This window comes from Pedococcus sp. P3_C7, assembly GCF_056402615.1.
In genome coordinates, this window is the sequence record NZ_JBFUHC010000003.1 from 226,772 (window position 1) to 284,442 (window position 57,671).

At 71.6% G+C, this 57,671-nt stretch carries 44 protein-coding genes (2 of these 44 running past the window's edge); 17 read left to right on the forward strand and 27 right to left on the reverse strand.

The features are described from left to right. The 14 genes from AC1DS4_RS05155 to AC1DS4_RS05220 all read right to left on the reverse strand — a co-directional run. Positions 1–639, reverse strand: the 5' end (the start) of a protein-coding gene (locus tag AC1DS4_RS05155; protein WP_477632538.1) for a hypothetical protein. Its footprint begins 3,174 nt before the window's first position; 639 of the gene's 3,813 nt are visible here — the first part of the coding sequence; it begins with the start codon at positions 637–639; its stop codon lies off the left edge, out of view. Next, complete coding sequence (locus tag AC1DS4_RS05160; RefSeq protein WP_477632537.1) at positions 636–4,523, reverse strand: hypothetical protein; 3,888 nt, start codon at positions 4,521–4,523, stop codon at positions 636–638. Before AC1DS4_RS05160 ends, AC1DS4_RS05155 begins: the two co-directional genes overlap by 4 nt. After that, positions 4,523–5,512 carry a hypothetical protein gene (locus AC1DS4_RS05165; protein ID WP_477632536.1) on the reverse strand — a complete coding sequence of 330 codons (990 nt, stop codon included), beginning with the start codon at positions 5,510–5,512 and terminating at the stop codon, positions 4,523–4,525. The genes AC1DS4_RS05160 and AC1DS4_RS05165 overlap by 1 nt, the downstream gene beginning before the upstream one ends. Further along, a complete protein-coding gene (locus tag AC1DS4_RS05170) occupies positions 5,509–7,569 on the reverse strand; it encodes a hypothetical protein (RefSeq protein WP_477624360.1) in 2,061 nt (686 codons plus the stop codon). The genes AC1DS4_RS05165 and AC1DS4_RS05170 overlap by 4 nt, the downstream gene beginning before the upstream one ends. Then, entirely contained in the window at positions 7,566–17,531 is a 9,966-nt protein-coding gene (locus AC1DS4_RS05175; protein ID WP_477632535.1) for a DUF6603 domain-containing protein, read from the reverse strand. The genes AC1DS4_RS05170 and AC1DS4_RS05175 overlap by 4 nt, the downstream gene beginning before the upstream one ends. Before the next feature lie 3 nt (positions 17,532–17,534). Continuing rightward, positions 17,535–18,218, reverse strand: a complete 684-nt coding sequence (locus AC1DS4_RS05180; protein WP_477615077.1) for a hypothetical protein — start codon at positions 18,216–18,218, stop codon at positions 17,535–17,537. A 267-nt stretch (positions 18,219–18,485) separates the two neighbouring features. Further along, the gene (locus AC1DS4_RS05185; RefSeq protein ID WP_477615076.1) at positions 18,486–18,902 is read right to left on the reverse strand and encodes a pilus assembly protein TadG-related protein; all 417 of its coding nucleotides are present in this window, start codon (positions 18,900–18,902) and stop codon (positions 18,486–18,488) included. A gap of 125 nt (positions 18,903–19,027) precedes the next feature. Beyond that, positions 19,028–19,489: a TadE/TadG family type IV pilus assembly protein gene (locus AC1DS4_RS05190; protein WP_477632534.1), complete on the reverse strand. Its 462-nt coding sequence runs from the start codon at positions 19,487–19,489 to the stop codon at positions 19,028–19,030. Further along, complete coding sequence (locus AC1DS4_RS05195) at positions 19,489–19,839, reverse strand: TadE/TadG family type IV pilus assembly protein (RefSeq protein ID WP_477632533.1); 351 nt, start codon at positions 19,837–19,839, stop codon at positions 19,489–19,491. Before AC1DS4_RS05195 ends, AC1DS4_RS05190 begins: the two co-directional genes overlap by 1 nt. Before the next feature lie 50 nt (positions 19,840–19,889). Further along, positions 19,890–20,117, reverse strand: coding sequence for a hypothetical protein (locus AC1DS4_RS05200; protein ID WP_477615073.1), 228 nt, complete (start codon positions 20,115–20,117; stop codon positions 19,890–19,892). A 104-nt stretch (positions 20,118–20,221) separates the two neighbouring features. After that, on the reverse strand, positions 20,222–21,154 hold the full coding sequence (locus AC1DS4_RS05205) for a type II secretion system F family protein (protein ID WP_477632532.1): 933 nt from the start codon (positions 21,152–21,154) through the stop codon (positions 20,222–20,224). Then, the gene (locus tag AC1DS4_RS05210) at positions 21,151–22,017 is read right to left on the reverse strand and encodes a type II secretion system F family protein (protein WP_477632531.1); all 867 of its coding nucleotides are present in this window, start codon (positions 22,015–22,017) and stop codon (positions 21,151–21,153) included. The genes AC1DS4_RS05205 and AC1DS4_RS05210 overlap by 4 nt, the downstream gene beginning before the upstream one ends. 4 nt (positions 22,018–22,021) lie before the next feature. Continuing rightward, positions 22,022–23,245 carry a CpaF family protein gene (locus tag AC1DS4_RS05215; RefSeq protein WP_477632530.1) on the reverse strand — a complete coding sequence of 408 codons (1,224 nt, stop codon included), beginning with the start codon at positions 23,243–23,245 and terminating at the stop codon, positions 22,022–22,024. Positions 23,246–23,429: 184 nt separating this feature from the next. Beyond that, positions 23,430–25,568, reverse strand: coding sequence for a hypothetical protein (locus AC1DS4_RS05220; RefSeq protein WP_477632529.1), 2,139 nt, complete (start codon positions 25,566–25,568; stop codon positions 23,430–23,432). Positions 25,569–25,827: 259 nt separating this feature from the next. Between AC1DS4_RS05220 and AC1DS4_RS05225 the strand changes: the two genes are divergently transcribed. Both AC1DS4_RS05225 and AC1DS4_RS05230 read left to right on the forward strand, forming a co-directional pair. Beyond that, positions 25,828–30,189 carry an FtsK/SpoIIIE domain-containing protein gene (locus tag AC1DS4_RS05225; RefSeq protein ID WP_477632528.1) on the forward strand — a complete coding sequence of 1,454 codons (4,362 nt, stop codon included), beginning with the start codon at positions 25,828–25,830 and terminating at the stop codon, positions 30,187–30,189. Positions 30,190–30,286: 97 nt separating this feature from the next. Next, positions 30,287–30,697 carry a PPOX class F420-dependent oxidoreductase gene (locus AC1DS4_RS05230; RefSeq protein ID WP_477615059.1) on the forward strand — a complete coding sequence of 137 codons (411 nt, stop codon included), beginning with the start codon at positions 30,287–30,289 and terminating at the stop codon, positions 30,695–30,697. 68 nt (positions 30,698–30,765) lie between these two features. Here the strand turns inward: AC1DS4_RS05230 and AC1DS4_RS05235 are convergent, their stop codons facing one another. Continuing rightward, positions 30,766–31,182, reverse strand: a complete 417-nt coding sequence (locus AC1DS4_RS05235; protein ID WP_477632527.1) for a hypothetical protein — start codon at positions 31,180–31,182, stop codon at positions 30,766–30,768. A gap of 486 nt (positions 31,183–31,668) precedes the next feature. On the opposite strand from AC1DS4_RS05235, the gene AC1DS4_RS05240 reads away from it, so the two are divergent. After that, the gene (locus AC1DS4_RS05240; RefSeq protein WP_477615057.1) at positions 31,669–31,917 is read left to right on the forward strand and encodes a WhiB family transcriptional regulator; all 249 of its coding nucleotides are present in this window, start codon (positions 31,669–31,671) and stop codon (positions 31,915–31,917) included. Between the two features lie 74 nt (positions 31,918–31,991). Here the strand turns inward: AC1DS4_RS05240 and AC1DS4_RS05245 are convergent, their stop codons facing one another. Together AC1DS4_RS05245 and AC1DS4_RS05250 are read right to left on the reverse strand one after the other, a co-directional pair. Then, the gene (locus AC1DS4_RS05245; RefSeq protein WP_477632526.1) at positions 31,992–33,485 is read right to left on the reverse strand and encodes a sensor histidine kinase; all 1,494 of its coding nucleotides are present in this window, start codon (positions 33,483–33,485) and stop codon (positions 31,992–31,994) included. A 116-nt stretch (positions 33,486–33,601) separates the two neighbouring features. Next, on the reverse strand, positions 33,602–34,228 hold the full coding sequence (locus AC1DS4_RS05250; RefSeq protein ID WP_477632525.1) for an MOSC domain-containing protein: 627 nt from the start codon (positions 34,226–34,228) through the stop codon (positions 33,602–33,604). 149 nt (positions 34,229–34,377) lie between these two features. Between AC1DS4_RS05250 and AC1DS4_RS05255 the strand changes: the two genes are divergently transcribed. Continuing rightward, on the forward strand, positions 34,378–34,794 hold the full coding sequence (locus tag AC1DS4_RS05255; RefSeq protein WP_477615054.1) for a hypothetical protein: 417 nt from the start codon (positions 34,378–34,380) through the stop codon (positions 34,792–34,794). Between the two features lie 33 nt (positions 34,795–34,827). Here AC1DS4_RS05255 and AC1DS4_RS05260 read toward each other — a convergent pair whose 3' ends face one another. Continuing rightward, positions 34,828–39,762 (reverse strand): NAD-glutamate dehydrogenase, encoded by a 4,935-nt coding sequence (locus AC1DS4_RS05260; RefSeq protein WP_477624351.1) that lies wholly within the window; start codon positions 39,760–39,762, stop codon positions 34,828–34,830. Between the two features lie 209 nt (positions 39,763–39,971). Between AC1DS4_RS05260 and AC1DS4_RS05265 the strand changes: the two genes are divergently transcribed. From AC1DS4_RS05265 to AC1DS4_RS05295, 7 genes are all read left to right on the forward strand, one after another. Next, positions 39,972–40,130 carry a DUF6131 family protein gene (locus tag AC1DS4_RS05265; protein ID WP_170212756.1) on the forward strand — a complete coding sequence of 53 codons (159 nt, stop codon included), beginning with the start codon at positions 39,972–39,974 and terminating at the stop codon, positions 40,128–40,130. Between the two features lie 98 nt (positions 40,131–40,228). Beyond that, the gene (locus AC1DS4_RS05270) at positions 40,229–40,537 is read left to right on the forward strand and encodes a hypothetical protein (RefSeq protein ID WP_477615052.1); all 309 of its coding nucleotides are present in this window, start codon (positions 40,229–40,231) and stop codon (positions 40,535–40,537) included. Further along, the gene (locus AC1DS4_RS05275) at positions 40,534–41,070 is read left to right on the forward strand and encodes a hypothetical protein (protein ID WP_477624350.1); all 537 of its coding nucleotides are present in this window, start codon (positions 40,534–40,536) and stop codon (positions 41,068–41,070) included. Before AC1DS4_RS05270 ends, AC1DS4_RS05275 begins: the two co-directional genes overlap by 4 nt. Next, entirely contained in the window at positions 41,067–41,837 is a 771-nt protein-coding gene (locus tag AC1DS4_RS05280) for a LamB/YcsF family protein (RefSeq protein WP_477624349.1), read from the forward strand. The genes AC1DS4_RS05275 and AC1DS4_RS05280 overlap by 4 nt, the downstream gene beginning before the upstream one ends. A gap of 6 nt (positions 41,838–41,843) precedes the next feature. After that, positions 41,844–42,524 carry a 5-oxoprolinase subunit B family protein gene (locus tag AC1DS4_RS05285; RefSeq protein WP_477632524.1) on the forward strand — a complete coding sequence of 227 codons (681 nt, stop codon included), beginning with the start codon at positions 41,844–41,846 and terminating at the stop codon, positions 42,522–42,524. Beyond that, positions 42,521–43,420, forward strand: a complete 900-nt coding sequence (locus tag AC1DS4_RS05290) for a 5-oxoprolinase subunit C family protein (protein WP_477624348.1) — start codon at positions 42,521–42,523, stop codon at positions 43,418–43,420. The genes AC1DS4_RS05285 and AC1DS4_RS05290 overlap by 4 nt, the downstream gene beginning before the upstream one ends. Positions 43,421–43,486: 66 nt before the next feature. Continuing rightward, positions 43,487–43,978 (forward strand): DUF2505 domain-containing protein, encoded by a 492-nt coding sequence (locus AC1DS4_RS05295; protein ID WP_477615047.1) that lies wholly within the window; start codon positions 43,487–43,489, stop codon positions 43,976–43,978. A gap of 88 nt (positions 43,979–44,066) precedes the next feature. Here the strand turns inward: AC1DS4_RS05295 and pruA are convergent, their stop codons facing one another. Next, entirely contained in the window at positions 44,067–45,695 is a 1,629-nt protein-coding gene (gene pruA, locus AC1DS4_RS05300) for an L-glutamate gamma-semialdehyde dehydrogenase (protein WP_477615046.1), read from the reverse strand. Between the two features lie 96 nt (positions 45,696–45,791). Here pruA and AC1DS4_RS05305 point away from each other — a divergent pair, with 96 nt between their 5' ends. After that, positions 45,792–46,607, forward strand: coding sequence for an alpha/beta fold hydrolase (locus tag AC1DS4_RS05305; protein ID WP_477632523.1), 816 nt, complete (start codon positions 45,792–45,794; stop codon positions 46,605–46,607). Between the two features lie 35 nt (positions 46,608–46,642). Here AC1DS4_RS05305 and AC1DS4_RS05310 read toward each other — a convergent pair whose 3' ends face one another. The 4 genes from AC1DS4_RS05310 to AC1DS4_RS05325 form a co-directional block, all read right to left on the reverse strand. Then, the gene (locus AC1DS4_RS05310; RefSeq protein WP_477615044.1) at positions 46,643–48,067 is read right to left on the reverse strand and encodes a peptide ligase PGM1-related protein; all 1,425 of its coding nucleotides are present in this window, start codon (positions 48,065–48,067) and stop codon (positions 46,643–46,645) included. A 134-nt stretch (positions 48,068–48,201) separates the two neighbouring features. Continuing rightward, positions 48,202–48,624: a DUF6912 family protein gene (locus AC1DS4_RS05315; RefSeq protein WP_477615043.1), complete on the reverse strand. Its 423-nt coding sequence runs from the start codon at positions 48,622–48,624 to the stop codon at positions 48,202–48,204. A 7-nt stretch (positions 48,625–48,631) separates the two neighbouring features. Then, positions 48,632–49,651, reverse strand: a complete 1,020-nt coding sequence (locus AC1DS4_RS05320; protein ID WP_477615042.1) for a patatin-like phospholipase family protein — start codon at positions 49,649–49,651, stop codon at positions 48,632–48,634. Beyond that, positions 49,648–51,072, reverse strand: coding sequence for a WS/DGAT/MGAT family O-acyltransferase (locus AC1DS4_RS05325; RefSeq protein ID WP_477615041.1), 1,425 nt, complete (start codon positions 51,070–51,072; stop codon positions 49,648–49,650). The genes AC1DS4_RS05320 and AC1DS4_RS05325 overlap by 4 nt, the downstream gene beginning before the upstream one ends. Positions 51,073–51,121: 49 nt before the next feature. Here AC1DS4_RS05325 and AC1DS4_RS05330 point away from each other — a divergent pair, with 49 nt between their 5' ends. Next, positions 51,122–51,556, forward strand: a complete 435-nt coding sequence (locus AC1DS4_RS05330) for a cupredoxin domain-containing protein (RefSeq protein WP_477624417.1) — start codon at positions 51,122–51,124, stop codon at positions 51,554–51,556. After that, positions 51,553–52,878: a hypothetical protein gene (locus AC1DS4_RS05335; RefSeq protein ID WP_477632522.1), complete on the forward strand. Its 1,326-nt coding sequence runs from the start codon at positions 51,553–51,555 to the stop codon at positions 52,876–52,878. The genes AC1DS4_RS05330 and AC1DS4_RS05335 overlap by 4 nt, the downstream gene beginning before the upstream one ends. 2 nt (positions 52,879–52,880) lie before the next feature. Here the strand turns inward: AC1DS4_RS05335 and AC1DS4_RS05340 are convergent, their stop codons facing one another. Both AC1DS4_RS05340 and AC1DS4_RS05345 read right to left on the reverse strand, forming a co-directional pair. Next, positions 52,881–54,125 carry a CpaE/TadZ family protein gene (locus AC1DS4_RS05340; RefSeq protein ID WP_477624345.1) on the reverse strand — a complete coding sequence of 415 codons (1,245 nt, stop codon included), beginning with the start codon at positions 54,123–54,125 and terminating at the stop codon, positions 52,881–52,883. After that, complete coding sequence (locus AC1DS4_RS05345) at positions 54,122–54,796, reverse strand: hypothetical protein (protein ID WP_477615038.1); 675 nt, start codon at positions 54,794–54,796, stop codon at positions 54,122–54,124. Before AC1DS4_RS05345 ends, AC1DS4_RS05340 begins: the two co-directional genes overlap by 4 nt. Before the next feature lie 261 nt (positions 54,797–55,057). On the opposite strand from AC1DS4_RS05345, the gene AC1DS4_RS05350 reads away from it, so the two are divergent. Then, positions 55,058–55,282, forward strand: coding sequence for a helix-turn-helix domain-containing protein (locus tag AC1DS4_RS05350; RefSeq protein ID WP_477615037.1), 225 nt, complete (start codon positions 55,058–55,060; stop codon positions 55,280–55,282). A gap of 57 nt (positions 55,283–55,339) precedes the next feature. Here the strand turns inward: AC1DS4_RS05350 and AC1DS4_RS05355 are convergent, their stop codons facing one another. Continuing rightward, a complete protein-coding gene (locus AC1DS4_RS05355) occupies positions 55,340–55,906 on the reverse strand; it encodes a hypothetical protein (RefSeq protein ID WP_477624344.1) in 567 nt (188 codons plus the stop codon). 167 nt (positions 55,907–56,073) lie between these two features. Here AC1DS4_RS05355 and AC1DS4_RS05360 point away from each other — a divergent pair, with 167 nt between their 5' ends. Further along, positions 56,074–56,871: a LysM peptidoglycan-binding domain-containing protein gene (locus AC1DS4_RS05360; protein WP_477632521.1), complete on the forward strand. Its 798-nt coding sequence runs from the start codon at positions 56,074–56,076 to the stop codon at positions 56,869–56,871. Between the two features lie 89 nt (positions 56,872–56,960). Next, positions 56,961–57,419: an Rv3235 family protein gene (locus tag AC1DS4_RS05365; RefSeq protein ID WP_477632520.1), complete on the forward strand. Its 459-nt coding sequence runs from the start codon at positions 56,961–56,963 to the stop codon at positions 57,417–57,419. A 104-nt stretch (positions 57,420–57,523) separates the two neighbouring features. Here the strand turns inward: AC1DS4_RS05365 and AC1DS4_RS05370 are convergent, their stop codons facing one another. Continuing rightward, a protein-coding gene (locus AC1DS4_RS05370) for an SEC-C metal-binding domain-containing protein (protein WP_477624416.1) crosses the window boundary here: on the reverse strand, positions 57,524–57,671 show its final stretch. 251 nt of this gene lie beyond the right edge of the window; only the last 148 of its 399 coding nucleotides appear in the window; its start codon lies beyond the right edge, outside the window — the gene reads right to left on this strand; the stop codon is at positions 57,524–57,526.

Consider the following 57,671-nt stretch of genomic DNA (forward strand, 5'->3'; position numbering starts at 1 on the left):
GGTCGGCGCAGGCGTCCCCACGGGCAGGAAGTTGGGCTCGCCGGTCCCGACCAGCACGGTGTCCAGCAGGGGCATCGCGTTGAAGTCCACGAGGAGGCAGCCGCACGCCTGGGCGTTGACCGCGCCCCCACGGATCCTGCGTCGCTCGGACCACCCGCCGACCGGCGACCACGTCGCCGCCCCGTCGTCGGTGTACCAGACGCCGCCCTGCGCCGTCGCGGCATACGCCCGCCGCCCGGTCGCGTCCACCGCGATGTCGCGGATGCGGCCGGCAACCCGTGGCCGGTCGACGGCCTGACCGCGCCGCACGACCGAGGGCCCGATGGGCACCCAGCGGCCCGCAGGGTCCACCGCCGAAGGGAACGCAAGGGCGGCGTCCTCGGCGTGTGCTGCATCAGCAGCATCGGCGGCTGCCGCGTGGGGGCGGTCGGCTCCCGCCTCCTCCCGCGCCGCGAGGACCGACCGCATGGCCTCCTCGAGCGCCACCCGGTCGACTCCCCGGAGCAGCGTGGCGTCGCGGGCGGCCCGATCCGCGGCCAACCCACGTTTGGCTGCGCGCGCCGCCTCACGTCGCAGCCCGGCCGCCATCGCCTCCCGCTGCGACGCGGACCCCAGCGGTGCCCGCCGCTTGCCGGTCATGGGCTCCCCTCCTCGTCGGGCGCCACGCGTATCCAGCCCTCCTGGACCTCGTGGGGCAGCTTGGGCAGGTAGGCGTTGGTGGTCGAGGCGAGGATCGGGTCGTCCCTCCAGCTGATCGGCCCGGTGCGCCGGGTGAACTGCTGCTTGCCGCCGAGCGAGGCGACGTTGGGCAGCCGGATCTCGGCCGGGTCGACGAGCAGCGGTCCGACGCGCATGGAGGGCACCATCGCTGCGAGCCCGGGGCCGACCCAGGTGTCGGCCAGCTCCAGCGCCTTGCGCGGCAGGATGCCCGAGGTGACGTGCACCTTGCCGGCCGGCAGCATGAGGATGGTCAAGCGCAGAGTCTGGCCGATGCGGATCGTCAGGGTGTCCTCGAGGACGAGGTAGCCGTGCTCGATCGGGTCCTGTGCCGGGGTGTCGCCGAGCCGGCCGAGGAAGCCGGTCCGCGGTCCGGAGGCCAGGGCCGAGTCGGCCACGACCTTGTCGACGACGTGGAAGCGGGTGTAGTCGTCGTCGACGAAGAAGCCGAGGACGCTGTCATCGCTGCGGCCCAGCTCGCCGATGCGGAACGGGAACTCGTGCGCCGCGAGCGCTGCGTATGCCGCCTTGCGCGCCTCCGCGCCGCCGGCCTCGTCGACCTGCACCTCGTCGATGTCGTCGGGCGCGTCCAGGCGCAACGTGGCCCGGACCACGGCGACCGGTCGCCCGACGAGCCCGGCGATCGTCGGTGTGCCGATGGCGGCGAACGTGTCGACGGTCCAGAGCGTCGAGTCGATGGCGCGCAGCAGGGCCGACAGTGCGCTGCACGACGGTGGCACCGCCGCCTGCCGGGCCTCGATGTCCGCCTGGACGAGTCCGGCCGCGAACAGGGCTGCGTGCTGCGCGTGCGGCGGGATGTCGGTCAGCGGACCGGCGTCCGGCGGGACCGGTCGTCCGGGCGCGGGGTCCCAGCGCACCGAGCCGGGGCCGTCGTCGACGCTGAAGGAGTCGTGCTCGAGCTGCCCCAGTGGGTGACCGTCGCGGTCGAACACCTCGAGGGCCTCGTCGATGTGGTCGGGCAGCAGGAAGCCGGACACCGGGGTGACGGCGAGCGCGGCCCGCAGCTGGTCGACGTACGCCTCGGGGGCGTCGGCCGGGTCCTGGTCGAGCCCGTAGGCCGGGTCGACGAGTCGGAGCAGCCACCGGGCGCTGTTCTGGATGCGGGGAGGCAGCAGGACACCGGTCGGCTCGGTGGGCAGCTCCTGGGTGCTGGTGCGCGCGAGCCCCGTGAGCGGGACGTCGACCACCCGGCCGAACGCGTCGACCAGCCGCAGGTCCAGCACCGAGAGCGAGCCGCCGAAGAGGGGCACGGGCAGGCCGGTCGCCCGCGGCCGGTTGACCCCGTCGGTGCCCCGGACCCGTTGGACGAACCCCTCGTAGGCGATCCCGAGCAGCTGCTCACGGATCCCGTCGAAGGAGGCCGAGCACAGGTCCAGCGGCCGGATGAGGTTGGCAACCCCCGCCAGGACGTCCTCGTCGGGGTCGGGGATCAGGGACTGGCTCGGCGAGGCCAGGTCCCGCGCCTGCTCCTGCTCCAGCCACTTGGTCATGGCCGTCGTGAGGGACTCTCCCACCCCGGTCGTCAGCGGGCTGCGTCCGGCAAGGGTCCGCGTCGCGCCGACGACCGGCTCGCTGCGGCGCAGGTCGCCGTCCACGAGCGACCAGCCCGACAGGTCCTCGGTGCCGGTGAGCTCGACCCGCCACTCGAGCCAGAGCGGGACCCACGGCTGGCGCCACGTCGTGATCGCGATCGGGCTCGGTGGGGTCCAGGCCACTAAGGAGAAGCGGGACAGCTCGGCCGCGACCTGGAGGGTCTCGACCTCCTCGAGCTGGGAGTGACCAGACCAGGAGTCCCGGGCCGCCGCCCGAGGCATCCGGGCCCGGGCAGCCTCGGCGACCAGACCGGTGCCGGATCCGTCATAGGTCGCCGTCGTGCCGTAGAGCCGCAGCATCTCGGCGGTGAGGCGGCCCTCGATCGCCCGCACGTCGTCCCCCTTGCGACCCGAGGACGCCGCCAGCCAACCGACCGAGTAGCCGTCGCAGATGATCGCCTCGCGGACCACCCGGGTGACCTCGCCGGGTACCGCTCCACTGCCCAGGGTGGGCAGGACCGAGCGCCCGTCGACGGTGCCGTCGATCGAGGGCGACACCTCGCCGGGGAAGCGGCAGCGCAGCAGCCCCTTGTCGTCGAACATCCCGTCTCCGTGGTGCCGCGCCGACGGGTGGGCCCCACGCAGGCCCACCATCATCGGTGCCGGGCGGAAGACCCGCGGTGCGGCGCGGACGACCTCGCGACTTGCGGGAGGCGTGGCGCTGGTGCCGCCCTTGCGTGTCCCCGCTCCGGGGTCGTCGCGCTCGCCGCGCTCCTCGCCGCGCGCGTCGTCACGCGCCGTGGCGCGCTTGCCGCTCGTCATCGGAGCCACGCCCCGCCAGCCGACCTTGGTGCCTTTCGGCACCCCGGAACCCTTGGCCGGCTGGTGGGCGGCCCGGCCCTTGCGCCCCACGGCCAGGGGGCCCAGGGGTGTCCCGTCCTCGGTCCGCAGCCGGTCCGCCTTCGCCCCCGCGACGGGGCGCCCGGGCAGCGCCCAGAAGCCGTTGGCGTGCTCCTGGTCGGCCAGGTCGGAGAGGCCGTCCGGTGTGCCGATCCGCCCGAGCAGGTCACCGGTGAAGGCCGCGCACAGTCGTTCTGCCGTCAGGCGTTTGGCCGGATCGATCCCGAGCGCAGGGGCCGCGAAGGCCGACACGATGTCGTCGATGTCGGTGCCCAGGCTCGCCGCCAGGGTCGAGGGGTCCGGCCGGTCGTCGGCACCTCCTGCTGTGCCGTCGACGGGCACGCCGATGACCGAGCCGTGGAGCATCGTGTGGTAGCGGGTGGCCCCGATCCCGACGGTCACCCCAGCCACGTCGGCGACGGGCATCGCGGCCTCGGGAGCGACCGAGCTGTAGGTCGTCGTCGACTTCGCGTACTGGGTCTGCACCGTCGTCGCCGCGTAGGTCCGTGGCGACTTCAGCCCTGCATACTGCTCGAGCTTGGTGGTCCGGGGGTCCTCGGGATACTCCACGGCATCCTCGCCGTCGGGGCTGACCCACCAACGCAGCTGGGCGAGGCGCGCCCGCACGCTGGTCTCCCCGCGACTCCCGGCGAGCGGGTCGGCGGCGGAGTCGGTCCACCATCCGGCGACCGTGTAGCTGGCCTTGCCCCGGTGGAAGCCGTGCGGAGCCACCTCGACGCCCGGCAGGTCGACGAGGGGGTCGTGCAGGGCGAACCGGTTGATCGCGCCCAGGTAGGTCGCCGTCCACATGAGGCTGCCGCGAGCCCCGCCGTCCAGCACCTCCATAGGAACCCCGCCGTCGAGCGGCAACGCGCCGGGCGGGACGGTCCCGGCATACGTGGACAGTGGTGTGACGCCGCCGGTCACCGCGTCCATGACCCACCCCGAGGCGTATGCCGTGCGCGCACCTTCGGGGAGCAGCGTGCGGACCACGACCCACCGGTCGGGCAGCCGGGGCAGCCTGACCTTCTTGGTGACCGGGTCGTTCTCACCCCGCAGCAACGCGTCGGGCAGCGCCCAGTGGAGATGGACGCCCGCCGCGCGAGCTGCACCGGCGTCGAAGGGCGCCGGGTCTCCGTCGACGCCGGCGACGTCGACGCACGGCTCCGTTCCCCCGGCGGGCACGACGTAGGCCTGGACGTCGACCGGCACCAGGATCCGCTTCTCCCGGACCAGGTACTTGTCCCAGGTCTTCCACGTGGCGAGGTCGACGTCGGCGCGGGCCAGCGCGGCGAAGCGGTCGGTGTAGATGCTCTTGGCGAGCCGCTCGGGAGTCAGGTCGAAGCCTGCCATCACACGCCTCCGAGCCTGAACGTCTCGTTGACCTGCTTGGCATAGACCACGGAGGCCTTGAACACCGTGCCGATGCTCACGCCGCGAGGGTCGCCGAAGACCTGCCGGTAGGGGAAACGGAGCAGCTGCAGCGCGTACTCCGCGGCGTCGAGGCTGGTCCCCACGTGGGTCGCCGTCAGGTTGACGAGGTCCTTCTGCACCTGCTGGATGTCGATGACTCCCGTGGCGCCCTCGGTGGCCCGGAACGGCACGTCGAGGATGACCGAGGCACCGCCCGGCTTCTCGAGGTCCGCGAAGGTGTTGACGTCGCGAGGGATGTAGCTGAACGACCCGTCGACCTCGCCGGGGTCGAAGCCGAACTGGACGCCCTGCCGCGGCTCCTCGACGTGCACGACCGAGGGAATGCCGTCAAAGAGGCAGAACAGCACCGCGGGCGCCAGCCGTTCCAAACGCAGCAGCCGCATCCGGTTGGGGTCGTCCTCGGGGACGAACCGGTTGTCTGCCTCGCCGACAGGGTCGAGCGTCATCGCCCGAACGTGCAGGCCCGGCCACCCCGAGACCGCCTGGGAGCGCAGCAGGAAGCCGCTGACCGCGTCGACCGCCCCTCCGTACCGCGGCTGACCCGGGTGCCGCCGCGCGTTGCGCTCCTCCTGGTCCAGCTCGGTGCGGATCGCGTCGTAGGCGGCGCTCAGCTGGGTGCGGTCGTCGCTGTTGACGGTGCCGACCGACAGGGCGCCCATCACCAGGGCGTCGGTCCAGCGCCGGTCGAGGTAGAACCACCGGATCGACTCGGGCGGCAGCAGCTCACTGTCGGCGACGAGGTTGGCGAACGGCACGCCCTCCAACAGACGGAGCCGGACCAGCCAGGCGCGCAGCGCAGCGGGGATGGCCGAGTCGTCGTCGTCGTCCTCGACCGTGGTGGGGACGGAGATCGCCTCGCTGAGCCGCAGTGGCAGGTCGAGGACCATCGTGGGCACGTCGAGCTTCACGGTTCCTCCCTCCGGTCGTGCAGGGCCCGCTCGAGGGCGTCGTCGCCCTCGTCCAGGGGTGCGTCGTGCGGCCGGACCGGCACGCCGCCGAGGATGCCGCCGGGCGCTCCCGGTGTGCCGCCGGCGAGCCCGGGCCCCCCGGCGGGTCCGGTCGGGATCTGGGGGGACGTCATGATCTGCGTGGACAGCGCGCCGACGACGAACTGGGTGACGGTGCGCTCGTGAGCCGAGCGCAGGGCCGAGCTGAGCGCCGCGTTGGCGGCCGGACGCGTGAGGTCAGCGAGCGGCATACGAGGCACCTCGGTCTCGCGCAGGGTGTGCAGGAGCACGGGGAGGTCCACGTCAGCGGCGACGTCGAGGCCGAAGTGCTGGAGCACGGTGGCCAGCCCGTCCCCCTTCAGCTCCATCGGCGCGCCCGGCGTGACCAGCTCGCGCGGCGGCCCGATGACGGCGCCCGGCGCGGACGCGGCGGCTCCGGCGAACGCGCGGGACAGCAGGACCCCCAGGCTCGGCGCGGCGTTCATCACGACACCGGTGATGCCCAGGTCGGCGATGACGCCGTCCCAGATGGCGTGCCCGCGCGCCACCTGGTAGTCCCGTTGGCGCCACTCCAGGAGCGCGGCGACCATCGAGGGCTGGCTCAGGGCGAGCAGCCTGCCGATCTCGAACGCGGCAGCCAGCGACAGGTCCTCGCGGCCGTCGGGGATGACCGACCGCAGCTGGTCACCGGTGTGGGCGAGTTGCAGCCGCGGTCCGGCGAGGTCGGCCGGGTGCGGGAGCAGCGGTCCGCGGTACCACGCCCGGACCAGGTCGCCACGCCTCGTGCGCTGGTCCAGACCGACGTGACCGGTCTCGGTGACCTCGAGAGCGGCCCGCCCGACCGGGTCCTTGGGGGTGACTCCCCGAGTGCCGAGCAGTCCGTTGTCGACGTGCTTCATGAGCTGTTCGAAGGTCGCGTCGCCGACGGAGGTGAAGCTCCAGCGCAGCAGCACGGGGAATCGCAGCACGGGGTCCAGCGCCAGGATGATGCGGTCCGCGACGGCGGAGACGACCACGTCCTTCGAGATCTCAGAGGATGCCTTGCCTGCCACCCAGGAGGTGGACCCGGCGTAGGCCTTGGTCGTCGTCTCGGGGGTGACCGTCGCGGCGTAGTGGGTCGCGACCTGGGCTGCCCGCGGGTCGGGATCGGCGGCCGGGCCGACAGGACCGTCGACCGTCTCACCATGGGCGCCCAGCCCGACCTTGGTCGCCGACGTCGACATCCCCATGAGCTTCTGGTCGTAGGCCGCCTGCGTGTACTGGAAGTAGCCGGTCTCCAGGACGAGGTGGTCGGTGAACCGCTTGTGCGGCGGCGCCTGCGGCAGCAGCTGGTTGAACTGGCCCTCCAGGTTGACCAGGCAGGCGTGGTACTTGACCGGCACCTCCTTGCCCTCGGAGTCCGTCACGGCCAGTGGCAGCCGGTTGGCGATCACGACGGCGAGGAAACCGTCGTCGTCGCCCATCATCAGCTCGGTGTCGTCGAGGTCGACCTCGCGCCCGTGGACGAGCAGCGGCACGTCCTTCTGGGTGGGCATGATCGTGTCCACCATCGACTTGCGGATCGACAGGCACGAGCCCTTGGCGACGTCCGGTGCACCGGGCAGGCTGACGCCGGAGGTCACGCACTGGGCGACGTCGACGTTGGTGAGCACCTCGGCCTCGCCCTCCGCGAAGACCACGAGCGCCAGCCAGGGAGTACCCGCCGGCGCGCCCGCCACGGCCCGCTCCCAGGGCAGGGTGCGCCGCTTGATGACGACCTGCGGCAGCCGTGAACCGTACGCGCCCTCGGTGCCCGCCGGTGGGTAGGTCGACAGCGCCTGGTCCGGCGGCAGGAGGTAGCGCGGAGAGGTCACGGTGACGTGGGTGTCGAGCCGGGCGACGGGCAGCTCGGTCGCGCCGAGGGCCCCGTCCTTGCCCACGGCCGCGAGGTTCTGGTTGGTCGTGAACTTGTAGCTGCCAGCCGTCAGTGCCGGCGAGAACTTCGTGTACAGCTGGAAGTGGCCCGGTTGCATCGTCATGACGTGGACTTCCTCCTCGGGCGACGCGGGCTGGCGGCCCGCGGCCGCCTCGGGCCGCCGGACCGCTGAGCGGGGGCCGTCCACTGGACCTGGCACCCCGGCCCCGCCACCGCGAGCACCTTGGCGGTGGCGGCCGACAGACCGCGTGCGGCCAGGACCGCCGCGAGCTCCTCCGGCGCCAGGTCGGAGCCGACGACGCCGGTGACGACCCAGGCCGAACCCGCCGTGACCACCACGGACATCGCCGTGGCGTCCTTGTCGGGCACGACGGCATACACGAGCACGCTCGTCGAGCCGAGCGAGACCGCCTGGGGCGGCCGCTCGACCCCGGCCCGGTCGGTCGCCACGTGCCCACCCACCAGGCGCAGCTCGGTCGGGTCGAGGGTGGTGGGACTGGTGCCGGTGAGCGCGACGGCCACCGTGTGCACGGGTCGGCTGAACCGAGTGGTCACCTCGGGGGCCTCGTGGGCCACGGATCCGGCGCTGTCCCACTGCAGCACGCCCGTGCCGTCGGTGGCTGCGGAGGACACGACGCAGCCCGCCGCCAGCGCGGTCTGGCTGCCGAGCCGTGCCACGCGCGTGCCCTCGTGCCAGCCCGCCAGTCCGTCGGACGCGTCGGCGTCGCCGTCGGCGTGGAGGCCGATGTGCGTGGCACCCGCCGGGACCGGGACCGTCGTGTCGACGACGTCATCGTCGAACAGCACGGTGCGTCCCTGCAGCACGGTGACCCGGGCCTTGCCGGCAACCTTGAGGCTCGGGCGGCGGGCCTCGTCGACGTCGAAGGCCGCGTCGGGGCACTGGAGAGCGACGACGTCGCCACTGCGCAGGATGGAAGCCGCAGCATCGCCACGGGCCGTCGCCGCGGACCGGCGACCACGAGCCGAGGAGCGCGAAGCCTCGGTGCGGAGCCCACCGACGAGGGACTGGAGGCCGGGCGTGCCGAGCGGGCCTGCGGCATACGAACGAGTCGACCCGACGGCGTCGGTGCGGGGCACGGACCCCGACGCGAGCACGGTGCCACGGGCCGGGACCGACGGTGGCGCTCCGAGGGTCAGCGAAACGGGCAGGTGCAGCGCCATCCGCCCGTGGACGGACTCGATCGACGGGGCCGGGCGGCGCTTGAGCCGGCCGTCGGCGACGGTCGTCCCGGTGGCGCGGATGACGGCGCCGACGCCGGAGGTGAGGTGTCCGGCGACGAACGGGCTCCGGGGGTCGCGCTGCGCGGGTGGCGTTGGCGGGGCGAGCTCCGTCTTGACCCCCTTGTCGGCGTTCGCCGGGGCCAGTCCGTCGGTCAGCGTGCCGAACATGGGTGGTGCGGTGTGGTCCAGCCGGTATGCCGCGCGGGCGACGGCGCTGTGCCCGCCGCGCGGCAGGCCGTTGCGCTCGGTGAACAGGCGTGCGGCGGCCAGGGCCAAGGCGTCGTCGGCCGACGCGATCGCCTTGACGGGCCCGTCGTCCAGGGCCTTGGCGACGTTGAGGAACTGCTTGCGGTCGGTGCCCTTGGCCGTGAGCGGGAGGGGCCGGCGGTCCTCGGGCCGCGCCTTGACCTGTCGGTAGTCGATCTGCGGACCGACGGCCGCGCCCTCGATGCCGGCGACGAGGACGACGAGCTTGCCCGCCTGGACGACATCACCTTGCGGGAGAGGCTTGTTCGGGACATCGGCACCCGGCGGCCCCCACACCCCGACCGGGTAGTAGTCGTTACCCGACCGCGGGCTGGTGAGGCTGGAGTTGAAGCCGGTGACGAGCTTGGACAGGCGCGCGTCTGGGGTGGCGACCCCGGTCACCGGGTCGAGCGCGAAGAGCTGGACGGCCACGGTGGAGGTCAGGTCGTGGGCCTGCATCGGCGACAGGCCGAGCCGGGTGGACTGGCCGGCCCGGAGGATGGGGACCTGGAAGGTGGTGGCACCAAAGGCGAAAGCAGTCGCCGGGGCGCTCGTCGTGATGGTGAGCTCGAACTCGGCGAACACCCGGAACGGCAGGGCCAGGGTGCCGTCGGAGGACGGCGCGCCCGACTGGCTCCCGGCCGCCGTCGGCAGCGTGCCCTTGCCGGTGATGGCCGACAGGGTGCGGGCGGCGTTGCCGGACGCCTCGAGGTACTTCGCGACGAACGCCGTCCACGGCATGGGTGGCGGCAGCGCCTTCGAGCCACCGAACTCGATGGGGACCGTGCACGGGCCGATCTCGAACTCGGCGCGGCCCGCGAAGTCCGGGCCCCACACCTTGATGCTCGCCCCGAGGGTGATGCTGAAGCTGATCGTCCCGAACCAGCCGAGGTCGATGTGGATGCCGGCTGAGATCCGGGCATAGGCGCTGACCTCGAACCAGAACGGGTCGAAGTAGACGATGCCGTCGGCCCCGAACTCCACCCGCGCCCAGACCCACCCGAGGTCGAGCGAGACGACGACCTTGATGCCGGCCATCAGCGCCTCGGACGTCAGCGCGAAGTAGGACTCTCCCTTGATGACGAGCACGCTGCTGATCTGCCAGACGATGCCCAGCCGCGGCACCACGGGATAGCCGTCGCGGTGGAAGCTCGGGTGGTAGCCGCCCATCGTCACGACGAACTGCCCAGAGAGCGGCCCCTTCCACCACAGGGCGAAAGCGAAGCCGCCGGTCAGCCGGACGTCACGGTAGAGCAGCCACGAGTTGTCGGTGAGCTGGGCCTTCATGAGGAAGACGCCCTCGCTCGTCGAGAAGTGCACGAGCAGCGCCAGCTCGATCGAGACGATGGCCGCCTGCGGCCGCGGCAGGGCCATCCGGGCCAGTCCGAGCAGGTCGATGGTCAGCCCGTTGCCGAAGGACACGGCGACGACCGCGACACCGTCGATGAGGCTGAAGCAGGTGAACGAGATGCCGGCCGCGAACCAGAAGTTGCCCATCTGGTGCGGGAAGTAGATCGACAGGCGGTGCAGCTCGTCCATCGGGTTGGCCGGTGGCGTGGCGCCGGGGTCGAGCGCCTGGATGAACGGGAACTCGCCGAACCGGGAGATGTCCTGCGGGATGACCAGTCCGCGGTTGATGCCCAGGCCGCCGCCGAGTCCGGTGAGGAAGAAGGCCGGCGGGCCGCCGATCGGTCCGTTGATCGCGCCGAAGATGAAGAAGCTGGCATGGCCGTGGCCGTCGTCGGAGTAGCCGCCGAACACCGATAGCCCATAGGCCGCGAACCGCCCCATGAGCATGCCGACGTACGACGTGGTGTCGCCGTCGACGGTCTTGAGCAGGCCACCGGCGATGGACAGCCCCGACAGGTTCGCGGAGACGGCCAGACCCATGAGGTCGACCGACCAGCTGGAGATCGACAGGACGTCGCCGCCGTGCCACGTGATCGACAGCCGGTCCACCGCGGCGGTCAGGCCGAAGACGGAGAGCTGGCCGGAGAACAGCAGCGAGATCTCGGTGACCCGCCCGCCGGACTCCACGACTCCAAGCCCGATCCGGTCGACGTACAACGGCCCGAGCTGTCGCTGGATGACCAGCCACCACGGCCCCGGTGGCTCGCCGGCCCGGAGCCCGACCTTGACCTGCTGGCCCGGCCCGGGCTGGCGCTGGACGGACAGGGCAGGGCTGAAGTTGGGGCGGTTGTTCTGGCTCGCCGACCCGACGTCGTTCATGATGTTGTTCGCGACGCCGTTGTCGCCGCCGCCACCGGGGGCGACCGCGAGTCCGACGAGCTCGATCTGGGCGCCCCCGCCCACGCCGTCCGGGTTGACCGCGGCATAGATCGACAGCCCGATGCCGTCCAGGGCGATCGAGCCCAGCTCGAGGAGCGGACCGGCTGGCTTGGTGATGCGCACGCCGAGGCCGGCCACCGTGAAGGCCGGCGAGATCACGAGGTCGTCGACCCCCGTGCCCTTGAGGACGAAGATCGACAGGCCGGGCAGGACGTCGTCGTCGATCCAGGACGCGTCGGCCCGCAGGACGACGTTGACTCCCGAGGTCGGGAAGGCGAAGTCGCCCACCGGCGTGACGTTGAGCCCGATCTGCTTCTGCCCCGCGCCGAGGTCCTCGCTCGCGAGCGAGATCTTCACGGCCCCGTCGATGGTCACGCCGAGCGGACGCACCGGGTTGACGCCGTGGGCGGGGTCGGTGGCGCAGTTCCACAGCAGCACCTCGAGGCGGTGGAGCAGCCGCTCTGGATGCTGGAAGTCGCCGAAGAGCGTGGTGTCTATCTGGCGCCCGCCTCCGGTGAAGACGACGCCCTGGAGCATGCCGGTGGCGCGGTCGGTGACGACGGTCCCGAGCCGTTCGGTGAGCACGCTGGCTGCCAGGTCGAGCGCGACCCCCAGGACCATGGGCGCCACGCCTGCCGGGGTCAGGTCGGCGCCGGTCTCGACGCCGGCGACGCGGGTCACCGCGGCCACGTCGACGCCAGTCGGCCCGAACCGGACCTCGACCGACTGTGCCCCGGCTGCGTCGAGCCCGAGCCCGACCCCCACGAGGGGGATGAAGCCGTTGCCGGTGAACCCGGCCCGGATGACGGCGATCGGCCGGAGCACGACCGGGCCGGCCGGGATGGCGAACGGACCCGCGCGCATGACGACGCGCACGCCTTGCGGCGAGAGGGTGAGCCCCTCGAGCGCGATGTGGCCGATCACGTGGGCGCCGCTGTCCCGCAGGGTCACGTCGCCGCCGATCGTCAGCGAGGGCGTCGTGGAGTCGAGGTCCAGGTGGATCTGCGTGACGGTGCCGAAGGTGATCCGCCGGACGCCCAGGGCGACCGGGTCGACCCGGACCAGCGTTCCGGTTGGGTCGAGTGCCTCGGCCAGGGCCTGCACGCCGGCGGTGACGACGCCGGGCAGGTGCGCTTCGAGGTATGCCGCGGGGCTGGGACTGACGAAGGCCGAGATCCGCCCGTCGGTGAACTGGTCGGCCACGAGCAGGTCCAGGCCGGAACCGAGCTCGTGCACCGCCCTCGCGACCGCGCGCAGGGGCGTGGCCGTCCCGTCGTTGCGGTGCCCGATGACCTCGTTGAGGGCGACCCGGACGGCTGACTGGGCGGCCGCCCCGATGGCGTCGGCCAGACCCGCGCCCGCGGGGTAGAGCCGGATCGGCGTGCCCGGCGCACTCCGCACGAGGTCGAGGGTGACGGTCGGAGCGACCTGGAGCCGCAGCCCCGGGCCGTCGATGAGCACCTCGGCGTCGAGCAGCGGGGCGACGACGCCGGCCGCGGTGATCGACAACCCACCGGTCACCGCCACCGTCACCGTCTTGCCCCCGACGTCAGGGGTCAGCGCGAGCTCGGCTGACAGGTCGAGGCGACCCGCGGCCACGGCATACGAGATGGTCAGCCCGTTGCCGAGGGGCCAGCCGGCCTCGCCGACGGCGCGGCCGGGGACGACCACGGGAGCCAGCGCCTCGAGCACGGCGACGGCCGCTGCGAGAGGGTCCGAACGGGTTCGCAACCACGCGCCCGGGTCGGTGAACAGTCCGAACGGCAGCACGACGTCGCGCGCTCCCGAGGGAGCGGGCGGGCCGAGGAGCCCGAGGGCCGACAGGCCCGCGTCGATCGTGGCGCGCCCGGCGTCGCTCGCCTCCGTGCGGCACCAGCGGGCGAGCTGCTGGGCGACGACGGCCGGGACGGCCACCGTCGCGAGCCGGGTCAGCGCCTCGGTGTCGACTGCCGGATAGAGCGTGGTGGTCGTCGACCCGACCGCGCCCGGAGCCCGCGACTCCACGGCCAGCTGGGCACCCGCGGTCCCGGCGGACCCGACGAGGCGCATGCCCCCCACGCCGTCGACAAGGACGCCCAGGGCGGCGGTCGCCGTCACGCCCGCGGCTCCGGCGCCCAGCGTCAGCTCCAGCGGGGGCAGACCCTCGACGGCGAGCGTCAGGTCGCCGGTGATGGTCCCGGTGGCGAGGTCCACGTCGACGTGCAGGCCACTGGCCCCGACCCGGATCGCGGTCGGCGCCAAGTCGCTCGGGCGGACCGTCACGCCGGTCAGTGCGCGCACGTCGTCGGCCAGCTGGGCGGCGCGTGCGACGACGAGGGGGCGGATCGTGGCGACCGGGTCGTGCAGCAGGTGGTCGATGGCGTCGGGGTCGACTCCGCTGTCCCGGAGGATCCCCAGGTGGGTGAGCAGGCCGGCGAGCGCCGGCGAGGCCGTGCGGATGCGCGTGCCGATCTCGGACAGCAGGATCTTGACCTCGGGCAGCGCGGTCGTGGCCGTGGTGCCGTCACCGTCGGCCCTGACCACCCACGACTCCCGGTATGCCGCGAACGCGCGGGCCTCGTGGAGGACGAGCTCGGTCGTCCCGTCGCCGCCGCCCTCGCCGAGGGGGATCGTGACCCGCGCCTCGACCCAGCGCACCGCGAGATCCTGCTGGGCCGCGCCCGGCCCGCCGACCAGCCAGCCGTCGGTGATGCCGAGGTGCACGTCGAGGACGACCTCGCGGAGCGGCTGGAGGTGTGGGGTCGCCCGGCGCGCCGAGGCGAGGTCGACCCGCGCCCCGACGCCCACGAGCAGGCCGCCGAGGTCGAGGTCGAGGACCGGCAGGTCGACACCGACATGCACCTCGGTGGGAGGACCGGTGGTGCGGGCGACGTCGGCTGCCGCCTCGGCCGAGCGGGCCGCGATTCCGGCCACGGCGACCGAGGCGATGGCCGAGCGGACGTCGGCCTCGGGGACCGCACCGAACACCGCGTGCACCTCGGCGGTTGTCGGCAGGGTCTCGTCCGCGGCGCTCGGCAGGTCGGTGGGGGTGAGCACCGCCATGGCCCGCCGCACGAGGCCCTGGCCACGCCGCAGCGGGTCGCAGCCGAGGGCGAGCAACGTGTCGGTCCACGTCGGCAGAGGGTCGGGGACGAGCCGGTCGAGGAAGCGCACGGCATCGCCGCCCAGCCCCGTGGTCAGCGACGTCAGCACGACCGGCGACCAGGGCGTCCCCACCGTCACGACGGCGGTGACCCGCTGTTGACCCACCGCCGTGCGCACCGCCGCGGCGCCGGCCGCGCCGTACCCCACGAGGACCACGTCGGCCGTGCGCCCGGCCAGCACCGCGGTCAGGCGTGCCGCGAGCGCCGCGGTGGTGTCGTGGTCCGGACGCTCGGAGGCGACGGACGGAGGGGTGGGCAGCTGGACGAACCACTGCCCGGTCGTCGCATCGGGCATCGGCGTGGGCGCCGTCCCCGTCGCGTCGATCGCCTGGCCGCCCGGCACGTCGGTGAGCCAGCCGGCACCGCAGCCGACGTGCACCACGGTGTCCGTGGCGACACCGACGCCGTCCAGGACGTAGCTGCCGGTCCGCCCGTTGGCGACGAGCTCGGCATACGACAGACCGGTCAGGACGCTCGTGGTCACGCCGGTGGGCGCCACCGCGCCGACCACGCCGTCGGTGTCCTTCCAGCGGGTGACGAGCGAGTCGATGCCCTCCCCCAGCCGGGTCCGGCCCACGAGCAGGTCGGCCAGGTCGGGCGCACTGGGTGCGGCCGCTCGCAACGTGGCGGCGACCGCGGGCCCGTCGGGCACCGTGTAGCCGCGCAGCAGCTCGCCGTACCCGGGGCCGCCGGGTCCGCCGCTCGAGACGTCCGGGCAGCCGGGGACGGTCCAGACCGCCAGTCCGGGCGCACGGCGATCGCCGCCGACAGGGCACCGGTAGGGGTCGGCCGGCCGGCCGCCACCGAACGGCGTCGCGAGTGCGCCACCGCTGAGCAACCACGCGACCGGGCCGAGGGCGGTGCGGATGTTGGCGCAGTCGAGGGCGAGGTCGAGCAGCCAGTTCTCGATGGCAGTGCCCGGGTCGGTGATGAGGGCGCCGAGGCGCAGGTGCGCGCCGCTCCCCCGCCAGCCGGCGAGGTCCAGGAGGGTGCCGAGGACGTCGGACCGCGCCCTGCCGAGCAGGGCGGTGACCAGGCCTTCGACCTGGTCCCAGTCGGGCGTGAACGTCACGACCCCAGCGGCGGAGATCTCGGGCAGCGGTATGCCGTGGACTCGCTGCCCCAGCGTGCGCGGGTCGGTGTAGGTGACGGTGAGCCCGTCACCCAGGACGCGTGCAGCCAGTCCCGCGCCCGGGGCCCACGTGGCTGCGACGCCGATGCCGGTGAAGGCGACCTTCGCGATCTCGAGGTCGAGGGTCATCGGGTCGGCGCCCACGGGTCGGAGCAGGACCTCGGCGCTCGCGCCGGCCGCCAACGAGACGTGACCAGCGGTCAGCTCGACCCGCAGGAGGACCACGTCGGCGCCGACCGCCACCTCGAGGTCGGTGAGCACCGGCAGGGAGGCGTCCGCGCCGAGGGCGAGGACGAGGGTCTCCGTCCCGTGGATGGCGTCGGTCTCGCGCCAGGCCCGCAGCCCGACACCGCTGGCGACGTCGAGGCGCCACGGGTCGGCTGCGTCGCCGGTCTGGGTCGGCACCTGCACGGCGCCGGTGAGCAGCTCGGCGAGGCGGCCGAGGACATCGGCCATGGCATTCGGGGTCTGCAGGACGTCGAGCCAGTAGTTCTTGATCGCAGCCAGCGGGTCGGCGATGAGGGCCGAGGCGGTGATCGCGGTGACGTTGGCCGGCGCGGCGATGCCGAGGAGCCGCTCGACGGCGGCCTGGGCGCCTCCCAGCCCCAGGAGGGCATTGCTGAGGGCAGTCGAGACGAGGGAGTCGACGGCCGCGACCGCTGCCTGCGGCGAGGAGAGGTCGAGCAGGTCGTGGTGGATGCCTCCCGGGAGGTCGACCCCGTGGAGGGTGAGGGTGAAGGCCGGCTTGCGCGCCGCGTCCAGGCCGATGCCGACCCGCAGACCGCCCACTGCGGTCGCGCCGGTCAGCAGGGGTGTGCCGCTGTGGGCCTGGGAGCCGAAGGCTGCCTCGGCCCGCAGCCCCGGGACTGCAGTGACACTGCCCGTGCCGGTGTCCGCGCGCAGGAGGTCGACGGTCGCCGTCAGGTCGGCCATCCCCGGCGCGGGCGACCAGCGGACGTCGAGCCAGGGCACGAGCGTCGGGTGCCCACCGGTGCCGGGCGTCACCCGCAGCCCGAGACGCAGCGTCGCCGGCCCGATGGCGAAGCCCACAGAGTTCGTCGCGGCATCAGGGATACCGCCCACGAGGCGGGCCAGCTCGGCCAGCCAGGCGTCCAGGACGGTGTCGTCCTCGAGGATCGACTCGACCCACTCGACGAGGGCGGTCAGGCCTCGCGTCGGGAGCTCGGCGATCGGCAGGGGCGGCACGCCAACGGTGGGTCCGCGCAGGCCGAGCATCCCGGCGAGGCCCATGACGTGCCGGAAGACCGGGTCGGCAGGGTTGAGGGCGTCGATCTGCTGGCGCACCATGCCGACGACGAACTCGAGGATGTCGGCGCCGAGCGTGGTCAGGGAGTCGAGGTCGAGGGTGCGGCTCTGGGGAGCCGTCGCCCCCGGGAGCTGGAGGTCGACGAGCGAGAGGGAGAAGCCGACCGTGTCGTCTGTCGTGGTCGGGATCGCGAGGTGCACGCTCGCCCCGCCGAGGTAGGCCACTCCCGGGACCGGCGGAGCGTCCGCGAAGTCGGCCTCGACGCCGATGCTGATCCGGCCACCGGGGCGGCCGAGGAGCAGCCAGCGCGGGAGGGTCGCGTCGGTCGGGCGGCTGTCGGTCTGACCGCTGCGGGGCACGTGGAAGATCGGGACGTGGATCGTCGTCTTGACCGTCGGGGCTGTCGTCCCTGCCTGGTGCTCCACCGCAACGCCCACGCGCACCGCGCCCTGCACCGGTTCGACCACGGCATACACGGTGATCGCCGGCGAGGACTCGGAGAACAGGGGGATCCACTTCTGCTCACCCTCGCGGTGCAGCTCAGGCGGTCCGAGCGCCTCGTCGACGAAGGCGATGAGCGCGTCCCGCTGACCGGTGTCGGCGAGGATCGTCGTCAGGCCGTGGGCGTTGCCCGACGTGCCCATCGGGTCGCCGAACCACGCACTGTTGGCTCCTGACCCGTCGGTGATCCCCAGCGCTTGAGCGAGCGACCCGAAGGCGCCCATCCCGTCCTGGGTCAGTGTCATCGGTCAGCGCCGCAGTCCGGAGAGGTCGTTGCGCGCCATCGGCTGCACGACGAGGATCTGCGACCCCGCGGCGACCGACCCGGGGATGAGGGGCAGGCCTGCGGCGTCCTTGCCGAGCTCGGCGCACATCCTGCGCGCGAGCTCCAGGATGGCCTCCCAGGCAAATGCAGTGAGGGCCGCCGTCCAGCGTCCGGTGACGACCTCGGGTCCGTCGAGCCGGCTCAGGCTCGACATCACCAGACCCGTTGGCGCCTCGGGCGTCCCGACCCCGAACGGCACCGTGATCACGGCCGGTTCGGGCAGCTGGTCGCAGCCGACCTTCACGGCGACCCGGATGACTCCCGGGATGCAGGTGAGCGCGGTGGTCGAGATGTCGACCCACAGCTCGCTGCCTTCCTGCTCCCACACCACGATCGGCGAGGAGTCGGACGGCACGTCGGCCACGAAGTGGATGATGCTGCGCAGGAGGCGAGTCGCCTCGGCGGCCTTGAGCGTCACGCCCTTCTTGGGCCTGTCCCCCGGCTTGAGCCGGTCAGCGTTGCGGATCGCCTTGAGGATGGACGCATCGGTGAGGACGTCTCTCAGACCCGTCGTGCCGCCGACCCCGAGAGCGGCGGAAGCCCGCGCGCCAGAGTTGCGCGCGCCGGAGTTCCGCCCGCCGGAGGGAAGCTCGCCCCGCAGCGTCACAGCACACCTCCCTGAAGGCGGCGCGGACCATCGACAGACCGTCTCCCCGGACTCCCCAGACACGGCCAGATGAGGTGTGGCTCCGTGCCCTTCCGCAGCCACACCCAAGCGAATGCATGTCAGTGATGCTCCCTGCAGGTAACCAGCGGCGAGACTCGGCGGTCAACGGCCTGTCACAGAACCGCCACATCTGGCGACGCAAAAGTCCACATACACGACAATCGCCCGTCGCGGCCTCGCCGTGTCGCGAATCGTCAGGGCGGACGCCTAATCCAGGTCGGCGCGAGCACGCGACTCCACGGTGATCGTCACCGAGCCGCCCAAGGTGTCCAGGAGCCCACCGACCAACGGCAGCTCGGCCCGGCCGGAGAGGCGGACGACCGCGGTCTGGCCGTCCGGAGTCCCGGTGCCCGGAGCCACCTGCCAGGCCAGCATGCTGGCGGGCCTCGGGCGCTGTGCGAGGTACCCCACCGCGGTCTCGCGCACGGTCTTGCTGTTGACCGCGACCGCATCGCCCAACCCGCGCTGGTACGCACCGAGGTCGAGGGAGTCGGCCGCATCCAGTGCTGCTCCGTCGGCGGCGTCGAGGAGGCGCATCCGGGACAGCTGAACGGAGGTGACGGCCACGGTCCCGAGGATGAGCAGGATCGCCACGACGCTGAACCCCAGGATCAACAACGTCACCTGGCCCGCCTCCGGGCCGCTCCGGCCGAGCACCACTGGGGATCTCAAGCGCCTCGACAACTGCCACCAGCGGTCGCCGAGTGGCCCACGCGATGCCGCCGTGAGCTGCCCGCTGCACTGGCGGGTCATCGCTGTCCCCGGAACCGGTCGACGACGGCCACGTGACTGGCCGTGACCGGCACCTCGAGCGGCACGGCACCGCGGGCGAAGGACGGGATCAGGGGCAGGGGAACCGTCACGGTGGTCGTCATCTCGATCCGACCGTCGGGCCGCAGGCACGGTGTGCCGTCACAGGCCATCGTCAGCGCCCCGTCAGGGCCGAAGCCCTGGTCCTCGAAGGCGATCCGGGCGGCGGCTGACGCGCGCTCGCGGGCAGCCGCAGGCTCGGATGCCGTCACGAACGCCCTGCCCGCTTCGCGCGCCGCGGTCGACGCGGCATACGCAGCCGCTTGGATCCTCGACAGGGTCATCACGAGGTACAACAGCGGGACCATCAGCAACACGGCCAGGAAGACGAACTCCACGACGGCGCTGCCACGCTCGCCCATCATCCTGAGCGCCACTGCACGCCGACGCAGCACCAGCATCACTGCCCCTCCAGGAATGCGCGACCCACGAGGTCGAACCCGCTGTCAGGGCCGAACGGTCCGAGAACGGGCAGCGGCGCGCGCACGCGCACCGCAACGACCTGCACCCCTCCGGCCTCCACGACCTCGGCAGACACGTCGCGGGCAAATCGTGCCGACAGCGAGCTCCCGATGAGCTCGCGCGCGCGGGCCGCACCGACGAGCGGGTCGGCGTCGGCCCTCGCGCCGAAGCGAGCCCCCTCGGATGCGCAGGAGATGATGGTGTTGCGCACGTACAGGGCGAGCCCGACTTGGAAAACGGCGAGGAAGAGCACGGACACCAACACCGAGACCAGGACGAAGTCGACCACCGCCGCACCGCCCTCGCGCCGACCGTCGCCAGGCCTGCACCGCACGGTCGCTACCGCCGTGCGCTGTTGAGCGCGTCGGAGAACATCGTCGTGAGCTGGTCCTCCGCGACTGCCCACAGGACCGCCACCAAGCCGGCTGTCATCAGGGTGATCAGCACCCAACCCGGGACGTCGCCCCGCTCGCGGTGCTCGCGTCGCTCGCCAGGCTGGCCGACGCTCCGGAAGGCGCGGGCCCCGGCCAGCTGGGCGCGGACCAGTGAGCGGTGAAGGACTGTCATGAGGTTCCTCTCGGTGATGGTTCAGCAGGTGCTGAGCCAAGTGGTGCTGTCGTCAGGAGGTGCTGTCGTCAGGAGGTCACGTGGCCAGAAGTGGTCAGGAGTGGTCAGATCGAGAACCGCAGGAAGGCAAACCCGGGAAAGACTGCGAACAACACAGTGATCGGCAGCACGAGGAACACGACGGGGACCATCATCGCGATCTCCTTCTTGCCACCCGCCTCCATGACTGCCCGCCGGCCGGTCTCGCGAACGTCGTGCGCCTGGGCGCGAAGCACCTCGGCGAGGGGCGTGCCCCGCTCGACCGCGATCACCATGCCGTCGACGAACCTCGAGAGGCTCATCAGGCCTGTGCGGTCTGCTAGTCCCTGCAGGGCCTTCTCCAGGTTTGCTCCGGCGCGGGCGTCGGCCAGGCAGCGGCCGAGCTCGGCGGACAGCTCACCGTGCGACAGGCGACACACCCGTTCGAGTGCGCCCACGGCGCCCTCGCCCGCGCCGACGGCGAGAGCCAGCAGCTCGGCAATCGTGGGGAACTCGCCCAACATCCGCTGCTCGCGGACGTTCGCCTCTCGGCTGAGCCACTGGTCTCGAGCCACCACCGCAGAGCCGACGCTGCACAGGACGACCAGGACTGCAGGCACCACCGAACCACCCTTGCCGAGCCAGACGAGGCTGCCGACGACGATCCCCACGAGCAGGCCGACAGCGCCCCACAGCACCTGTTCGGCTCGGAACCGGTCCACGTCTGGAGCCTTGCCAGCCCGCTGGAGGCGTCGCCTCACTGACGCCGACCCGCCGAGGATGGACTCGATGCGGCCTCCGAGATCGGCGACCAGCGGTCCAGCCAGGACCCTCAGGGCGCCGGGTCGCCCGACCCTGCGAGGGTCCAACAAGCGAGAGGGGCGCGGGGCGTCACGCAGATAGGGAAGGAGTCGGTCGTCGAGGGTGGCACGGCGGTTTCGCGGCAGCCCGCCCCAGACGAGGAGCAGGCCGAGTCCCAGTGCGAGCCCGAGGGCCCCGCCGGCCAGCGCGCTCGTCATCGGAGCACTCGCTCGTCCTCGGGCAGCCGCCCGATGAAGACCATCACCCGGTATGCGGCCGCCGACACCGCCGCGCCGACGAGCAGGATCACCGTGCCGGTCGTGGTCGCATAGGCCTGGATCGACTCGGATCGGGTGCACAGCATCGCCAGCACCATCCAGGGGGCCGCGACGGCGAGCCGGGCCGCGTTGACGGTCCAGCCCTGTCGGGTCTCGAGCTCGGATCGGGTGCGGCTGTCCTCGCGAAGAAACGTCGACAGGGTGCGCAGCAGACCACCGAGATCGCTTCCGCCGACCTCCCGGGCGATCCGCAGGGACTCGACAAGCCGGTCCGCGACCGGGTCGCTCAGCCGGTCCTTGAGGCGGTCGAGGCAGTCGTGGAACCTCCCGCTGGCCCGATAGTCCTCCGCGAAGGCCTGGAACGCCGGTCGTAGCTCTTCCGGCCCACGCACGCCCAGCTGGCTCAGCGCCTCGGGCAGGGCCAGACCTGCGCGCACCCCGGAGGTGATGTTGTCCACCGCATCGGGCCAGAGCTCACGCAGGTTGGATCGGCGTCGCCTGGCCCGCATCCGCACCAGGGCGAAGGGGCCATAACCCGCCATGCCTGCGAAGCACAGCGCCACCGGCGCGACCCCGGTGGTCGCAAGGACCCCGACTGCGACGAACACGAAGGCCACCAGGCAGGCAACGACCAGGGTGCGTGGACCGAGGGACGGGTACCCCGCCTGGACGAGCTCGTCGTGCAACCGGTCCATGAGCGAGACCCGTTGCGGGCGTATGGGTTTCGGCTCAGGCACCCAGGCCGACCACCACAGGCAGAAGAGGCCACAGCCCAGGAGCAACCCCACGAGGATTCCGATCATCTGGTCACTCCTGGGCCAAGAGGGCGGCAACGTCGTACCCGGCGCGTCGGAACCGCTCCGGATGCGGCGGGAAACCGTCTGCTCGACGGAGCACACCCTCACGCTGGGTGAAGATGTCGGCCGTCTCGACGACGTCACCCTCGACCCGCCCCGGTACCGCGACGATCTCGCGAACCCGCCGGACCCCATCGTGGTCGAGCGCGGCGTGCACCACGATGTCGACTGACCCCGCGACGGTCGGCACGACGAACCGACTACCGACGTTCTCGCCGGCGAGCAGCGGCAGCGTGCACATCTTCGTGATGGCTTCGCGAGCGCTGTTGGCATGGATGGTGCACATGCCGGGCAGACCGCTGTTGAGGGCGATGAGCAGGTCGAGGCTCTCGGCCTGACGCACCTCTCCGACGATGATCCGCGACGGACGCATGCGCAGCGCTTCCTTGACCAGTCGTCGCAGTGGAATCTCCCCGGTGCCCTCGAGACTGGGCTGACGACACTGCATCGATGCCACGTCCCTGAGCGGGATCTTCAGCTCGAAGACCTCCTCGCACGTGACGACTCGTTCGCGTGGTGGGATGGCGGCACTCAGGCAGTTGAGCAGCGTCGTCTTGCCGGCTTGGGTCCCTCCCGCCACGAGGATGTTGAGCCCGGAGGCGACGGCGGCGCCCAGGAAACGCGCGGCGTGCGGCGTCAGGGTGCCGAGCCCGACCAGGTCGTCGAGGTGCGCTGCACGGACCACGAACTTGCGGATGTTGACCGACCAGTGCGCCCGGGTGATGTCCGGGATGACCACGTGGAGGCGTGACCCGTCCGGGAGGACGGCGTCGACGAACGGACTCGACAGGTCGACCCGCCGACCACTCGTCTTGAGCATCCTTTCGACGAGGTCGCGGACGGAGTCGGCCGTCAACATCGTGGTGGTCAGCTCGGAGACTCCTCCACGGGCAACGAACACCTTCGTGGGCTCGTTGATCCAGATCTCCTCGATCTCGGGGTCGTCGAAGTAGGGCTGCAGCGGACCGAACCCCGCCACCGCGTCCTTCACCGACTTCACCGCGTGCTCGAGGTCGGCCAGTGCCGGAAGGCTCCCGTGCAGCGAGCGCTCGTCGTAGTCGGCCACCGCGTCGCGCACGAGTCGGTCCAGCTCCCCCACGTCCCGGACAGGGTCAACCCCTGACCGGCGGATGAGCTCCCGAACTTCGGACTCAACGGTCATGACAGCGTCCATCTCATCCCCCCAGGACGTCCCAACCCCCCTGGTAGGCGAACCCCTCGTTTGCCTCCGGCTGCGGACGTCTGCGTCATACTAGCGGGTAACTTTCCAGCCCGCTCCTGCCCGTCCACAGGGCACGGGGCAACCGCCCGGACACTCCCCTCGGCCGGTCAGCCTCGTTCCCGAGGTCGAGCGAGTGTCACTCGACCAGTGGCTCGCGTCGGCGCCACCGCGACCGGTCAGCCCAGAACCAGAGGATCCACGCCACTCCGCCGAGGACAGCCGTCGACAGTGCCGACAGCTCAACCGTCCAACCGGGCGGGTCCCATCGCAGGGTGATGGTGGAGCCTTTCGAACCGGGAGGCAGTGCCACCCGCAGGAGCATGCCGCTGACCGGCGCCACCCGCTCGGCGCCCTCGGTGGAGTAGCCCGGCCAGGCGAGGCGGCTGAAGGTGACCGTTCCACGGCCCGACCCCGAACTGGTCACTCGGAGTCTGACCACACGATCGGTCACGGACTCCCGGTCCACGACAACGCCCGCGGAGGTCGCCACCACACCCCCGGCCGAGGGGACGGCGTGGTTTCGCGTCCAGACAACGGTGTGGGTGGTCACCCCGGCCACCCTCCACCCCTGTGGTGGACGCATGAGGTCCTTCGTCGGAAAGGACGGGCGGTACAGGACCACGGAGCTGACCGAGAGGAGGTCAGCCCATGGCCGGCCCGTCGTGGGTTCGGTCGACATCAGCGCGCTCAGCGCCCTGGCGCACGTGCCACCGTTGACCGTTCGGCAGAACCTCTCGCTGAACCTGCGGAACCTGATGGTTGAGTACCCGTTCTGGACATCCCCGCGCCCCAGGTACCACGACGAACCGATGAGAAGTTCGTCAGCGATGGCCGGGTTGAGTTGGATCTGACCCCCCGCTTCTCCTAGGACCATGACGTCGCCACGGGCCGACGGGATCCGGCCGCCATACTGCGCCGGCGCCGCAGGCATGTGTCGATCGGCCGCGGGAGGAACCGGGTAGAGGGCGAACAGGACGACGAACAACGCCACCGTCCAGGCCAGGACAACGCCCGTTGTCGTGCGCGCCCCCCGATGGCCGAGTGACCAGGCCGTCATCCCCAGCGCCAAACCCAGAAGCACCACACCCAGCGCTGCCTGCTTGCCTTGGCCCGGGTCACGGGCCACCACGACGTAGGCGGCTCCGCACACCCACGCGAGCGACAGGATCAGGCGAGACCGCGAGACCCGCGTGGGGAGGCATCGAGAGGCAATCACGGCGAGCAGCACGACGAGGGGCACCATCAGGGCCGGCACGACGCGCATCGGCCACCGCAACGGCCCGACAGCGCTCGGACCGAGCACCCACAGGAGGAGGACCGCCGTCGCCACAGCTGCGCCAGCCAGGTCGCGCGACGAGCGCCGGAGCCGTCCGAGGTCAATCCACAGGACCGCTGGGAGGAGCCAGACGAGGTAGCTCCTCTTCCGCGTCGGCAACATCGACGAGAAGAGGCTTTGGAGGTCCACCGTGAACCCGCCCCGCCCTACCACCGCCCACGAGTCCCTCATCGTCACGGGCGAGGTCAGCAGGCCAGGCAGATACACCGCAACCGAGACCAACCCACTGAAGGTCAAGAGGCCGACGACCGTGAACAGCTCTGGTCGGGAGCGGGACAGCGCCGCGTCGACCAGACAGCCGAGCAAGATCACCGTCAGCCACATCGCGCAGTAGACGTAGCCGACGGCGGCAACCAGGTAGCACAGGATCAGCGCGCCCGCCGGGCTGCGCCCCGCCATCGCCCGCCGGATGAACCACCACGCCCAGGGCAGGAGTGCCGCCCCCATGTGACCGTTGACCCACGAGGGCCAGTCCTGGAACACCGACTGGCCGGAGAGCCCCACGACGAGTCCGGCCACGAGGGCGAAGGGCTCACGGGCGCCGTAGCTGGTGGCGACCAGGTACGTGCCGACGCCACCGAGAACGATGAGCCCGATCTTCAACACCGTGACGAACACGACGACGTCGGGCACGACCGTGGCCAACACGCCGATGAGGATCGTCAGGGGGCTGAACAGTCCCCACTGTCCTTCCGCGGCGTAGTTTCCGGCCTCCCAGGCCAAGGGTTCCATGAGGGGGAGATGGCCCTCGCGCACGGCTTCGCCCAAGTGGTACCACCAGCCCAGGTACGCGATCTGGGTATCGCCGCGGAAGAAGTATCGACCATTCCACAGCAGCGGCGTGGCGCCGACCACGGTCAGCAGGAACGCGAGAACGCACGGTCCCGGCGGAGGGCGCCCCACCCCCCGTGTCCACCGCGGGATGGCGACCGCCCGCACGCGGTCAGGCTAACAGGCGCGCCCGTCGTGATCGAGCAACGCCGCAGGTCAGAGGGGTGCAGGCAGGCGACCGAGCTCAGGCCATCCCCCGGCGTGAACACGTCGACAACGTCCCAGACCCCGGTCGGCAAACCCCTCGTCTGCCTCCGGTTGCGGACGTCCACGGAACACTAGGGGGTAACGTACCGGCTCGGTCCTTGTCGTCCACAGTGGTGGATAACCACATGGACCCCTTCCGCTCCCTGCCTACGGTCGTGGCATGCGACTACAGCTGACGGTCGTGCGCCGTTCCACAGGACGGGTCGCGCCGTCGCCCCGACCCGTCGAGGTCGAGGTCGAGGTCGAGGCTCCCGTGGGTGCCACCTCGTCCGACCTGGCCACCGCCTTGGGGGACCTCCTGGCCGACCACGCACCGCACCTCGTGGCCGACCAGACGCGCGACGAGCTGCGGGACCCGGTCATCTGGATCGGCGGGATCCCCGTCGCCGACGACGCCTTGCTGGGGCTGGGGCTGCTCGTCGACGGTGCGGCGATCGCCCTCGCCTCCAGGCGTCCGCTCGGGCCCCCTGCCCGCAGCTCCCCGCGCACCCCGGTCGCCCTGGCGATCGCCCATGGACCCGACGCCGGTCGGACGGTCGAGCTGGCACCGGGGTACTACACCGTGGGTCGCTCCGACGAGGCGACCATCGGTCTCGACGACCAGCGACTGTCTCGGCTGCACGCTGCTGTCCGGGTGACGGTCGACGACATCACCCTTGCCGACCTCGGGTCGACCAACGGCACCGACCTCGATGGTGCCCCTGTCGGCTCAGAACCCGTTCACCTGGTGGTCCGTACGACCGTCAAGGTCGGCGACACCGTGCTGGTCCTGCGTCCGGCGGCCGCGGTTCCGGCCGCGCTCAGTGCTCGACCTGACGGGACCCGCGCCGTCAACAGGCGGCCCCGGCTGCTCTCGCCCACTGCTTCCGTGTCGATCGCGCTACCGTCACCGCCGGAGGCGCCCGGCCGCGCCCGCGTGCCCTGGATCGCGATGCTGCTCCCGGTCCCGTTCGCAGCCGTCATGGCGGTCTTCTTCGGTCCGATGATGCTTGCGTTCGCGGTGATGAGCCCCCTCCTGATGGCGGGCACCGCCTTGAGCGACCGCCTCGGGAGCAAGCGGACGTATGCCGCGGAGCACGCGGCATACGAACGTCACCTTGCCAGCGCCGGACAGCGCGTGGCGGCGGCCTGCGCCGAGGAGTCGCGTTCACTCCGACGAGCGCTACCCGACCCCTCCGAGATCCTCGCGATCGCGACGTTGCCAGGCGCCCGTCTCTGGGAGCGACGTCGCGGAGACGCTGACGCACTCACGGTGAGCATCGGCCAGTGCACGACAGCAGCGACCGTGCGGGTCATCCGACCGCCCGGCGACCAGGGCGCGGAACATCCTGCGGTGCAACAGGTTCCGTGCGCCGTCTCGTTGGCCGGCATCGGGGTCCTGGGGGTCTGCGGTGAGCGCAGCGCTGTGATGGGCGTGCTGCGCGTCGTCCTCGGCCAGCTCGTCGCCCTGCACTCCCCCCTCGATCTCGACCTCGTCCTCGTCGCCGGGGCACTGCGAGCTGACCCGGCCTGGTCATGGATGAGTCGACTCCCCCACGTGCGCCAACCGGATGGCGAAACGAACCGGCAGTGGGTCAGCGGCCTGGACGACGACGGCACCGCCCGTGCCGCCGTCGTCCAGCTGGCCGAACGAGTCCGGGCGCGCCGCTCGGCTCCGGCCGTCGCTACCAGCCGGTGGTCCGGCTCTCGCACGGTGGTGGTCCTCGACGGAGCCTCTGCCCTGCGTGGCCTCCCCGACCTTGCCGAGGTGCTCGAGCACGGTCCGTCCGTCGGGATCTGCGTGGTCGCCCTCAACGAGGACCGCGCCGGGCTGCCGTCCGAGTCCGGGGCCGTTCTCGACCTGACCACCCCTGCCCGCGCCTCGTTGCACCTCCCGGGCGGTGCCGCCACCGACCTCGTCGTGGACCGGGCCGGCGCCTGGTGGGCCGACCGGCTCAGCCGGGGGCTCGCTCCGCTGCGGGACGCGACACCCGGAGGAAGGGACGAGTCGCTGCCGACAGCCCTCGGCCTTGCCCACCTGTTGGGCATCGCGCAGGACAGGGACGCACCCGACGACGCCCCGGCCGCGTTGGTCCGTAGCTGGGCACGGACACCACACCGCACGGCCGTGCCGATCGGCGTCACCGCCGAGGGCCCTTTCACCGTGGACCTTGCCGAAGACGGGCCGCACATTCTCCTGGCCGGCACCACCGGCGCCGGCAAGTCGGAGCTGCTGCGGACCCTGGTCGCCTCTCTCGCGCTCCACAACCGTCCCGAGCACCTCTCGTTCGTCCTCGTCGACTACAAGGGTGGCGCAGCCTTCCGCGAGTGCCAGGGCCTGCCCCACGTGGCCGGCGTGGTGACCGACCTCGATGACCATCTCGCTGACCGCGCCCTCGCTTCGCTCTTGGCCGAGCTCACGCGGCGTGAGCGGCTGCTCGCCGAGGCTGCGGTCACGGATTTCGTTGCGTACCAGTCCTCGTCGACCTCTGCAGCGTGTCCGCTTGCGCGACTTGTCATCGTCGTCGACGAGTTCAGGGCGCTGGCTGAAGAGCTCCCCCAGTTCGTCGACGGGGTCGTCCGCGTCGCCGCCCTGGGCAGGTCCCTCGGCGTCCACGTCATCCTCGCCACGCAACGACCGGCGGGAGTGGTGACGGCCGACATCAAGGCCAACGTCAACCTCCGCATCGCCCTGCGCGTCCGCGACCGCGCTGACTCCGACGACGTCATCGACGCTCCCGATGCCGCGGGACTCGATCGCGCCGTACCGGGGCGTGGTTTCGCTCGGGCCGGAGGCGGATCCCTGGTGACCTTCCAGGCAGCCCACGCGGGCGGACGTTCCCGCCCGGCCGCGCCCAGCGGCATACGCGTCAGGGCGGTCGAGTGGGACCACGGGCCGGCACCGTGGCCTGTCGCGCCCGGCGACCAGGAGGCGGTGGGCTCGGACCTCGCGGACATCATCGAGGTCGTGGCGGAAGCTGTCGCGCAGATCGGCGCACGTGCGGCACCCAGTCCGTGGTTGCCTCCCCTGCCGAGACGGCTGGAGGCAGAGGACTTGTCTGCCAAAGGCGGGTACCTCATTCCCATCGGGCTCGCCGACCAGCCTGAGGCACAGCGACAGCTTCCGCTGGAGGTCGATCTCGCTGCGCCGGGTCACTGGGGCTTCGTCGGCACCGCGGGGAGCGGACGCAGCAGTGCGCTGTCGGCCGTCGCCCTCGGCGCCACCTCCGCGCTCGACCCCACTCGGCTGCACGTGTATGCCGTGAGCGGGGGTTCGCTGTCCCACCTCGAGGCGCTGCCCCACTGCGGCGCACACGTCGGGTGGGACGACCTGCCCAGGCTTGAGCGCCTGGTCGCCAGGCTGTCCCGCGACGTGGCCGACCGCCGGCAGCGACTCGCTGCGAGCGATCACGCCACGATGGCCGCCTGGTGGCAGGCGGGTGACCACCTCGCGCCTCCCGGGCTGCTGGTCGTCGTGGACGACTGGGACGTGCTGGCCCAGCGCACCGACGAGGTGGCGCACGGCACCGTGGTGGAGCGACTGTTGGGGCTGCTTCGGGAGGGAGCCGGGGTGGGACTCACCGCAGCGCTGGCGGGTGAGCGAGCCCTCCTGGTCGGACGCGCCGCCTCGGCCACGGCCCATCGGGTCCTGCTGAGGCTTGCCGACCCGGCCGACCTGTTGCTCGCGGGCCTCCCAGCGAGGGCCGTGCCCCGCTCGCAGCCGCCCGGCCGCGGCATCTTGTTGGACGGCACCGAGGTCCAGCTCGCCCTCGCGTCGCCGCGACCGGGCATGCCTGCGGTCACGTCGGGCGCGCCGGCCACGTCGGGCGCGGCGGTCTCGCCGACCCGCCTGCCTTGGCGGGTCGACGCCCTCCCGGATCGGGTGGGCGCCGCGTCCCTGCCGAGACCTTCCGGGCACGACGACCTGGTGCCGATCGGTGTGGGTGGCGACGAGCTCGCTGCCCAGGGCCTGTCCCCCGACCGAGATGGCCGACGCTGGATCGTGGCCGGCAGCAACGGATCTGGTGTGTCGACAACGCTCGCCATGATCGCCACCGAGCTGCTGAGGCGGGGGCGACGTCTGGCCGTTGTCGCAACCCGACCGGGTCCCTGGGGAGCCGTTCGTTGCGACCCGCGGGTCACGTGGTGCGACGACCCGACCCAGCCCCAAGGCCTCGTGGCGCTGCGCCGGGACGTGCCGAACCTGGCCGTGCTGGTGGACAACGCCGACGAGCTGCTCGACTCCGCAGTCGAAGCCGCGCTCAGGCAGGTGGCCGCAGTGGTCGACCGCGACGACGGCCTCCTGGTGGCTGGCTGCGACGCGAGCACCCTCGCCGCGCAGTACCGCGGCCTCACCGTGGAGCTGGCCCGAGACCGCACGGGGGTCCTGCTCGGACCGGAGACCTCGGCCGGGGCGGACGTGTTCGGTGTCCGGGTGCCGGTCGACCGCGCTGCCCTCCCTGGTCGGGGCTACCTCGTGCACGGCGGCGTCGCGACGGCCTTGCAGGTCGCGATGCCCGACCAAGCCCCCGACCAACCCTGACCAGCCCCCTACCAAGCCCCGACCAGCCATCTACGCGAAGCTCGCCGCGGCACGAGCCCGCCCTGCGCGCGGGGCGGGTCCGGACTAGGGTCAGGAGGTGACTCTCACCCCTGACCTGGCCGCCCTCGGCGACGAGAAGTTCGTCTCCCTCACCACGTTCCGCAAGTCTGGCGAAGGCGTGCCCACCACCGTGTGGGTCGGCCGCGACGGTGACACGCTCGTCGTGACCACGCCGAGCGGCAGTGGCAAGGTCAAGCGGGTGCGCAACGACGAGCGCATCGAGCTGCAGCCGTCCAGCCGTCGCGGGACCATCGACAACTCCGTCCCGCCGGTGGCAGGCATGGCCGAGGTCGTGGAGGGCAGTCACGCGACGACCCGACTCGATGAGGTGATGGGCGCCAAGTACGGGCTCGAGTACCGCCTCGTCATGGGGATCGAGCGGCTGCTCCGCCGCGGCGCCCCGCAGCGCGTCATGCTGCGCATCACGCCGGCGCCTGACGCCGTCTGAGCCAGGCTCGGACCGGCCGGGCTCGGACCTGCCCGGGCGCGGCCCGACCCGGCCCCGGCACGGCCGGCTCAGTCCGTCGAGAGGTCTTCGGTGTCCTCGGAGTCCGTCGTCCTGGCCCGGATCGCCGCCACGATGCCGACCAGCGCCACGACGATGACGAGCGCACCCACGAGGCCTCGACCACCCTGCACGAGGCTCCAGCCGACGGGGAGCAGCAGCGCGTTCCAGACGACGGTCGGGGTGTTCGGCCAGTTGTCGCCGCGCAGCCAGCCCCGGGCCATGGCTGCGATCCCGACAGCGAAGACGGCGATCAACAACGCTGACATGACCACGCGCGTGACGTCGTCGGCTGAGTCCTGGGTCAGCTCCCAGAGGTAGAACACGACGAACCCCAGCAGCGTCACGACCTGCACGGCGCACACCCCTGCAGCAACAGAGCGGAACACGTCGCGAGGGCGGGACGGGGCAGGGGCCGGACTGGTCACGGGACTCAGGCTAGGCCCGCGCGCGGACGGCGCGCACGCGGCATACCGAACGTGCCCTCAGGTCAGCCAACAGGGGGCCGGCCATGCCACACGTGGGCTGTCGAGGCCACCCGCTGGGCGCGGATGACCGGGATTCGGACGCGCGAAATGGCCCTTGCGGGCCGTCTCCGTCCGACATGTGACCAACACCTCACTGTTACGCGGGCGATATCTTGTGCTCAGACGCCCGAAACTGAGCCCGATCTGTGAGGCTGGAACAGAAACACCCGGCAACCCGTTGGCAGAAGTGCGTCCACCCCACCAAAATGGGTGCGCACGTGTTTCTCCCTGTGTGGACATGGGTCGGCTAGTCTTGCCGGTCGGCCCTGACTCTCAGGTGAACGACCCCGCACACCCCGCAATGACGCGTCCGTGCCGTGAGGTCCGCAACCCAGGGCCCACCACACGGACGCGAACCCCCCTGTCACCGCAAGGAGCACGATCTTCATGGACTGGCGCGACCGCGCTGCCTGCCTCGACGAGGACCCTGAGCTGTTCTTCCCGATCGGGAACACCGGCCCGGCGATCCTCCAGATCGAGGAAGCAAAAGTTGTGTGCCGACGCTGCACCGTTGTCGACGTGTGCCTCAAGTGGGCCATCGAGTCCGGCCAGGACGCCGGCGTCTGGGGCGGCATGTCCGAGGACGAGCGCCGCGCCCTCAAGCGCCGCAACGCGCGCGCCCGTCGCGCCGGCTGACCCGAGCGTTCCTCCACCGACTCACGTCGGCCGCACCACACAACCCCCACAACTGCACAGAACAGGGACCGCCGTCAGGCGAGCTCCCTCCCCAGTGGCCGAAGCCGCGCGATGAAACGCACCCGCGTCCCGTGCGGCTTTGCTGCTTCCCAGGTGATCCGGCCCCGCAGGTCCTGGATGAGCGACTGCACGATCTGGGTGCCGAGCCCCGAGCCACCCGGCCTGAAGTCGCCCGGCAGACCCACCCCGTCGTCGGTGATCGTCACGGTGAGGAGCTCGTCGCCGCGGTCGTCCGTCGTGCGGTGGGCCTCGACCTCGACGGTGCCTCCACCGGTCTCGGCGAGGCCGTGCTCGACGGCGTTCTGGACCAGCTCGGACAGCACCATGGCCAGGGCGGTCGCGTCCTCGGCGCGCAGCGTGCCGAACGACCCCTGCACCGCCGAGGTGATCGGGTGCTCGACCTTGGCCACCTCCGTGATGGCCTGGAGCCCTCGCACCGCGATGTCATCGAAGTCGACCGTCTCATCGAAGCCCGCGCTCAGCGTCTCGTGGACCAGCGCGATGACCCCCACGCGTCGCACCGCCTCCTCGAGCGCCACCCGACCGGCCTCTCCCTCGGGCAGCCTCCTCGCCTGGAGCCGCAGCAGCGCCGCGACGGTCTGGAGGTTGTTCTTCACGCGGTGGTGGATCTCGCGGATGGTCGCGTCCTTGGTGAGCAGCTCGAGCTCGCGGCGCCGCAGCTCGGACACGTCGCGCAGCAGCAGCAGCGCGCCTATCCGGTGCCCCCCCTCGGTGAGCGGGATCGCGCGCATCGAGACGCTCGCGCCACGCGAGGTCACCTCGGTGCGCCACGGCGCCCGCCCGGTCACGACGAGCGCCAGCGACTCGTCGACCGGTGACTCGTCCCGCAGGAGGTCGGCCACGACCTGGGCCAGCAGCTCGCCGATGACGTCGCCGACGTGCCCGAGGCGGTGGACGGCCGAGAGGGCGTTCGGGCTGGCGTAGGACACGATCCCGTTGACGTCGAGCCGGATGACGCCATCCCCGACGCGCGGCGCGCCACGCCGCTGCCCGGTGGGCGCTGCCGTGTTGGGGAACTCCCCTGCCGCGATCATCCGCGCCAACGCGTCGGCGAGCGCCTGGTAGGTCAGCTCCAGACGGCTCGGCGTGCGCATCGCCGCCAGGTTGGTATGCCGCGTGATCACCGCGAGCGCACGCCCTCCCCGCACGACGGGGATGGCTTCCTCGCGGACCGGCATGTCGTCGCGGAAGATCGGGTCCTTCTCGCGGACGATGCGCTGGTCGAGGTAGGACTGGTCCAGCAACGACTGCCGCCCGCGATGCGTGCGACGGCCCACGACGTCCTCGAAGAACACCATCTGTCCCGTCGTCGGGCGGACGTGGGCGACGGCGAGCCAGCCCTCGATCCCGCCCGGCACCCACAGCACCAGGTCGGCGAAGGACAGGTCGGAGATGAGCTGCCAGTCACCGACGAGCAGCTGCAGCCACTCGACCTCGGCGGGCGCGAGGTCGGTCGCTGACTGGAGGACCTCGTTGAGGGTGGGCACGCGGGAAGCCTAATCGGCGAGACGTTGCCACCCACGGTGCGCCCGCCCGGCTCGCACCGTGCTCATCGGTTCGGGTCGGGCAGGGCCGGCGACTTCCGGGGTTGTCGGCTGCAGGGTCAGGCGAGCGTGACGGGATCCCCCACCGAGATCGTGCCGGGGTGGAGGATCGAGGCGTACAGACCCGCGTTGAGGTCGTGGTGGTCGCTGATCGCCTTCAGCATGCCGCCGCGGGCGGCGAGGCCCACCTGCGCCACCCCGACCATGCGGCACCTCTCGATCGGCTCGGCGACGTGCACCCGCACCGTCCCGATGGCGACCTCGCGCCCGACCCACGACTCCTCGGCATACGGCTGATCGGTCCGAACCACGATGTTGGCGCGCAGGTGCCGCGGGTCCAGAGGTCGACCGTCGCCCTCGTGACGACCGAGCTCGGCGAGGGTGGCGCTGCCCACGATGGACAGCTGCGCCTGGTCCTGGTGCATCACGTCGGTCTCGCGTCGCAGGGTGACCGGCTCGCCGAAGTGCTCCGACAGCACCGCGTCGGCATCCGGTTGCCCGACAAGGACCTCCCTCCCGTCGGCCGACCGCACCACGGTGTCGCTGCCGAGCTTGACGGCAGCAAGCTCGAAGACCGGGTCCATCCGGCGGAAGCGCCGGGTGTGCTTGCCGCTGGCCAGCTTGCCGTCGGCGCCGTAGACGGCGTACTCGCGGTCGGCGAGCAGCCCCTTCGCGCCCGACCTCAACGGTCGACAGGGTCTCGCCACCCATGGACTTCACCGGGTAGCGGGTCACCAGGACCACCTGGTACTTCGTCAGCTCAGCGGTCACCCGGGTCACCCTAACCGCACGATCACGCCACATCGCCGTCCATTTCCGCCTAGTCTCGCGGACCATGACCGACCAGCCTCCCGTTCCGCCGGCCGCGTCGCTGGGCACCATCCGGCTGACGATCCAGGGCAACGTGATGACCAGCAACGCCCTCACGCCCACGCTCCGCATCAACGGATACCCCGTGCCCACTCGCTACGGCACCCAGGACCTGCCCGTCTACGCCGGGCCCAACCACCTCGACATGCAGGCCCAGTGGATGCGGACCTACGGCCAGGCGTCCCTCGACACGACCGTGGCCCCCGGTCAGGTCGTCGAGGTCTGGTACGCCTCGCCCCTGCACCAGTTCGCGAGGGGCAACATCGGGTTCACCAAGCAGCCCCGTCCCGGCATGGGGTGCCTGTGGGTGGTGCTCGGCTTCGCCGCCCTGTGCGTGGCGGTGGTCGTCGTCGGGCAGGTCGTCAGCGCCCTGAGCCCCTAGGACCCGGGCAGGGCTGTCGGTTCGGCAAAGCCGTCAGGAGCTGGCTGCCCCGGAGCGGATCACCGAGCGCAGCGTGCGCAGGGCGACCGAGAGCGCGGCGATGTTGGGCTTGTCGAGCCGTTCGATGCCTGACAGAGCAGTCTTGGCGCGGGCCAGGCTCTCCGCGTTGGCCTTGGCCCACTGCTCGTAGCGCTCCACCGGTGTCGCGCCCGACGTCGACGCGTCGATCACGGAGCGCACCAGGCTCTCCAGCACGGCATACAGGTCGTCGCGCAGGGCGCCGCGCGCGAGCGCGTCCCACCGGTCGTCACGCGGCAGGTTGGTGACGCGGGTGAGCATCGCGTCGATGCCGAACCTCTCGGACAGGACGAAGTAGAGGGGTGCCACGTCGGTCGGCGCCTCCCCCGTGTCGGTGGCGATGTCGACGATGTCGAGCAGCGAGAACTGGTCGAGCAGGCTCGCGGACTTGAGCGCCAGGGCCTCAGGCACACCGAGCTTCTCCAGGCTCGAGGCGTTGCGCTGCAAGCGCTTGAGCTCGGCACCCTTGAGCAGGTCGTGGATCTGGGGGGCGAACTGGCCGACCACCTCGCCGAACCGGGCCACCTCGTTGGCGACGTCGAGGCGCGAGGGCCGCGAGGTGAGGAACCAGCGCATCGACCGGTCGATCAGCCGCCGGAACTCGAGGTACAGCTGGCTCTGCACATCGGTGGACACGACGTTGTCGAGGGCCTCGACCTCGTGCACGAAGCCCGGCAGGTCGAAGATCTCGCGGCAGACCACGAAGGCCCGGGCGATCTGCTCCGGCGTCGCGCCGGTCTCCTCCATGGCACGGAAGGCGAACGTGATGCCACCCCGGTTGACCATCGAGTTGACCACCGAGTTGGTGATGATCTCGCGCCGCAGCGGGTGCTCGGCGAGCTCGCCGGCGAACTGCTCTCGCAGGGCGGCGGGGAAGTACTCGGTCAGGGTCGCCTGGAACCAGGGGTCGTCGGGCAGCTCCGAGGGGAGCAGGTCCTCCTTGAGAGCCAGCTTCGCGTAGGCCACGAGCACCGAGAACTCCGGCGACTTCAGGCCCAGGCCGTCTGCGAACCGGCGGTCGATCTCGGTGTCGGTCGGCAGGAACTCCAGGGCACGGTCGAGGTCGCCGCGCTCCTCGAGCCAGTGGATCAGCCGCTGGTGGACCGGGAGCATGGGGTGCTCCTGGGCACGGGCGTTGCCGAGCAGCACGTTCTGCTCGTAGTTGTCGCGCAGCACCTGGTGGGCGACGTCGTCGGTCATCGACGCGAGCAGCGTGTTGCGCTGCTTGAGCGTCATGTCGCCGGCCTTGACGAGTGCGGTCAGCAGGATCTTGATGTTGACCTCGTGGTCCGAGGTGTCGACGCCTGCCGAGTTGTCGATCGCGTCGGTGTTCACCCGCACACCGTGCAGGGCCGCCTCGATCCTGCCGAGCTGGCTGAGGCCGAGGTTGCCGCCCTCGCCGACGACCTTGCAGCGCAGCTGCCCACCGTCGACGCGGATCGGGTCGTTGGCGCGGTCACCGATGTCGGCGTTGACCTCGCTGGCGGCCTTGACGTAGGTGCCGATGCCGCCGTTCCACAGCAGGTCGACCGGCGACTGGAGGATCGCCTTCATCAGCGCGGCCGGGGTCATCGACGTGGCGTCCTTGGGCAGGCCCAGCGCCGCGGTCATCTCCGGGGTGATGGCGATCGACTTGAGGGACCGGTCGAACACCCCTCCGCCCGCGGAGATCAGCGACGTGTCGTAGTCCGCCCAGGACGAGCGGGGCAGGTCGAACAGCCGCTGGCGTTCCGGGAAGCTCGTCGCCGCGACGGGATCGGGGTCGATGAAGATGTGACGGTGGTCGAAGGCCGCGACCAGCCTGATGTGCTCGGAGAGCAGCATGCCGTTGCCGAAGACGTCGCCCGACATGTCGCCGATCCCGACGGCGGTGAAGTCCTTGGTCTGGGTGTCATGGCCCATCTCGCGGAAGTGCCGTTTGACCGACTCCCAGGCCCCGCGAGCCGTGATGCCCATGGCCTTGTGGTCGTAGCCGGCGGACCCTCCCGACGCGAACCCGTCGTCGAGCCAGAAGCCGTAGGACTGCGCCACGCCGTTGGCGATGTCCGAGAACGTCGCCGTGCCCTTGTCAGCCGCGACCACGAGGTAGGAGTCGTCGGGGTCGTGCCGCACCACCGAGGCAGGGGGCACGATCTGCGACCCGTCGCGGTTGTCGGTGAGGTCGAGCAGCCCCGAGATGAAGACCTTGTAGGACCCGATGCCCTCGGCCAGCCAGGCGTCCCGGTCGACCGTGGGGTCGGGCAGCTGCTTGGCGTAGAAACCGCCCTTGGACCCGGTCGGCACGATGACGGCGTTCTTGACCATCTGGGCCTTGACCAGCCCGAGCACCTCGGTGCGGAAGTCCTCCCGGCGGTCCGACCAGCGCAGCCCGCCCCGGGCGACCGGCCCGAACCGCAGGTGCACACCCTCGACGCGCGGCGAGTAGACGAAGATCTCGAACTGCGGCCTCGGAGCCGGCAGGTCGGGGACCTTCTTGGGGTTGAGCTTGATCGAGACGTAGGTCTTGTCCGCGCCCGACGCGTCGGCCTGGTAGAAGTTCGTGCGCAGCGTCGCCGTGATCACGCCGAGGAACGCGCGGATGATCCGGTCGTGGTCAAGGCTCTTGACGTCGTCGAGGTCCTTGGTGATCTGGTCGCACAACGCGCTCTGCGCAGCCTCGCGCTCGGGACCTGCCGCACCGGCATACCGGCTCGGGTCGAAACGGGCCTCGAAGAGGGCCACGAGCTTGCCCGCGAGCTTGAGGTTGGACGCGAGCGCGGACTCGACGTAGTCCTGCGAGAAGGTCGAGCCCGTCTGGCGGAGGTACTTGGCGACGGTGCGCAGGATGACGACCTGGCGCCAGGTCAGCCCGGCCCCGAGGACGAGCGCGTTGAACCCGTCGGACTCCGCCTGACCGCGCCACACGGCGCCGACCGCGTCCTGGAACAGCTCGCGCAACCGGTCGCGACCTCCGTCACCGGACCACACCTTGTCGTTGCGGACCCGCAGGCCGAAGTCGTAGACCCAGAGGTTCACGCCGTCGCCGCGCGAGATCTCGTAGGGCCGCTCGTCGACGACCTCGACCCCCATGTGGGTGAACATCGGCAGCACCTGGGTCAGCGACAGGGGGCTGCGGCGGTAGAGCTTGAAGCGACGCTCGTTGGCCGGGGCGCCGGGCTCTTGGTACATGTTGAGCCCGGTGGAGTCGTCGCCCTCGAGCGCGTCCATGTGCCGGATGTCGGCCACTCCGATGCGGGAGGTGAAGTCCTCCTTGTAGGCCTCGGGGAAGGCGCGGCCATAGAGACCAGTCAGGCGCGCAGCCGCCTCCTCGCCGTGCTCGGTGCGGGCGGCCTCGCTGAGGTCCTCGTCCCACGTGCGGGTCGCGTCGACGAGCTGGCGCTCGAGCACAGCCTCGTCGATCGGCGGGATCGACTCGCCCGCCGGTACGCGGACGACGAAGTGCAGCCGCGCCAGCACGGACTCGGAGACCCGGGTGGTGAAGTCCACCGTGGCACCCGGAAAGGCTTGCCGCAGAATGGATTCCATCTTGAGTCGCACCGCGGTGTTGTAGCGGTCGCGCGGGATGTAGACGAGGCAGGACACGAACCTGCCGAACCGGTCGCGACGCAGGAAGAGCTTGGTCTTGCGGCGCTCCTGCAGGTGCAGCACCGAGGTCGCGTTGTCGTAGAGCGCCTCCTCGTCGGCCTGGAACAGCTCGTCGCGCGGGTAGTTCTCGAGCACCTCGAGGAGGTCCTTGCCCGAGTGCGAGTCGGGGAGGAACCCGGTGCGCTGGAAGATCGCGGAGACCTTGTCGCGCAACACCGGCACACGGGTCACCGACTCGGTGTAGGCGCTCGAGGTGAACAGGCCGAGGAAGCGCTTCTCCCCCGTCACCTCACCCGAGACGTCGAACTGCTTGACGCTCACGTAGTCGAGGTAGGTGTTGCGGTGCACGGTCGCCCGCGAGTTCGCCTTGGTGATGATGAGCAGCTCACGGGCCCGCGCCACGACGCTGGCCTGCTCGCTCAGCAGCACGCCGTCGCCCGGGCGGTCGTAGCGCAGCAGCCCGAGCCCGGTGCCCTGGACGGCCTCGAGCCGGTCGCCGTCGGCGCCGCGCTCCAGGGCGTACTCGCGGTAGCCGAGGAAGGTGAAGTGGTTGTCGGCGAGCCACTCGAGCAGCCCGTGGGCCTGCTCGACCTCGTCGTCGGCTATGCCGGTCGGCGGGGAGTCCACCAGGTCCTTGGCCACCTGGGAGCAGGTGGCCTTCATCTTGGGCCAGTCCTCGACCGCCTCGCGGACGTTGCCCAGCACGCGGCGCAGCCCCTCGGCGACCTCGGCGCGCTGTGCTGGGTCGCTGTCGCGGTCGATCTCCAGGTGCATCCACGACTCGCGGACCAACCCGAAACCGCCGTCGCCCGAGCCGTAGGACCCCGCGGTCGACGCGGCGTCTGCGTCACCCAGCACGAGCTCCTCGAGCTCACCCGTGGCGTTGCGGCGCACCCGCATCGTCGGGTGCACGACCAGGTGCACCGAGCGCTCCATCCGCTGGAGCTCGGCGCTCACCGAGTCGACGAGGAAGGGCATGTCGTCGGTGACGATCTGCACGACCGTGTGGCCGCTGGCCCAGCCCTGCTCCTCGACCTCGGGGTTGAACACCTCGACCTTGGCGGTGCCGACCGGGCGGTCCTGGGCCAGCTCGCGGTGCGCCATCGCCGCACCCAGCAGGTCCTCGGGCGCCCGCGCCAGGAGGTCCTCGGTGGCCACGTGTCGGTAGTAGGTGCGCAGGAACTGCTCGACCGCCTCACCACCCCCGTGGTCCGCGCGTTCGGCGGCGGTGTGCAGGAGTTGCTGACGGGACTGCTCCAACGACACGGACATGGCTGTCGACTTCACCCTCACGTGGATCGTCATGCTCGGTGGTTCGTCATGCACGGTGGATCGTCATGCACGTGGCCGCACCACGATGTGCGCCGCAACCGAGACTAGCGCTCGTCGCACGCACGCGGCACACCCCGCCCCACCAGCCCCTCGCACCGCTTGTTTGCGCAGGTCAAGGTGTGTTTTTTCGGAATCTATGGTGAGGTGGGGTGTTTGCATAACACGAACAGAAGGAGCTCCACGTGATCATCCTCGGCATCGTCTTGCTGATTCTCGGCCTCTTGGTCGCCAGCCTCAAGGTCCTCGTGACCATTGGCGCCATCCTCATCGTGGTCGGGCTGGTGCTGGCCGTCCTGGGTGGCACCGGTCGGGCCATCGGTGGCCGGAAGCACTGGTACTGATCGGACTCAGTTCGTGACGAACGGCCCCCGGAGTGCCCACTTCCAAGCATGTGGGTATCTCCGGGGGCCGTTGCCATGCCTTCACTACAGTGATGGGTATGCCGCCCGCTCCGGCCGATCCCGACCGTCTCCGCTCCCTCGGCGCGGCCCTGGGGCCGTTGCGCGAGTGCGCCGGACAGGGTGCGGAGGAGCTTCTCGCGCAGTTCCCCGAGGTGGGCCACCGTGAGACGCAGTCGGCTCTCGACGCCTGGGTGGAGCAGGCAGCCGACCTGCTGCGAGAGATCGACGCGACGGCATCCGACCTGGCCGACGTGTTGCGGGTCGCGGCGCTGAACGTGGGTGGCTCGGGGTCCGACGCCGACGGGTCACGCACGTCGACCCGCACCTTCGGTGAGGTGTCCCGGTGACGAGCACGGTCATCGGCGACCCGGCGTCGTGCTCCCAGCTCGGCGGCACCCTGCGGCGGCTGGCCACGCGGCTGCGCACCACCGGCCGAGCGGCCCACGACGCCTTCGACCAGGACTCCTTCGAGGCTGGTGACGGCGCCCGCCCGCGAGCGGCGCTCGTGCCGGCCCGACGTCGCGTCGACCTACTCGACGCCGCCGCCGCGGCGGCGGCCCGCGAGACGGACGGGATCGGCTCGGCCCTCCAGGCCCATGCGAGCGACCTCGCCGAAGCCATCGCCCAGGCTCGCCTGCTCATCGACCGCGCCGAGGCAGCGGGACTGCGCGTCGCCGACGGTGAGCTCGTCCCCGCCTGGGGCGTCAGCGGTCTCGCGGACGGCACGACGAGTGCCCGCCAGGAGGCCCATCGCGAGCAGCTGCAGGCCCAGCTCGACGCGGTCGCCGCCATGGTCGGGCAGCGCCGCCAACGTCTGGCCACGACCCTGCGCGAGTCGCAGGGCGTGCTCGCCGCCCACGCCGGAGCGCTGCGCCGATGACGACGATCGACCTCAACGCAGACCTCGGGGAGTCGTTCGGGCGGTGGACCCTCGGCGACGACGAGGCGATGCTCGACGTGGTCACGAGTGCCAACGTCGCGTGCGGCTTCCACGCCGGTGACCCTCGCGGGCTGCTCCGGGTCTGTGAACAGGCCGCCGGACGCGGCGTGGTCATCGGGGCGCAGGTGGGCTATCGGGACCTCGCCGGGTTCGGTCGCCGGTTCATCGACGTCGATCCCGCTGACCTCATGGCCGACGTGATCTACCAGATCGGTGCGCTGCAGGGCATCTGCCTGGCCGCCGGCACCGTCGTGCGCTACGTCAAACCCCACGGGGCGCTCTACAACGCCCTCGTCCACCACGAGGCCCAGGCCGCCGCCGTCGTCGAGGCGGTGCGCAGGGTCGATGCGTCGCTGCCGCTTCTGGGGCTGCCCGGCTCGGTGCTGCTCGGCCTGGCCGACGCCGCCGGGCTGCCGACCGTCACCGAGGCCTTCACGGACCGCGCCTACCTGTCCGATGGCAGCCTCGTCCCGCGCAGCCGCGACGGAGCCGTGCTGCACGACCCCGACACGGTCGCGGCGCGGGCGGTGCGCCTGGTCGTCACCGGCGAGGTCGAGGCCGCCGATGGAGCGCCGCTGCGGATCGACGCAGCCTCGCTCTGCGTCCACGGCGACAGCCCCGGAGCGGTGTCCATGGCCACCGCGGTCCGCGCCGGTCTCGAGGCCGCCGGTGTGAGGCTGGCGCCGTTCGTCGCGGTCGCCGGCTAGGACGTCGTGAACGGGCGGGTGCTGCCGAGCGGCGAGCACGCGGTCCTCGTCGAGCTCGACTCCCTCGACGAGGTGCTCGCACTGCACCACCACCTGTGGGTCCGGGAACGGCCACCCGGTCTGCTCGACGCCGTGGTCGGGGCACGGACCCTCCTGCTCGTCACGGCCTCGGCCCGTGACCTCGCCGGCGTGCGCCCCGAGGTCGACCGCCTCCTGGCCGGAGCGGACCGCCTCCCGGCGCGGACCGGGGACCCGAAGCTGCCGTCGGAGTCGGTGCTGACCGACGCCGACGACAGCTACGTCGTCGAGATCCCGGTGCACTACGACGGGCCCGACCTCGACGACGTGGCCCGGCTCACCGGCCTGACGCCCGACGAGGTCGTGAGCGCCCACACCGGTCGGCCCTGGCGGGTGGGCTTCGCCGGGTTCGCCCCCGGCTTCGCCTACCTCGTCGACGGCGACCCGCGGCTGGACGTCCCGCGGCGAGCCACCCCTCGGCCCCGGGTCCCGGCCGGCGCGGTCGGACTGGCCGGCGAGTTCAGCGGGGTCTATCCACGGTCCTCCCCCGGTGGGTGGCAGCTGATCGGCCACACCGACGAGGTCCTGTGGGACCTCGACCGCGAACCCCCGGCGCTGCTGCGACCTGGGCTGCTCGTCAGGTTCGTCGACGCCGGAGGCGACCGGTGACGGAAGGCGGGCACCCGGCATACGCCCGCCTCGAGGTGGTGGCGCCGGGGCCGCTCACCCTCGTCGAGGACCTGGGCCGGCCGGGCCTGGCATCGCTCGGCGTGGGCCCGTCGGGCGCGGCCGACCTGGGCGCCTTCACGCTCGGCGCGCGGCTCCTCGGCCAACCCACTGACCGCGCCGCGCTGGAGTGCCACCACGGCGGGCTCACCCTGCGGGCGCACGGCAGCGTCACCATGGTCCTCACCGGTGCGCCGGGCCCGGCCACCGTCGACGGGACCCCCGTCGGGTATGCCGCGCCGTTCCTCGTGCGCGACGGCTCGGTCCTGACGGTCGGGACCCCGACCACTGGCGTGCGCAGCTATGTCAGCGTCCGGGGCGGCATCACAGTGTCATCGGTCCTCGGATCCCGTTCGTACGACACGCTTTCCCACATCGGCCCGGTCCCACTTCGGGAGGGCGACCAGCTCCCGGTCGGGTCCCCCGTGGGCGAACCCCTCGTCGACGTCGCACCCGTGGTTGCGCCCTCCGCCGGCACCGCGACGCTCGACCTGGCACCGGGACCCCGGAGCGACTGGCTCGGCGACCTCGCCGCGCTCACCGAACCCGCCTGGCTCGTGCACGCCGCGAGTGACCGCGTCGGGGTGCGTCTGGACGGCCCCACCCTCAGCCGTGCGGCCGGGTTCGAGGGCCGAGAGCTGCCCAGCGAAGGCGTCGTCCGCGGAGCCGTGCAGCTGCCGGCCGACGGGCATCCGGTCCTGTTCCTCGCCGACCACCCGGTCACCGGTGGATACCCCGTCGTCGGAGTCCTCACGTCCCGCTCCGCCGACGCAGCCGCCCAGCTCGTCCCCGGTCAGCCCGTGCGTCTGCGGCTGGTGTCGTCGCGGTCCTCACGATGACGTGGCTACGCTGACGACGCGACGTCCGCCGCACGGCGGGCACAGACCCGCGACAGGAGAAGACGCATGAAGATCGCCAAGTCGATCGAGTACGCCGCCAGCCCGGAGGAGGTGTTCGCGGTCCTGTCGGACGTGAAGTTCCAGGAGGCGAAGTGCGCCGCCACGGCAGCCATCAAGCACTCCGCAGGCGTCGAGACCGTCGGGGACCACACCGTCATCACGACCATGCGCATCCTGCCGAGCGACGGCTTGCCCGACTTCGCCAAGTCGATGGTGGGCGAGACCCTCAAGGTCACCGAGACCCAGGACTGGGGCCCGGCAGGGCCCGACGGGAGCCGCCGCGGCACCGTCGCCATGGCCGTTGCCGGGGCCCCGATCGCCCTCACGGGGACGCTGGCGATCGCTCCTGGAGGGGCGGGCACGGTCGAGCAGCTCGAGGCCGAGCTCAAGGCCAAGGTCCCGCTCATCGGCGGCAAGATCGAGAAGGCTGCCGCCCCGCCGATCGAGGAGGCCATCGACATCGAGGCGACGACCGCGCAGGAATGGCTCGCCCGCTAGCGGTGAGGAACGCCGCGTGTCCGCGCGCGGCATACGGAAGGGCTTGGAACCACAACGGTTCCAAGCCCTTCCGTGTGTTGGCGAGTCCTCAGCCCATGTGCGGGTAGGCGTGCTGCGTGGGCGGGTTGAAGGTCTCCTTGATCGAGCGCGCGCTCGTCCACCGCAGGAGGTTCTGGGCCGCGCCGGCCTTGTCGTTGGTGCCCGACGCGCGTCCGCCACCGAACGGCTGCTGCCCGACGACGGCACCCGTTGGCTTGTCGTTGACGTAGAAGTTGCCCGCGGCGAAGCGCAACCGGTGCGTGGCGTCGGCGATGACCATGCGGTCCTGGGCGATGATCGAGCCAGTCAGGCCGAACGGCGCGAAGCTCTCCATCTGGTCGAGCACCTTGTCGTACTGGCGGTCCGGGTAGACGTGCACCGACAGGATCGGGCCGAAGTACTCGGTCCGGAACGACTCGTCGGTGGGGTCGTCGATCTCCAGGACGGTCGGGCGGACGAACCAGCCCTCGCTGTCGTCGTAGGTGCCACCGGCGACGACGTCCACGCCGGGAGTCGCGTGGGCCCGGTCGATCGCGGCGCTGTGCTTGGCGAAGGCCCGCTCGTCGATGACCGCACCCATGAAGTTGGACAGGTCAGTGACGTCGCCCTGGGTCAGGCCATTGGTGATCGACACCAGGTCTGCCTTGATCTTCTTCCACAGCGACCGGGGCACATAGGCACGTGAGGCGGCCGAGCACTTCTGGCCCTGGTACTCGAACGAACCGCGAATCATGGCTGTCCGCAACACATCCGGGTCGGCCGACGGGTGCGCGAGGATGAAGTCTTTGCCTCCGGTCTCGCCCACCAGGCGCGGGTAGGTGCGGTAGTTCGGCAGGTTGGCGCCGACCTCCTGCCACAGGTGCTGGAACGTCGGGGTCGAACCGGTGAAGTGGATGCCGGCGAGATCACGGTCCGCCAGCGCGACCTTCGAGACGTTGAGGCCGTCGCCGGTGACCATGTTGATGACCCCGGGCGGCATGCCCGCTGCCTCGAGCAGCGCCATCGTCAGGTTGGCGGCGAACTGCTGGGTCGGGCTCGGCTTCCACACGACGGTGTTGCCCATGAGGGCCGGTGCGGTGGGGAGGTTGCCCGCGATGGCCGTGAAGTTGAACGGCGTGATCGCGTAGACGAAGCCCTCGAGCGGCCGGTGGTCGGTGCGGTTCCAGATGCCCTTGGAGTTCAGCGGAGGCTGCTCGGCGAGGATCTGGCGCGCGAAGTGCACGTTGATCCGCCAGAAGTCGATGAGCTCGCAGGCCGCGTCGATCTCCGCCTGGTAGGCCGTCTTGGACTGTCCGAGCATCGTCGCGGCGTTGAGGTGGGCCCGCCACGGTCCGGACAGCAGCTCGGCGGCCTTGAGCAGGATCGCCGCCCGGTCGTCGAAGGACAGGGCGCGCCACCCGGGGGCCGCCGCCTTCGCCGCGTCGACCGCCGACTGGGCGTCGCCGACCGTGGCGTTGCGCATCGTGCCGAGGACCTTGCGCCGGGCGTGCGGCTGCCGCACCTCGATCTTCTTGCCCGCCCCCATGACCCGCTTGCCGGCGATGGTGTGCGGCAGGTCGATGCTCGCGCTGCCCAGCTCTGCGAGGGCGACCTCGAGCGAGGCGCGCTCGGGGCTGCCCGGCGCGTAGTCCAGGACGGTTTCGTTGACGGGGACGGGCACCTGGGTGACGGCATCCATGTGGGCAGGCTCCTCGGGGTCGCTTCGGTGGCTCGGGCGCGGCTGCAGTCCAAACAGCTCTCTGGGGCAGCGCAGCGCCCACCTATGGTGTCACGTATGCCGCCCGCCCTCGACGCCGCCGACCTCGCCTACGGCTGGTCCGGATCCGCCGACCCAGCCACCCCGACGATCGTGCTGCTGCACGGGCTGGGCGACTCCGCCGACTGCTGGCCCGATGCCGTGCGCCGCTGGTCACCCAGCTACCGCGTCGTCGGGCTGGACCTGCTCGGCCACGGCCGCTCCCCACGCTTCACGCCGGAGCAGCGCGCCTCCGAGGACTCGATCGAGCACATGTATGCCGCCGCGCTCGCGACGCTGGAGCACCTCGCCTCGGCCAGTGGTCCCGTGGCCCTCGTGGCGCACTCGATGGGTGGCGGTATCGCGACAGCCCTGACCGCTCGCCGCCCCGACCTCGTGCGGGCCGCAGTCCTCGAGGAGCCCGCCTGGCGCGACCCTGAGCTCCGGGTGCAGGGCCCGTCTGTCGTCGCCGAGCGGATCGCAGACTGTCGGGCCTTCGTCGACGACCCCCAGGGCCAGCTCGCCCAGGGTCGGGAGGACAACCCCACCTGGCCCGAGGAGGAGTTCGCCCCGTGGGCGCAGGCCAAGACCGAGGTCGACCTCGACTTCCTGGGCCTCGGAGTCGCCTCCTTCACGCGGCCGTGGGAGGAGTTCGTCGCTGCGATCGAGGTGCCGACATTGGTCGTCATCGGCGAGCGTTCGACGTTGCTGCCTGAGCCGATCAGACTGCGTGCGAAGGCGATCGGCAACCCGCACGTGCGGATCGAGGTGCTGGACGCCGACCACTGCGTCCGCCGGGACGTGCCGGACGCCTTCCACGCGCTGGTCGACCCCTGGCTCGCCGACCAGTTCTGAGCGTCGGCCCGATCCCCCGTTGTTCGGAGGACGCGTCAGGCTTTCACGAGGGACGACACGACCTGCTCGGTCGCCCCATAGAGGCGCTCGACCTCGCCGGGATCGGCGGCGATGGCTGTCACCCCCAGCCTGCCGTCGACGCGCAGGCAGCTGAGCATGTGCAGGACGACACCGACTCGTCGGACCGGGTCGAACTCCAGGCCCGCAGCGGCGACCGCGTCGATGACCTGTCTCGGCCTGAGGCTGGTCCACGACGGGTCCATGAACCCGTCCGAGGAGCGGTAGCATCGCCGGCCGGTCCCATCGTGCAGGTCGTAGGTCCCGGTCGCGGCGTCGTAGGTCCCCGGCGCCAGGTGGCGCAGGGCGGCGAACGGGTGTGTGGTGCCGCCCTTGCGCAGGTTGACCTCCAGCGCATGCACGTCCCACTGGCCCCGGCGCCGCACCGCGAGGAAGTCGATGCCGAGCCGACCACGGGCTCCCCGGTCGGCCAGCCACCTACCCACGGCCACGGCGTACTCGCCGAGCCGCGCGGCGTAGGCGGGGTCCGCCGGGAAGCGGCAGCCCGAGTAGACCTGACCGTTGTCGCCACCGAGAATCTGCTCGTGGGTCGACACCACGCGCACGGAGCCGTCCGGCAGGACGTCCACCTGGGCGCTGGGGCTCTGCACGCGACGACCCACCAGCAGCTCCTCGACCACTGCACCGGCGTCGAGGTCGGCGAGGTACCACGGCGGGAGGGACTGCTCGAGCGCGACGACGAGATCGGCGGGTTCGATGGCGTGGCCGGACGCGTCACGGACGGCGACCACGACGTTGCCGTCACCTGCTCCGCTGTTGTCGTGCTTGACGACCACGGACGAGAGCTCGGGTCTGGTCCGGCGGATCTCCGCGACCGCCCGGGCAACGCCTGCCACGTCGTGGACGTCCTCGATGCCGGCCGGCGTGGGCACGCCGACCTCGTGGAAGAGCCTGCGCCCGGCACTCTTGAAGCCCAGCGGCCACAGCCCTGGATCGGTGCCGTTGATCGGCGCCCCGATCGCCCGCGCCACCTCGAGCTCGGTGTCGGTGACGTTCCAGGGCTCGATCACGGTGAGTCGGTCCTCGGTCAGCCGGCGCAGCTGCTGCATGACGTCCGGCCGGTCGAGCAGCTTGGCCGACACGCCGCGCGCAGTGTGGTCGTTGACGGTGACGACGTGCAGCCGCTCGAGCATGCCCCCCGGGCGGTCAGGCGACCCGAGGCGGTCGTAGTACTCGAGGACCTCGGGCTCCGGGGCCTGACAAGTCACGAACACCAGCTCGCAGCCGGGAATCCTGGGGATCATCAGGGCGGTGAGCAGGTAGCGGTGCTCGTAGGCGCCGAGGCGGGTCGCGTAGTGCGCCAGGAGGCTGTCGGCCAGGCTGAAGGCGGGGAGGATCACGACGACGTGCGGGATCGTCGAGCCTGCGAGGTTTGCGGCCATGGCTTCGGACAGCCTGGACTGGCGCTCCGCGTCGCCCAAAACATCGCCTCCCGACTCCCTGCCACGAGCATCGGGGTGGTCGGACGGCCCGTGGAACCAGCGTTTTCCGTATCCGCCCAGCCGTGCCGACCCCGTCAGAGGAGGCGAAGCACCTCGTCGAGCTCGGTGGCGTCGTACCAGAGGAGGTCCTCCATGCCCTGGTCGCCAGCAGTCTCGTCGAGGTGGAAGGACACGATCCGCGACAGCGGCACCGGGGTCGACACCGTCACCGCCCCCAGGCCCTCTCGAGCACCGTCGGTCGACACCGACCCCGGGTCGACGTCGGCGGCGGCCACCACCCGCTTGGCGACACTGGTGCCCTGGAGCCCGGCCGCGGCCTCGACGGCCTCGGTCAGCGCGGCATACTCCCACTCCTCCTCGAGGCCGGTCGGGTCGGCACGTTCGACGCGTTCGGTGACGCCGAAGGCGGCGACCGGCGCGGGCCCGATCTGCCGCTCGGCGGCGAGCCGACGCAAGGCGTCGGGGAGGAGCGGCACGTAGATCCGGGTCTGCGTCATTGTTCTCTCATCCAACATCTTCGAAGGCGGACCGGTCGGGCAGGGGGGCAGGGTCGTGCAGCGCGACGGCGGAGGTGCGCAGGGACGTGGCGATGACCCTGGGGCGGCGGCTGACGTCCATCAGGTTGGAGCCGAACGCCTCGAGGTCCTCCTCGCCGGGACCGAGCACCGTCACCTCGGCACCGTCGCCGTGGACCTTGGCCAGCTCGCGCAGCACCCGCAGCGTCACCCGGTTGCGCCACTGGCGCTCCACCCGCGTGCGCCAGTGGGTCGGCGCGTCGCGGACGAAGCTGACCTGCGGCGCGAGGACGTAGACCTCGTCCAGCCCGAGGCCGGTCATCAGGTCGAGGTTGGTGGACGACCAGGCACCGCCGTCGATGTACCGGTGCTCTCCGATCCGCACCGGCTGGTACCAGCCCGGGATGGCGCACGACGCCATCACCGCTGCCGAGAGGTCCACCACCGGAGAACCCGCCCGACCGAACGCCACCCGCTCCCCCGTGTCGAAGTCGAGGGCGACGACCGTGAGTCCGGACCGCTTGGGCCATCCGCGCGGCACGACGTGGCCGACGAGGGCGCCGACCGCCTCGATGCTGCCGCGACCCTCGGGGAGGATGGCCGACAGGACCGCCGTGGGCGGCAGGTGCCGCAGGTTGAGGGCGTTGCGCCGCAACAGCTCTCGCGATCCGAAACCCACCTTGGGCAGGCCGGGACGGTCCCCACCGGTGTCCTTCTCGTAGTCCCAGGAGTATCCCGCCAGGGGGCCCAGGCCGATGGCACCCTCGAGCTGGTGCACGAGCAGGTCCGAGACCGAGACACCGGAGGCGAGGAGACCGGCGAGCACCGAACCGGCCGACGTGCCCACGAACTCGTCGAACTCGCGCGCGTCGACGCCGAGCTCGTCCTCGAGGGCCTTGAGCGCGCCGACCATCCAGGCGGCACCGAGCACGCCACCGCCACCGAGCACCAGCCCTCGGCGCGGACCCTTGCTGCCGGAACGCGCGGCGCCTGGGCGGGAGCTGGTCATCGCGCCTTGGACCGGTGGCTGTCGAGCAGCTCACCGAGGGAGTCGACGATGCTCTGCCCGAGCACGTCGATGTCGGGCATCGAGTCGCGGTCGGCGTTGAGGCCGTAGTAGACCCCGCCGTCATAGGACGTCAGCCCGATCGACAGCGCCTGACCCTTGGCGAGCGGCATCACGGGATAGGTGGACAACATCCGCGCGTCACCGGCATACAAGGTGTGCTGGGGTCCGGGGACGTTGGTGATGACGACGTTGAACAGGCGTCGCGACATGGCGGAGCCAAGGCGTGCGCCGAGCGAGTGGAGGGTTGGGGGCGCGAATCCTGCCAGTCCTGCAAGCGATTCGGCACCGACCGCCTGGCCGCCCTCCATCTGCTGACGCATCGCGAACGCGATCTGGTGCAGCCGCATGGACGGACCCGGCTCGCCCACGGGAAGGTCGACGAAGCAGGCCGTGAGGCGGCTGCCGAGGTGTCGTGCGTCCGCGTCGTAGACGCTGACCGGCACCATCGCCCGGACCGTCGTGCCCGAGTGGACGGACTCGCCCCGGGTCAGCAGCCAGGTGCGGAAGGCGCCCGAGATGGTCGCGAGCACCACGTCGTTGATGGCGACGTCGTCGGCGTAGTTGCCGCGCGCCAGCCGACTGCGAACCTTGCGGTAGTCCTCGAGGTCGGTGCCGATCATCACGTAGCGACGCGCCTCGCCCACGGAGGCGTTGAGCGGTGAGTGCGGCGCCGGCCTGGCGGCGGTGCGAGCCAGCGTCGCCACGACATCGCCTGCGGCAGTAAGGGCGCGAGTGCCCACGGCCTTGACGTCGACGATGCCGCCGCGGATGTTCTCGACGACCTCGCTCGGACGACGCACCGCATCGACGAGGGCGCCGGTGAGCAGCTCGATGTCGCTGGGCTCACGCGACGGGCGCCAGGTGTCGGTGACCAGCCCCTCGGCCGCCGGGTCGCCGTCGACGATGACGTGCGCGATGTCCACCGCGTTGATGCCGTCGACGAGGGCCTGGTGCGACTTGGTGACGATGGCGAAGCGGCCCTCGTCCAGCCCCTCGACGAGGTAGACCTCCCAGAGCGGCCTGCTGCGGTCGAGGGCCCGTGGCTGGATGCGGGCGACGAACTCCTGGAGCTGCTCGTCGTTGCCCGGCTTCGGGAGCGCCGAGCGGCGCACGTGGTAGGTCACGTCGAAGTTCTCGTCGTCGACCCACACCGGGTTGGCGAGCCGCCCGGGGACCTGGCGGATCCGCTGGCGGTAGCGCGGCACGAACGCGATCCGCGTCGAGATGAGCTGCACGAGCCGGTCGTAGTCGAACCCGTCGCTCGGCGGGTCGAACACCATGACCGAACCCACGTGCATCGGCGTGGTCGCCTCCTCGAGGTAGAGGAACGACGCGTCGAGGGAGTTCAGGCGGTCAGGCACCCGCTCATCGTGTCAGATGGCGCTGTTTAGACTCGGGTTCGTGACGAAGATGACTCTGCGCCGGCCCATTTCGTATGCCGCCGGGCTGGCCATCGCCGCATCCCTCACCGCCTGCGGTGGGGCCGGCGACGACCCGGTCGTGGGCACGACGAGCAGCTCGTCGTCGAGCTCGTCGTCCTCGAGCACGTCGTCCTCGAGCACGTCCAGCGAATCGAGCACCGCCGCTCGCACGATCGACATCACGGTGACGGGCAACAAGGTGTCGCCACCCCCGACCACGGTCGACCTCGGCGTCGGCCAGTCGCTCACGCTGACCGTGACCAGCGACCACGCCGACCAGCTGCACCTCCACGGGTTCGAGATCGAGAAGGACCTGGTCGCCGGGAAGCCGCTCTCCGTGACCGTCACCGGAGCCCAGCCAGGCGTCTACGACGTCGAGACCCACCACCCCGAGCTGCGCCTCCTGAAGATCGCCGTCAAGTGACCCTGGCAGCACTCGCCGCGCTGCCGGCCCACGGGGTCGGGTCACGCGAGGACCTTCCGCTGCCGTTCACCCTCCTGCTGATCGGCGCGGGTCTGGCGCTCGTCGTCTCGTTCGTGGCGCTCGGCGCCTTGTGGAAACAACCCAGGCTGCGGCCCGAGGACGGCCGACTGCTGCCGATGATGCTCGCCCTGGCCCTCGACAGCGCGGCGGTGCGCGGACTGTTCGTCATCGCGTCCCTGGCGATCACCGGCTGGGCGCTCGTGGCACTCAGCCTGGGCAAGGACAACGCGAACAACCCGGTGCCGTCGGTCGTCTACGTCTGGCTGTGGGTGGGGCTGGCCTTCATCTCGATGGTCTTCGGCGGCATCTGGCGCCTCGTCAACCCCGTGCGGTGGCTGCACCGCGGGATCCTGGCCCTGTTGCGGACCGAGCCGGACTTCGCGCTCGCCGAGTACCGGCTCGGGTACTGGCCTGCGGCAACGGGACTGCTCGCCTTCGCCTGGCTGGAGCTGATCGCGCCGAACAACGCGGACCTTCCCGTGCTGCGGGTGGCGATCCTCGGCTACCTCGTCCTGAGCCTGGTGCTGGCGATGGCGTTCGGTGCTCCCTACCTGCGTCGCGGCGACCCCTTCACCGCGTGGTCCTCCCTCTACGGCACCCTCAGCCCGCTCGGGCGGCGGGCCGACCGTCGATGGGTGCTGCGCACCCCGTTGCACGGCCCCCTCGAGCTCGGCGCCGCGCCAGGTCTGCTGGCGGTCTGCTCGGTGATGCTCGGGACGACCGCCTACGACGGCTTCTCGGGAGAGACCCGCTGGTACACCTTCGTCCAGTCCTCCAGCCTCCCGGCGAGGGTGTGGGAGACCGGCGCACTGGTCACGTTCAGCCTCGTCGTCGCCGCCACCCTGTATGTCGCGGCCGTCCTCTCCGCGCGGCTCGCCGGAGTCAGCGTGCGTGGGGTGGCCTCGGCCTTCGCGCCTTCGCTCATCCCGATCGCGGCCGGGTACCTCGTCGCGCACTACTGGTCGCTGTGGGTCTGGGAGGGCACCAACGGCCTCGCCAAGATGTCAGACCCCTTGGGGACCGGCGCGAACTGGCTCGGAACTGCGGGCGTGACCCCGTCGGCGTCGCTGATCGCGCCCGGGCTCGTGGCCGGAATCCAGGTCGTCGCCATCATCACCGGCCACGTGCTGGGCGTCGTCGCCGCCCACGAGCGGGCCGTCTCGTTGTTTCCCCGCCGGGCCGCCGTGCTGGGCCAGGTACCCCTGCTCGTGCTGATGGTCGGCTACACCGTCGGGGGTCTCACCCTGCTGTTCAGCTCCTGAGGTCAGCGGCGCCGGCGGCGCCGGCGCTCGGGTGCGGACCCGGCATACGCGGTGGTCAGCGACGCGATCGCGTGGCGCAGCTCGCTCTGGGGGGCGAACTCGGCCAGCGACGCCCCGGCGAACATGGCTCCGTCGAGGCTGTCCTGGTCCCAGGGCAGGTAGGTGAGGCCGTCCATGCCGGCGAACCGGCCGAGGGCCTCGGCGATCCGCCGCTCGGGGCGGGTGCCGACTGCCGAGGCACGCACCCTGTTGACGACCACTCGCGGGGGCGGCGACGGCACGGCCGCGAGGTCCTGGACGGCCCGGACCAGTCGTTGCAGGCCCACCGGATCCGCCGAACCGACCACGACGAGCTCGTCGGCGCACCCGAGAGCGGTGAGGGTGGCGGCGTTGCGTCGGGGGGCGAGGGTGTCGTAGGAGAGCTCTTCGTCGTCCTCGATCGCAAAGCCGCAGTCGATCACGACGAACTGGCTCAGCTGCCGTGCGACGGTGAGCACGTGCGCCACCGACGGCGCCCGCAGCTCGGTCCAGCGCTCGGCGCGAGGTATGCCGGTCAGCACCCGCAGGCCAGGAAACACCACCGGAGCGATACGAGCCAGTGCTGCGAGGTCGAGGGCGCCCTGGTCAGCCGCTCGCGCCGCGGCCGCCACCCCAGGAGCTTCGTCGAGGAGGCCGAGGGACTGCGCGACCGACGAGCCGTAGGTGTCGCAGTCGACGAGGAGGGTGGACGCGCTGCGAGCCAGCTCCGCCGCGAGGTTGAGCGCGACAGTGCTGCGACCCGGGGCGCCCGTGGGTCCCCAGACGGCGATGACCTTGGCCGCCACGATCGGCCCGGCCGCCTCCGGGTCGTCCCCGAGGACCACCGAGACAACCTCACCGGCATCGAGTGCGCCCGGGAGGTCGAGGGAGTCGAGGACGTCGTCGATCTCGTGACTGGCCTGGTCGGCCCTGAGCACCACGGTCAGACCGAGCTGGCGGAGCCGTCGCTCCCCCTGGTCGTCGCCGGGGGCGACAACCCCTGCCACGTCGACACCATGGCTGGCGAGCTCGTGCAGCGCCGGCCGGTCGAGGGCACGCAGGTCGGCCGACACGAGCGCGACCTGGCCGAACCCGGCAGCCGCCGCGGCCAGGAGGTCGGGCAGGTCGGCGCAGCGTCTTGCCATCGTGTAGCCGGCAGTGGCTTCGAGGGCCGTCACCAGCTCGGACTCCCACGCGCCGTTGAGCGCGGCGATGACCGAACGGGTCACTGGTCGACCCGCAGCGACGTCCCCGCGACGGGGACGACCGTGATGCGCGCGCCGAGGTCGACCGCTGCGATGAGCTCCTTGATCTGCGCGGTGGGAGCCATCACCTGGATGGGACGATCGCCGGATGCGCCGCCTCCCAGGCCCCCACTCGTCTTGGGCAGGCTCGAGACCGACACACCTTCGAGGGCCAGCGCGGGCCCGGCGAAGGCCTTGCCCCCCGGGGCCGCGCCCGCATCGACCGGGTTGACGTAGACGTCGACCCGGGAGCCGACACGCAGCGCCGCCGCAGCGCCGCCGTCGACCGAGAGGGTCAGCGGCTGGACGCCGACCTGGTCCCTGCCCCCCACCGCCGCGGCGGGAACGAGCTCGCCGGCGCCGACCTCACGCAGCACGTACCGGTCGGGCGCCGGCTCCGCCGTGGCCTGCAGGTAGCGCGACAGCTCGGAACCCAGCCGCACGTCGACCCGGGTGAGGTTGTCCTCACCCAGGTGCTGCCCGGGCACCAGCGGCCCGCGCGCGGCATACACGGCAGTGCGGTCGTCGGCATGGGCGACCACGAACGAGCCGAGGGCCGCCGACGCGAGCACCAGCAGCAGGCCCACCACGAGCCGGGTGTCTCGCCAGCGCGGTTTCTGGAGCCTTGCAGCCGTCGGCATGGGCAGGTCGGTCATGGCGATGTCCCCTCGATCAGCCTTTTCCAGCCACGTCGGCCGCACCCGCCGGGACATCATGACGCACGAGGTGGTCCAGCGCCGGGTGAATCCACAGGTTCGCGGGTCATCCACATGGTCGGCAGGCCAACTCCCCCAAACGGCTATAGATGCCAGAATCTGCTCATCGACCAGACGCAGCCACAAGAACATGGTAAAAATTCGGTCAAGAGAACGTCTGCATCCAGTCAAGTCGGCTGGCGGAAAGTAGAGGGGATTGACGTGGCTAAGCGCTTCATTCAGCTGGCTGAGGTCTCGGAAGTGCTCGATATCTCATCCGCCCAGGCCTACGCCCTGGTCCGATCCGGCGAACTGCCGGCCATCAAGGTCGGCGGCCGCGGTCAGTGGCGCGTCGAGGTCGCCGAGCTCGAGGGGTACATCCAGCGGATGTACAGCGAGACGAAGACCTTCGTCGCGGCGCACCCCTTCGGCCAGGGTCAGGACTGAGTCGTTGCGCCCTGCGCAGGCCGCCGTCCGGGGGGATGGGGGTCGTGGAGGTCAGGCCTACGCAGGGCGCAGCAGGACCACGGCGGAGAAGGGGACGAGTCGGCGCCCCGTGACGTTCTCGGCACGCCTCGGCAGGTCCGCGGCGTGTTCGCTCAGCTCGAGCACGTCCAGGCCGACCGCGTCGATCGTACCGGCGACGACGGCGCCCGTGAGGTCCGTCAGGAGCACGACCGAACGGTCCCGGCTCAGCCCCCGCAGGGCGTAACCCAACCCGAACCTGCGCCCAGTGGCAGTCCCTGCGACGCGCGCCGACAGCCCGGCCACCGCCGTCACGGCCGCGAACGGGATGAGCGCCGGACCAGCGGACGGCCCCGCCTGTGGCACGCTCGCCTCGGCCGCGAGCAGGAGCCACCCGTTGCCCACATCGCTGACGCGACCCCGCGCGACGGCGCCGCTGCGCAGCGACACCGTCACCGGGTCGGCCCCCGCCGCTGCCAGCCGCTCGTAGAGGCCCACCGACGCGCGCTCGCGCCGGGTCCGGTCGGCCACCTCGGCGTCCAGCTCTCGCCTGGACTCTGCCTCCCACTGGGCAGCCAGATCCGCGAACAGGGCGTCCCAACGCATTGTGTGTCCCCCTCGTGCCTGTTCTCGCCGCTGTTCCCCTGGGACTCGCCCGAGGGCGAGACCCGGGTGCCGACCGACTCTAGCGCGGCACCCCCTTGCCATCTGCAAGTGCACTTAGTTATGGTTCAACCAACGCAAACGCAGGTAAACGCACTCCCGGGGGGATCATGAGCCGCGGTATCCGCATCGCACTGGGCACGATGACAGCACTGGGGGTGCTCGGATTCGTCGACGTCCTGCTGTTCCTCTCCGTCGGCGCGCAATGGCGGGTCGTGGTCGCACCGGGGCCTGCCAGCCTCCCCGAGGCACTGACGCTCGTGGTCCTGACGGCGGCGACAGTACTGGGCGCCTGGCTGGCCGTCAGCACTGGCGCCGCGGTGCTGGCGCACCTGCCGGGCAAGCTCGGCGACGCAGCCGACCGGTGCGCCGCCGCCTGGGCGCCGGCCGTCTCCCGACGGCTCGCCGCCGCGGTCGTGGGCGCTGTCGTGGGAGCCTCCCTGACGCCGGTGGCCGCCATCGCTGATGGCTCGACTGCACCGCACGCAGCCCGGGCCACCCTGGCCCCCGCCTTCACGGCCACCTCCTCAGCTCATTCGACCACCCCGTCCCCGGCCCCGGCTCCGGCTCGAGCCGTGGCCACCTCCCCCGCTCCGGCGCCGGGGTGGACTCCCTCTCGGCCCCTCCAGCGACCCCAACCCGCCTTGAGCCTGGTGACGGGAAGCGTCGACTCGCACCCGGCGGCTGAAGTCGTCGTCCACCGCGGCGACACGTTGTGGGACATCGTCCGCCGCCAGCTCGGGCCGAACGCCTCCGACGCGGAGGTCGCGGACGCGTGGCCGGCTTGGCACCACGCCAACCGCACGGTGATCGGCGACGACCCCGACCTGATCCTGCCGGGCCAGATCCTGCGGCCCCCGAACCCGGCCGCAGCCTCAGCCAGCGAGCAGTCCGGAGCCGGGCGATGACCGGGGCGACCAGCACAACGGCAGGTCGACCACCTGTCGGGCGACTCACGCCCCTGCGCATCGTGCCGGCGCCGCGCACCCGACCGCCAGTGCTGTCCGAGACCGAGTCGTGGGTGCCCGACGACCTGGGGTCGCACAGCTACGTCCAGGACGCCCTGGCGATCGACTTCGACAGCCTGACCGACGACCAGCTCTTCGGGGAGCGACCCACCCGCCGGGACGACCTGCCCGATCCCCGCGAGTGGGCCGGCCACATCGCCCAGGGGCTCGTGGAAGTCATGGCCGGGGCCCGCCCCGCACCACAGGTGCTCCGCTGGACGACCCCCGAGGTGTATGCCGCAGTGGCCCGGCGCGCCGCCGTCTCGGCTCGGCGCGGGGCTGCGTCGACGCGACGCACCGTCGTGCGCGGGGTGAGGGTCTGCGAGCCTGCGGACGGGGTCGCCGAGGCGAGCGCCGTCGTGGTGGACGGCGGCCGGGTGCGTGCGCTGGCGTTCCGGCTCGTCGGCCTCGACGGTCGGTGGCGGGTCGAGGCCCTCCAGGTCGGCTGACGCGCACCACCGACTTCTGGCCGATCGTCCGCTTCCCGAGCGCCCGCGAGCCCGACACCCGATCTCGGTGGCCAGGGGTGCCGGGCCTCGCGATCAGCGTCGCGTCAGGACTTCCCGTGGCACATCTTGAACTTCTTGCCCGAACCGCAGGGGCACGGGCCGTTGCGGGAGACACCCTTGAGCTGCTCCGCGGTGAGCGTGTCGCCGACCGAGCCCACCGCTCGGTGCTCGACGTCACCGGTCTCGCTGGGC

Coding starts and splice junctions, on each gene's coding strand:
- AC1DS4_RS05160 (WP_477632537.1), bottom strand. CDS start 4,523: ATGGCAGGCTTCGACCTGACTCCCGAGCGGCTCGCCAAGAGCATCTAC.
- AC1DS4_RS05170 (WP_477624360.1), bottom strand. CDS start 7,569: ATGACGATGCAACCGGGCCACTTCCAGCTGTACACGAAGTTCTCGCCG.
- AC1DS4_RS05175 (WP_477632535.1), bottom strand. CDS start 17,531: ATGACACTGACCCAGGACGGGATGGGCGCCTTCGGGTCGCTCGCTCAA.
- AC1DS4_RS05190 (WP_477632534.1), bottom strand. CDS start 19,489: ATGCTGGTGCTGCGTCGGCGTGCAGTGGCGCTCAGGATGATGGGCGAG.
- AC1DS4_RS05200 (WP_477615073.1), bottom strand. CDS start 20,117: ATGACAGTCCTTCACCGCTCACTGGTCCGCGCCCAGCTGGCCGGGGCC.
- AC1DS4_RS05205 (WP_477632532.1), bottom strand. CDS start 21,154: ATGACGAGCGCGCTGGCCGGCGGGGCCCTCGGGCTCGCACTGGGACTC.
- AC1DS4_RS05210 (WP_477632531.1), bottom strand. CDS start 22,017: ATGATCGGAATCCTCGTGGGGTTGCTCCTGGGCTGTGGCCTCTTCTGC.
- AC1DS4_RS05215 (WP_477632530.1), bottom strand. CDS start 23,245: ATGGACGCTGTCATGACCGTTGAGTCCGAAGTTCGGGAGCTCATCCGC.
- AC1DS4_RS05225 (WP_477632528.1), top strand. CDS start 25,828: ATGCGACTACAGCTGACGGTCGTGCGCCGTTCCACAGGACGGGTCGCG.
- AC1DS4_RS05240 (WP_477615057.1), top strand. CDS start 31,669: ATGGACTGGCGCGACCGCGCTGCCTGCCTCGACGAGGACCCTGAGCTG.
- AC1DS4_RS05255 (WP_477615054.1), top strand. CDS start 34,378: ATGACCGACCAGCCTCCCGTTCCGCCGGCCGCGTCGCTGGGCACCATC.
- AC1DS4_RS05260 (WP_477624351.1), bottom strand. CDS start 39,762: ATGACGATCCACGTGAGGGTGAAGTCGACAGCCATGTCCGTGTCGTTG.
- AC1DS4_RS05270 (WP_477615052.1), top strand. CDS start 40,229: ATGCCGCCCGCTCCGGCCGATCCCGACCGTCTCCGCTCCCTCGGCGCG.
- AC1DS4_RS05280 (WP_477624349.1), top strand. CDS start 41,067: ATGACGACGATCGACCTCAACGCAGACCTCGGGGAGTCGTTCGGGCGG.
- AC1DS4_RS05295 (WP_477615047.1), top strand. CDS start 43,487: ATGAAGATCGCCAAGTCGATCGAGTACGCCGCCAGCCCGGAGGAGGTG.
- pruA (WP_477615046.1), bottom strand. CDS start 45,695: ATGGATGCCGTCACCCAGGTGCCCGTCCCCGTCAACGAAACCGTCCTG.
- AC1DS4_RS05305 (WP_477632523.1), top strand. CDS start 45,792: ATGCCGCCCGCCCTCGACGCCGCCGACCTCGCCTACGGCTGGTCCGGA.
- AC1DS4_RS05310 (WP_477615044.1), bottom strand. CDS start 48,067: ATGGCCGCAAACCTCGCAGGCTCGACGATCCCGCACGTCGTCGTGATC.
- AC1DS4_RS05315 (WP_477615043.1), bottom strand. CDS start 48,624: ATGACGCAGACCCGGATCTACGTGCCGCTCCTCCCCGACGCCTTGCGT.
- AC1DS4_RS05320 (WP_477615042.1), bottom strand. CDS start 49,651: ATGACCAGCTCCCGCCCAGGCGCCGCGCGTTCCGGCAGCAAGGGTCCG.
- AC1DS4_RS05330 (WP_477624417.1), top strand. CDS start 51,122: ATGACTCTGCGCCGGCCCATTTCGTATGCCGCCGGGCTGGCCATCGCC.
- AC1DS4_RS05345 (WP_477615038.1), bottom strand. CDS start 54,796: ATGACCGACCTGCCCATGCCGACGGCTGCAAGGCTCCAGAAACCGCGC.
- AC1DS4_RS05355 (WP_477624344.1), bottom strand. CDS start 55,906: ATGCGTTGGGACGCCCTGTTCGCGGATCTGGCTGCCCAGTGGGAGGCA.
- AC1DS4_RS05360 (WP_477632521.1), top strand. CDS start 56,074: ATGAGCCGCGGTATCCGCATCGCACTGGGCACGATGACAGCACTGGGG.